This is a genomic window from Aminobacter ciceronei (genome assembly GCF_014138625.1).
GTDB classification, from domain to species: domain Bacteria; phylum Pseudomonadota; class Alphaproteobacteria; order Rhizobiales; family Rhizobiaceae; genus Aminobacter; species Aminobacter ciceronei.
This window is the reverse complement of record NZ_JACJHY010000009.1, coordinates 114620-169966: the sequence shown is the minus strand read 5'-3', so window position 1 is coordinate 169966 and position 55347 is coordinate 114620. Positions and strand designations below refer to the sequence as shown.

Below are 55347 nucleotides of genomic sequence, written 5' to 3'. Positions count from 1 at the left end.
AGCGCGGGCCGTTGCTGGCCGACGCGGCACTGTCGAAACAGGCGGCGATGCTCGGCCACGGTGTCGCCCTTGGCGACCTTTTGCTGGTCTACGAGGAGCTTCAGGCAGGAACGCTGGTCAAGCCGTTCGAGACCAACGTCGTCTGCGGCGGCTACTGGCTGGTGGCGAAGAACCTGGCCAAGCTGTCCGAGCCGGCACAGTGCTTCGCCGAGTGGATCAAGACCGAATTCGCCAAAAGCCTCGAGATTCTCGACAACTGCCTGGCGTCAGCCTACCTGCGCTCGATCTGACCGATGGCGTCGACCACGGCGTCGAAGGTCAGCATCGTCGAGGCGTGCCGCGCCTTATAGTCGCGCACCGGCTCGAGATATTTCAGGTCGCCAAATCTGCCCTCCGGCGGCGTGCCGCCTTCCTTGAGCATGCGCAGCATCGTGTCGCGCACGGCGCGCAATTCATCGGCGCTGGCGCCGACGACATGCTCGGCCATGATCGATGACGACGCCTGGCCCAGAGCGCAGGCTTTCACCTCATGCGCAAAGTCGGTGACGATACCGTCCTTCATCGCCAGATCGATCGTGACCGTCGACCCGCACAGCTTGGAATGTGCTGTCGCCGTCGCATCGGGGTGATCGAGCCGGCCGAGCCGGCCGATATTGCCGGCGAAACCGAGAATTTTCGTGTTATAGATGTCGTCGATCAACTTTTTTCACTCTGAGTGCGTGTGATGAACAACTCTTGTCGCTGACGCATCTTCCAATCGTCGTCTTCACCCATATATAATGGTGGCGCTCGCCTCCCGACAAGGAGCTGAAAAGGCATCGGGATTTGAGCAAGATAAGCAGCTTTGGGTACGGCACTCGTTCCGGTGGTCCCTAAAGTGGCTGTGTCCGTTCAACTCGTCCCTGCTCTGACAGGGACTACTGGAGACGCCTGATATGGATGCCGTAGCGAAGAAGCTGATGCCGCAATCAGCCTATATGGACAAGCCTGCAACCGACCGCCCGACCGAGGCGGAGGTCGAAGCCGCTGTGAAGGTGCTCCTGCGCTGGACCGGCGACGATCCACAGCGCGAAGGCCTGATCGACACGCCCAAGCGCGTGACCAAGGCTTTCCGTGAAATGTTCAATGGCTACGACATGTGCCCGGCCGACGAGCTTGGCCGCACATTCGAGGAAGTCGCCGGCTACGACGACCTGGTCATCGTTCGTGACATCAAGTTCCATTCGCATTGCGAGCACCATATGGTGCCGATCATCGGCAAGGCTCATGTCGGCTATCTGCCGGATGGCAAGGTCGTCGGTCTCTCCAAGATCGCCCGCGTCGTCGATATCTTCGCCCACCGCCTGCAGACGCAGGAAGCGATGACGGCGCAGATTGCCGGTGTCATCCAGGACGTGCTAAACCCGCGCGGCGTCGCCGTGATGATCGAGGCCGAGCATATGTGCATGGCCATGCGCGGCATCCGCAAGCAGGGTTCGACGACCCTGACCTCCACATTCACCGGCGTTTTCCGGGATACCCCCGAAGAACAGGTCCGGTTCGTGACCATGGTACGAGCCGGCGGCGGCGGGATCTGATCCCGCTTCGCCGGAGCCCCGACTTAGGACCCCGGCGATGACCTTGCAGTTTCCCGAAGTTTCCAACGACAAGCGCGCCCTCGAAGAGGGCGAGCTGTTCTCGCCACGTTTCGACGTCAACGGTCTGGTCACCGCCGTGGTGACTGACGCCGCCGACGGCATGCTCTTGATGGTCGCGCACATGAATGCCGAAGCGCTGGCTCTGACGATCGAGACCGGCATCGCCCACTATTGGTCGCGCTCGCGCAACGCGCTTTGGAAGAAGGGCGAAACCTCGGGCAATTTCCAGCACGTCCAGGAGATTCGCACCGACTGCGACCAGGACTCGGTGTGGCTCAAGGTAAAAGTGAGCGGCCACGACGCAACCTGTCACACCGGCCGGCGTTCTTGTTTCTATCGGACGGTAGGACGACAAGGCAGTGTCGCGACGCTCAGCGCGGACGGCAGCGATCCGCTGTTCGATGTCGACGAGACCTACCGCAAGAAAACGTGAACCGGCTACCTGTTCCAGAACACAGAGATTCACGATTTTAATACGGGTCGGGAGTAGTCTGTATTTGGGAACAAGGAGTGTGCGATGCTCGAATGGGCGTCATTCTATGCGCGCCAGAACGTCCGGGAAGCCAATGGCTTTTCTTCCGGCACAAGTTCGAACGTTCCCGAAACAGCAAGACAGAACGGCATTTCACTGGCGCTCGGCGGCGGTGCTGCACGCGGCTGGGCCCATATCGGCGTGCTGCGCGCGCTTGATGAAGCCGGCATCCGCATCAACATGATCGCCGGCACTTCGATCGGTGCCCTCGTCGGTGGCTGCTATCTCGCCGGAAAGCTCGATCAGCTCGAGGAATTCGCCCGTAGCCTGACCAAGCGCCGTATCTTCGGCCTGTTCGACTTCAAGCTCGGCGGCAGCGGACTGTTCGGCGGCATGAAGCTCGATTCTCGCATGCAGCAGCACATGGGCAGCATCACCTTCGAGGATCTGCCGAAACCCTTCGTCTGCGTTGCGACCGAAATCCGCACCGGCCACGAGATCTGGCTGTCGAGCGGTTCGCTGATCAAGGCGATGCGGGCGTCCTACGCCCTGCCCGGCGTGTTCGAGCCGGTCACCTGCAACGGCCGCGTGCTGGTCGACGGCGCGCTCGTCAATCCGGTGCCGGTTTCGGTCTGCCGCGCCAACGAGCAGCCCTTGGTCGTTGCGGTCAACCTGCACTACGACCTGTTCGGCCGCGCGGCAGTGATCAAGCATAGCGCTGGCGAACTGGTGGTCGAGCGTCCGGCTGCACCGGGAGAGAACTCCGCTCAAAGCGAGCGCGAGGCGCGACTCGGCATCACGGGTGTCATGGTCGAAGCGTTCAACATCATCCAGGATCGCATTTCCCGCGCGCGGCTGGCCGGCGATCCGCCAGATCTGTCGATCCAGCCCAAGCTCGGCCTGATCGGCCTGTCCGAATTCCACCGCGCCGACGAGGCCATCCGGCTCGGCTACGAGGCGACAAAGGCACAGATGGAAGAGATCCTGAGGCTTCAGGCGGTTCTCGGCTAAGACCAATTCTCGGTCAAGGACCGGCCAGCGACGCGTCGACGATCCTGAACTGGGCCGTGCGGCTGCCATTCCAATGATTGACCGAAATCGAGCCGGCGACGTGTATTGCACGGTCGCGGTTCCGGAACAGGAAATCGCCAAGTGGCGTCTCTGCCGCCCTGAACGCCATCGCCTGGACCTTGCCGCCGCTTTCCGAACGCAGGTCGATGCGTATATGTGCGGAGCCGACCAGCCTGGCATCGGCGATGCGATGCCTTGGCAGGACGAAAACGGGCGGCACATGCCCTGCCCCGAACGGTCCTGCTTTCTCCAGCGCGTCGACGAGGTTCAGCGTCGCGCCTTCCGCGGCCAGCGCACCGTCAATCTTCAGGCTTTCCTCATCCTGCAGGCGGAACACGTCGGCTGCGGCGCGCTGTTCGAAGAAGGCGCGCAACTCGCCCAGCTTGGCGCGCTCAACGGTGATGCCGGCCGCCATGGCGTGCCCGCCACCCTTGACCAGCAGTCCGGCTTCGACCGCCTCGCGCACCAGCCGGCCAAGGTCGAAACCGGACACGGAACGGCCTGACCCTGTGCCAACGCCATTCGGGTTGAAGGCAATCGCAAAAGCCGGGCGGCGCGCGTGATCCTTGAGACGCGATGCCAGCAAGCCAACGATGCCGGGGTGCCATGTGGTGCTCGCGGTGACCAACACGGCCGGGCCCGGTCCGGCGCCGATTTCGGCATCGGCCTCGGCGCGTGCCTCGGCCAGCATCTCCGTTTCCATCGCCTGGCGCTCCTGGTTCAGGCGGTCGAGCGTTTCGGCGATGGTTCCGGCTTCGACCGGATCGTCGGTGGCAAGCAGCTTGCTGCCGAGCGCCGCGTCGCCGATGCGCCCGCCGGCATTGATGCGCGGGCCGAGCAGGAAGGATAGGTGGAAGGTGTTGAGCGGCTCGCCTATGCGCGCGACGCGGGCGAGTGCCGTCAGCCCGACATTGTTCTGCTGGCGCATGGCCTGCAGCCCCTTGACGACGAAGGCCCTGTTCACGCCGGTCAACGGCACGACGTCGGCGACCGTCGCAAGTGCCACAAGGTCGAGCAGCTTGAGCAGATCGGGACGCGGCGCGTCAGGCAGTCGCGCGCGCATCACCTTTGCCGTCTGCACCAAGGCCAGGAAGGTGACGCCGGCAGCGCAGAGATGGCCTTGGCCGGAGAGATCGTCGTCGCGGTTCGGATTGACCAGGGCCACGGCATTCGGCAGCGCGCCGCCGACCTGGTGATGATCGAGCACCACCACATCGGCGCCGGCCTCGTTGGCCGCGTCGATGGAGGCGGCGCTGTTGGTACCACAGTCGACGGTGACGATCAGGCTCGCACCGCGCCCGATAAGCTCACGCATCGCATCCGGGTTCGGGCCGTAACCTTCGAAGATGCGGTCGGGAATGTAGATCTCGGACTCGATGCCGAAATGGGTGAGAAATCGCTTCACCAGCGCCGACGAACAGGCACCGTCGACGTCATAGTCGCCGAAGATCGCGACCTTTTCGCTGCGCAGCACCGCGTCGGCAAGGCGCGATGCCGCCTTGTCCATGTCGGTCAGCGAGGCCGGATCGGGCAACAGGTCGCGGATGGTGGGATCGAGGAACCGCTCGGTGTCCTCGGGCAGCACGCCGCGGCCGGCAAGCACACGGGCGACGATGTCGGGCACGCCATGCCCCTGGGCGATGGCGAGCGCCAGCATGTCCTGGCGTTCGGTCAGGCGATGTTCCCAGGAAACACCGGTGGCCGAACGCCTTACGCCGAGAAAGTTACGCTTTTCAGTCGCCATTCAGTTGAGGTCCACCCGCTTCGGATCGACCATAGGCGACCGCAACAGGCGCGTAATCAGAATTTTTCCAGATCCTGGTGGCGTGCCTTGATCTCACGCACGGTCTTGGACGACGAGCGCAGCACAATCGTGTGGGTGGTGATCGAGTCACGACCGAACTTGACGCCGGCAAGCATGTTGCCGTCGGTGACGCCGGTGGCAGCGAACAGCACGTCGCCACGCGCCATCTCCTCGACGCGGTAGACCTTTTTGGGGTCGGTGATGCCCATGGTGGCGGCGCGCGCAACTTTCTCAGGGGTGTCGAGCATCAGGCGTCCAAGCATCTGCCCGCCGGTGCAGCGCAGCGCAGCAGCAGCCAGCACGCCCTCGGGCGCACCGCCGGTGCCGAGATAGATGTCGATGCCGGTTTCCTCGGGATCGGTGGTGTGGATGACACCGGCCACGTCGCCGTCGCCGATCAGGCGGATGGCAGCACCGGTCTCGCGCACGGCTTCGATCAGCTTGGAATGGCGCGGACGGTCGAGGATGCAGGCGGTGATTTCTTCGACCGGCACGCCCTTGGCCTTGGCGACGCTGGCGATGTTGTCGGCCGGCGAGGCGTCGATGTCGATGACACCCTCGGGATAACCCGGGCCGACGGCGATCTTGTCCATATAGACGTCAGGCGCAAACAGCAGGCTGCCCTTTTCGGCAATGGCGATGACGGCAAGGGCGTTGGGCAGGTTCTTGGCGCAGATGGTGGTGCCTTCGAGCGGATCGAGCGCGATGTCCACATCGGGGCCGCCGGAACCGACTTCCTCGCCGATGTAGAGCATCGGAGCTTCGTCGCGTTCGCCTTCGCCGATGACGACCGTGCCGTTGATGGCAAGGCGGTTCAGTTCCTGGCGCATGGCGTCGACGGCAACCTGGTCGGCGGCCTTCTCGTCGCCGCGTCCGCGCAGCCTGGCTGCAGCCACGGCGGCCCGCTCGGTGACGCGCACGAGTTCCATGGTGAGAATCCGGTCGAGGCCGGCTACAACGCTTTTCGCCATAATACTGGGTCCTGAAGTCGATGAGTTCGGAGCGCCCAAACCGGGCCGGCTCTTATTGTCAAACCCGCATGACAACGGCAAGACCTGTTGCCCGCTTTATCGAAAGCGAAACAATATCAATCGATTGAAAGGGAATTGCGGCTTGACGGCCTGGCCGGGGGCACAATTGCGCCCCTGACCTAGACGCCTGCTCAGCCGGCGCGCTCGATGCGGATGACCTGCGGCTTGTCGGTCAGGTGACCGTCCTTGGTCACGCCGTCGACGGCCTTGCGCACGGCAGCTTCCGTGGTCTCGTGGGTCACCAGGATGACGGTCTTCTGGGCGATGCCACCTTCGGTGCCATTGGCGTGCTGAACGATCGATTCCAGCGAAATGTCGTTGTCGGCCATGCGCTTGGCGATCGCTGCGAAGACGCCGATGCGATCATGTACGGTCAGGCGGATGAAGTAGCCGCCGGCGTGGCTGCGCATCTGCGCCTTTTTGTAGGGCTTCAGTTCCTTGGCAGGGCGGCCGAACACCGGACCATGCTGGAAGCCGGGACGGCTCTTGGCGATGTCGGCGATGTCGCCGACGACGGCCGAGGCGGTCGCATTGCCGCCGGCGCCGGGGCCCGACAGAAGCAGCTCGCCCAAAATGTCGGTTTCGATCGCCACCGCATTGGTGACGCCGTGGACCTGGGCGATGACGGATGCCGTCGGCACCATTGTCGGGTGCACGCGCTGCTCGATGCCGCTTTCGGTGCGCTGGGCGACGCCGAGCAGCTTGATGCGATAGCCCAGTTCAGCTGCTGCACGAATGTCGGCCTGGGTGATGTTGGAAATGCCTTCGAGATAGATGTCGTCGGCCGCAATCTTCGAACCGAACGCCAGGCTGGTCAGGATGGCGAGTTTGTGGGCCGTGTCGTTGCCCTCGATGTCGAAGGTCGGATCGGCCTCTGCATAGCCCAGGCGCTGGGCGTCGGCGAGGCATGCCTCGAAGGTCAGGCCTTCGGCTTCCATGCGCGTCAGGATGTAGTTGCAAGTGCCATTGAGGATTCCGAACACGCGATTGACGCTGTTGCCCGCCATCGCCTCGCGCATGGTCTTGATGACAGGGATGCCGCCGGCAACGGCCGCTTCGTAGTTGAGCAGTACGCCCTTCTTCTCGGCGACCTCGGCCAGTGCCACGCCATGCTTGGCGAGTAGCGCCTTGTTGGCGGTCACGACATGGCGGCCGGCATCGAGCGCGGCACGCACACAGGCGCGCGCAGCACCTTCGTCGCCGCCGATCAATTCAATGAAGACGTCGATGTCGGCCTTCTCGGCCAGCTCGATCGGATCATCGAACCATTGCGCGCCGCTCAGGTCGACACCGCGATCACGGCTGCGGTCGCGGGCGGAAACGGCGGTCACGACGATTTCGCGACCGCATTGCCGGGTGAGCTCGGCGCCCTTGTCGCGCAGCACACGCGCCACCGAAGCACCGACCGTGCCGAGACCGGCAATTCCAACACGCAATGCTTCAGCCATGGTCGCGGCGCCTCTTTATTTCAATCGTTCTGGGAATGTGGCGCGGTGCCGCTCAGCGATGGGCTGCGAGCGGAACCACGTTGTTGGGGTGTTTGGCTGTGGTCTGCAGGAAGCGCTTGATGCTTCGTGCTGCCTGGCGGATGCGGTGCTCGTTTTCGACCAGCGCCAGACGCACATAGTCGTCGCCGTGCTCGCCGAAGCCGACGCCGGGAGCGACAGCCACGTCCGCATGTTCGATCAGCAGCTTGGAGAATTCGAGCGAACCAAGATGCTTGAACGGCTCCGGGATCGGTGCCCAGGCAAACATCGTCGCCGCCGGCGCCGGGATTTCCCAGCCGGCACGGGTGAACGAGTCGACCATCACGTCGCGGCGCTTGTGATAGACTTCGCGCACCTCGGCTATGTCGGCACCGTCGCCATTGAGCGCGGCAGTTGCCGCCACCTGGATCGGCGTGAACGCGCCATAATCGAGGTAAGACTTCACGCGGGTCAGTGCGGCGATCAGGCGCTCGTTGCCGACGGCAAAGCCCATGCGCCAGCCCGGCATCGAAAACGTTTTCGACATCGAGGTGAACTCGACGGTGACGTCGATCGCGCCCGGCACCTGCAGCACCGAGGGCGGCGGATTGCCATCGAAATAAATCTCCGAATAGGCAAGATCCGACAGGATGATGATGTCGTGCTTCTTCGCAAACGCCACGACGTCTTTGTAGAAGTCGAGCGAGGCGACGAAGGCCGTAGGGTTCGACGGATAATTGAGGATCAGCGCCAGCGGCTTGGGGATCGAGTGGCGGACGCCGCGCTCGAGCGCCGGAATGAAGCCATCATCCGGCTTGGCCTGGAGTGAGCGGATGACGCCGCCCGACATGATGAAACCGAAAGCGTGGATCGGATAGGTCGGATCCGGACACAGCACGACGTCGCCAGGCGCGGTGATCGCCTGCGCCATGTTGGCGAAGCCTTCCTTCGAGCCCAGCGTCGCAACGACCTGGGTATCGGGATTGAGCTTCACGCCAAAGCGGCGGGCATAATAATTGGCCTGGGCGCGGCGCAGGCCGGGAATGCCGCGCGACGACGAATAGCGGTGGGTGCGCGGGTCGCGCACCACTTCGCACAGCTTGTCGACGATGGCGGTCGGCGTCGGCAGGTCCGGATTGCCCATGCCAAGATCGATGATGTCGGCGCCCCGCGAACGGGCGCTGGCCTTCAGCCGGTTGACCTGCTCGAAGACATAGGGCGGAAGGCGGCGGACCTTGTGAAATTCTTCCATGTCAGTTCCAGGTAAACGGGGGCTCGGCGATGCGTGCGCGATATACACTCAATTGCAGGCGGGGTCGATAGTCTCGCACTTGCCTTCGATGGCCTTCAGCGTGTCGTCGCCGTGCTTTCTGGCAAGCGTGGTCATCGCCGCCGAATTGCCACCGCCTGCGCCGGCCTTGGCGCCCTGGCGCTGTCTGGCAGCCTGGAGTTCGGCCAGCTTGGCGGCCTTCTGGTCCTCGGTGAACTGGGCGGCGGCCACCTCAGGCGCAATGTTGAGATTGGGGTAGGTGCCGGTATCCTGCGCGCCACGTCCGGTTGCCGGTGCAGCGCTGCTGTCGGCGCTGGTCGTGCTGGTGCAGCCGGCACCGGCAATGGCCAATGCCAGCACGCCCGCGGACAACATCACGCGGGAGCAGAAAAAAACATTCCGACCAACACTATATGTCATAAAGTTTCCCCGACAGGCGCGGTAGAGCGCGTTGGACCCGGTAAGACGTCACATGATACTATGTCAACAATGGGCGCTTTGGGAGGACCTGCAAGAACCATGGCGAAGGTAGACGATTCGGACAAGCAGAGTGGCGATACCCCCTCCTCCGTCGAGCAATACCTCGTCAAAGATCCGGAACGTTTTGCGCTCAACATGGCCCGCATGATCGAGCAGGCCGGGAAGGCAGCCTCCGCCTGGGCCGAACCGCGCGAGAAGGGCGAGGTGCGCGACACCGTCGCCGAGCCGATGGCCGACATGGTCAAGACCTTCTCCAAGCTTAGCGAATACTGGCTGTCCGACCCGCAACGCGCGCTGGAAGCGCAGACCCGATTGTTCTCCGGCTATCTCGACGTGTGGAGCAAGTCGATCCAGCGCATGGGCGGCGACGAGGTCGACGACGCCGTCAAGCCAGAACGCGGCGACAAGCGCTTCCTCGATCCCGAATGGGGCCGCAACGCCTTCTTCGATTTCCTCAAGCAGGCCTATCTGGTGACTGCGCGCTGGGCCGGCGACCTCGTCGACCATGCCGACGGTCTCGACGAGCACACCCGCCACAAGGCCGGCTTCTACGTCAAGCAGGTTGCCAACGCGATTTCGCCGTCCAATTTCATCCTCACAAATCCGGAGCTGTTTCGCGAAACCGTCGCCAGCAACGGCGAGAACCTGGTGCGCGGCATGAAGATGTTTGCCGAGGACATTTCGGCCGGCAAGGGCGACCTCAAGCTCCGGCAGGCCGACTACAGCGGCTTCGAGATCGGCAAGAACATCGCCACCACGCCGGGCAAGGTCGTCGGCCGCAGCGACGTCGCGGAAATCATCCAGTACACGCCGACCACCGACAAGGTGCTGAAGCGGCCGCTGCTGATCTGCCCGCCATGGATCAACAAGTTCTACATCCTCGACCTCAACCCGCAGAAATCCTTCATCCGGTGGGCGGTCGAGCAGGGCCACACGGTCTTTGTCATCTCCTGGATCAATCCAGACCAGCGCCACGGCCTGAAGGATTGGGAAGCCTATATCCGCGAAGGCCTGCAATATGGACTCGACATCGTCGAGCAGGCGACGGGAGAAACCAAGGTCAACGCCATCGGCTACTGCGTCGGCGGCACGTTGCTGGCGGCAGCATTGGCTCTGCTGGCACAGGAAGGTGACCACCGCATCCAATCGGTCACCTTCTTCACGACGCAGGTCGATTTCACCTATGCCGGTGACCTCAAGGTGTTCGTCGACGAGGATCAGATCAAGGCTCTCGAAGGAGCGATGAAGGACAAGGGCTATCTCGACGGCACCAAGATGGCGACGGCCTTCAACATGCTGCGCTCGGGCGACCTGATCTGGCCCTATGTCATCAACAACTACATGCGCGGCAAGGAGCCGACGCCGTTCGACCTGCTCTACTGGAATGCCGATTCGACGCGCATGGCAGCGGCCAATCACTCCTTCTACCTGCGCAACTGCTATCTCGAGAACAACCTGTCGCAAGGCAGGATGGAGCTGGCCGGCCGAACCATCTCGCTCGCCGACGTCACCATTCCGGTCTACAACCTCGCTGCGCGCGAGGATCACATCGCCCCTGCCCGCTCGGTCTTCCTCGGCTGCCAGTATTTCGGTGGCGATGTCGACTATGTCGTCGGCGGCTCTGGGCACATCGCCGGCGTGGTCAATCCGCCCGCCGCCGGCAAGTACCAGTTTTGGTCGGGAGGCAAGCCATCAGGCGATTTCGACGAATGGCTCAAGGGCGCTGCCGAGACGCCGGGCTCGTGGTGGCCGCACTGGCAGCGCTGGATCGAAGCCAAGGACGACACCCGCGTTGCGGCACGCAAGCCTGGCATAAGCGGGCGCGTGCTAGAGGATGCGCCCGGCAGCTATGTAAAGGTACGCGTGTAACCAGCTGTCACAGGCATTGAATTGACGCCCTTTACCAAGAGGGCGAAAACATGGCGCCTATCATGATCTCGCCTTAATTGGCGCCTAGCCCGCTTACTGGGGGATCATTGCCACAAGTTTGAGTGCCGCTTCTTCTGCGGAAGCGTGGTTGCGTAGATGTTCGATTTCAATCGCCAAGCGTAATCGTTGGCCTGCAGTGCATGAGAGGGGATCCGGTTTGACGTCAGGACGACTGCGATTCGCAGACCGGCGCTGCGGCGTTGCGCTGACCGTGCTGGTTTCGCTCATGAGCGTGTCCTGCTCCTCGACGGGCGAGCCGAATTTCGACCTGACAAATCCTGCGGCCAACGCCGCAACGACCACCGAAACAACCACTGCCCAATCCGTGACCGCAGCAGGCGCCCCAGCCACATCAGTGGCCCAGGCAACGATGAGCACGGCAGGCGACACTGCCCTGCCCGACCAGGTCGGTTATGTCCCACTGATCAAGCCGGGAAGCGAAAACGCAGCGGAAGTCGCCATCGCCAGTGCCGAACAGCCGCAGCAGGTCGCGACGGCAGCCACAGCGGAGCAGCCGAAGACAGCAGCTGTCGCTTCCCAGGCTGCGGACGCAAAACCGGCCAAGCCGCCGGTGCAGCAGGATACCGGCTTCATCCTGACCAATGGTCCGGCAGCCGAACCAGAGGCGCCCAAGAAGAAGGGGCTGTTCGCCTCGTTGTTCGGCTCTTCATCTGCCAAGGCAGCACCTGCGCCCGCCGAACAGAAGGCAAGGCCGCTGATCGCGATGGGCGACGAATCGTCTGAAACCAAGCCGAAGGCACCCGAGGAAAAGGCCAAGCCGATCATCACGCTGGCCTCGGCAAAAACTGAAGCAAAGCCGGTGGAGCTTGCGTCGCTGGGCGGCTCGTCGGGCGGCGATTCGAACTGGGCGCTGCCGGGCGTGCGCACCACCGATCTGTTCGAAATCAAGCGCAAGTCCGGCCTCAACGACGACAGCGACGTCGACCTGCACGAGGACGAGGATCCAGAACTGTACCAGACGGCATCGGCTGCCGGCATGGCGCGCCTCGCGCCTAACGGGCTGCTCAAGCAGCATGAAAGCGTCGATGTCGCCTGCCTGAAGCCGTCGCTGGTGCGCATCCTCAAGGCCGCCGAGCAGCACTACGGCAAGAAGATGATCGTGACATCGGGCTATCGCAACCCGGAACGCAACCGTCGCGCCCGCGGCGCCAAGAATTCGCAGCACATGTATTGCGCGGCAGCCGACATCCAGATTCCCGGCGTCGGCAAGTGGGAACTGGCGACGTATCTGCGCGCCATGCCTGGCCGCGGCGGTGTCGGCACCTATTGCCACACCAATTCCGTCCACATCGACGTCGGCCCGGAACGCGACTGGAACTGGCGTTGCGGCCGTCGCCGTGGATAAGTCGAAAAAATTTCGCGGCGCAGCAAAAAGACGGGTTGCCTGTCTCGAACAAGCCAACTATACACCGCCTCACCTGAGCGCGCCCATCGTCTAGCGGTTAGGACACCGCCCTTTCACGGCGGTAACAGGGGTTCGATTCCCCTTGGGCGTACCAGGTTTTCTCCACATTTTTTGAGCATTTCGGAAGACGCGGCAGCTGCAATTCTTGCACGCATCGTCTCGCTCTCGGTAATGCCCGACGGCACATGTCTGTATTCAAGGCAGGTCCAACTGACCGCCTGTCAATGCACGCCGCTACCGAACGAGAAGCAGAGCCACGAACGGCTACGGCCTCTCCCTCGCCTCATAATGGCTAAGGCGCAAAGCCGTCATGGCTGGATCGACGTGCCCTTCGATCTGCCAGGCGGCGCGGCCGGCCTTGGCGCGGGTTGGGTTGTGGTGAAGTTCGCGCCCTTGCGGGCCGCCGAGGCCGCGGCGGCGAGGCTAACGTCGAAAGCCACGAGAACGGGGGAAAGGGCATCGACCATCGCCTGATCGCCGATCTTTGCGCCACCGATCTCTGCATCCGTGCGAGCTCTGCCCGCAGCGCCTCCCGCATCGGCAGACCGGTCGAGCCGCTGTCTCCGGCGGCGGCGAAGACGAACGAGGCGAGCAGCGCTGACGGCCGAAGGCTTAAGTTAACGCGGACCTTTTTTGGATCGTGACCAAGCCACCAATGTTAGGCAGGCGCGTTGACAGCACGCTCTTGTGGCGCCGCCTAATGAGCAATTTGTTGCTCAGAACCCCGGCTGGTCCCGGCTACATCGCGATAATAGACAAGCTCAGTTCACACACAGGCCCGGCCGCCATCCGTCGGAGACTTGGGCGGGCGTTCAACATAACTCGAGCAGGAACTCGAATGCGGCTGATGGTGACTAATACAGCTTGTCAAAAAGTTGCCAGACGTCGAACGGCAAGTCTTCTTGCTGCGTCTGATCACCATTGTCCCCCGACAATGAGCCAAGAACGGAGATGAACTCTCCCTCAGCTATGATGCGATCGACCTCGCTTCGAGTCTTTTCGCGAAAGAATTCACAGTGGATGGTATCGATAGACCTTCCAACGATGTGGCAACCAGAGGTCCCCTCATCATTATTGAATCTCAGGTAGAAGAAATCCGGGATGGTTCTCATGCCGCCGACACGAACGGATGCACCCCCTTCAGAGAGTCGTATGAGTCGAAACTTCGCTCCGTGTATTTCGCGCACGCCACGCGCTGGGAAAAGCAACTCTACCTCACAATTGACTTCTCTCCACACCCAACTTTGGCATTTATTTACATCCTTTGAAGGCATGTACGCAATTCCTACAATTTACAAGGCAATTACGAGCGAACGAGTAGAGTTTTTCACTACATCTTGCTGACGATCAGAATGCCAACTTCTCTTGCAGCCTCCTCGAATGCAGACCTGGCATGGGACGTCTCTTTGGTCCCTTGCAGGACAGCGAGACAAGCCTCGGTCGCGGTGACGAAATTAGGTCCAGTTGCTCGTGGCCACCGGAAGAGCAGGTACTCGGCTGCTTCTTGAGTGGAGGCTACAGAGCGTATCTCGTCTACGGCGCCAAGCTGAACCAAGACCGGAGTATCGAACGGTTCATCCTCCAACTCACAACCTCGCCTTCTGTGGAGCCCGCAGGCTCCAGTTCCCATTATGATCAAAGCTGGAATGCGCTATTCCCCGAGGACAATCCGGACGAGGTCAATTGTACTCCTCGCACCTACCTTCTTGAGCAGATTGGCTCGATGGAACTCAACGGTGCGAGGAACGATACCTAGCTGGCGAGCAATTTCCTTGCTGGAGCAACCCCTCACGAGTTCGCCCAAGACGTTTCGCTCCCTCGATGTGAGCGTGTCGTGCCCCGGAAAGGACTTGGAGCAGATATCGCCATTGACCTCCGCTACTTCCTGTTTTGTTTGCCTGGTGAACTTGCGTCCAGGAGTCTCCAGGAACTCCCATTCGCCACACCTCCTGGCGATGGTAAACTGATGGGCGCGGGCTACATCAAGCAGGTCGACGATCCGACTTTCCGAAAGGGAATACGTGCAGAGAACAACCATCTTCTGGCCAGCGAGCGATCGGTCCAGTTCGCGCTCGTACTCCGTGAATTCCTGAAAATGGTTGGTGCCAATCCAGAATGCGTTTCCACTCACACGCATCCCCTCGTAGCCCTTGGCCAATGCGAGCCGCAGCTTGTTGTGCCACCCCCCGGTAATCCGCTGCAAATCGAACTCGCCGCCGCGCAGATACCAGTCCGTGCCTGCAATAAACTCGATTTGTCCCGCATCGAGGCGCTCATCAAGGTCGGGGACTGACCGGCGCAGCGCATTCCTTGCGTCCGCCTCCGTGATCGGATCAGAGATCGCCCAAACGCAGAACTCGTTGCCTTCCAAACCTGCCTTTAGATACAGGAAATTGGCGTCCAGAAGGTCCTGCTTTGTCTCGTAAAAAACACATATGTGCGTGCCCCAAGCGATTTCGCTTATGGAGCTGATGCCGGAATTGCGTGGCGCTTGGGCCGGACCAGCAGTGACTTTCAGATCGTCTTGAACCCTGCGCGCAGCAGAAGATTTCATATGGCTCACCAGTGGGTCCGGCCGAGATTGGGGACCCCCACGTAAACGACCATTTCCAGACGCGTAAACCTGACAATATCAACAGTACAATATTCGCCGACCGCTTATCGTTCGTACTCCTAGGCCATAAATAGGCGGCTGCATTTAAAGGCCATTTCAACTAATTGTTGTGCGCAAGACGCGGGTTCATAGCACTCACTAGGAGCCGCTCGAACTGTAACGCACGTCGGCGAAGAGGGTTCCCCGCTAACTCCTCGGCCATTGCTGACAAGCCTCCCCAAGAACTGCGATGAACAACCGTATGGCTCGCGGATTCCGACCGGATGCCAGATGGCCGCCGCGATCTCGAGGATTTTGCAAAGGCGTATCCGGCTCCATGGGTGCAGCAGGAAAATCCGGGCACACACAAGACCGGAACAGGGAGCGAGGGGCCATAGCATCGCGATCGTCATCGGGACGCGGATAGCGCATCTCGATGGTGCAGAGGCGGCGGCGCTGCTGCTCGAGGATCTGGCGCGCTGACGGCGCCGAGCGCATCAACGCCGGGATCGATGTGGACTTCGAATCGCTTGGCGGCGCGGCGGGCCCTGCCTTGGACGGGTCGGGGCCCACCGCGGTACTCAGTCGAGATCAGTTGATGACGTTACCGTAGAAGCCGGCCTCGACCTTGGCCATGTCGATAGAGGCAAGATCCTCAGGCAGGGCATAATTGTCGGCATCGGCATGCACCGCCGCGACATCGAATTTGTTCGCATCGGCGATGAAGGCGTTGGTCACGAACCGCTCCGTGTCGATGTCGATCGACGACTGGCCGATCTTCTTCAGGATTTTGAAGAAGCTGTCCCAGCCCCGGATGTCGTGCTCGCCCCAGCCTTTCCGCTTCGCCATGTCGCCCTTGAAGGTGCGATGGATCTGCATGAGGCTCTCCGTGCCATAGCGCGGGCCGTAATTCGCTTTCGTCGTCGGCAGTGCCTTGAAGACGATGTCGGCAGCGGCCCTTGGATTGCGGTCGGCAAATGCGCTGCCCATGGCCCAACCCTTGAGATATTGGGCGAGGAAGTGGCGGCGGTCCTGGTCCTCGATGTCGGCACGTCGTACGACCAGCGAATTGGACGGCAGCGGCGAGCCGCGCATGCCGAGCCAGTAGTCGAAGTCGAGCCCTTTGGCCGAGAGGTCGGCGCGCAACCCTTCCCAGGCCAGGCAGGCATCGCCCTGTCCGCTCGCGAGTGCCGTGGTCCAGGTTGGCCAGCCGGCTTCGACATACTTGATCGACTTCGGGTCAACGCCGGCAGCTGCAAACATCGGATCGCAGATCGACTGCCAGGCGGCCGACCCGAGCAGCACAGTCTTGCCCTCGATCTTGGCAAGATCCTGCACGCCCTCGCCTTTGCGGAAGGCAAAGTTGAAGAGGTCGAGATTGCCGCTGCCGAAGACCGAAACCAGATCCATCCCGCTGTTGACGGCATAAGACAGCACGCCTGGTGATGGGAAGCCAATGTCGGCCTGTTCGACGGCCAGGAATTTGACCACGGCAGTGCCATCCGACGGCCCCGGCTGCATTGCCGTCTCGACAGCCAGATCGCCGAAATAGCCCATCTCCTTCGCCACCCAATAGGGGTAGTCGTCCATTACCTCGATGGTCCCGCGCGGCGAGATCCAGTTGAATGGCGAGGCGTAGGGCTTGGCGAATGCGATGCCCGGCTTGAACAGGCTGCCTCCGAGTACCGTGCTCGTCACCAGGCCTCCCGCTCCCACCTGGAGCAGCCTGCGGCGTGAAATGTTGGTCGTTGTCATTGCATGTCCTCGATACAGAAGACCGCGGTCAGGTGGCGCTGGCGGGCGCGGTCATTCCCCGCCCCGGCCAATCAGCTCTCCCAGCCGGCGAGTTTCTTTCCGAGCCAGAAGAAGAAGGCGTAGATCGCGATGCCCGTGACCGCGAGGATCAGGATGCAGGCGAAGAATTCGGGCATGCGCAGCGTCGACGAATAGGTCGTCAGTCGGCTGCCTATGCCGAACCCGCCTCCCGACATCTCGGCACCCACTGCGGTGATCATTCCGAAGATTGCGCCGATCATCAGTCCGACGATGACCATCGGCATCGCCATGGGGATGCGGATCTTGGTGAATATCTGCAAGGTGCTGGCGCCATATGACCGCGCAAGCGCGATCTTGCCGGCATCGACGCGCCTGAAGCCGGTCGCCGCGTTGACCATCACCATCGGGCCGGAGGCCAGGGCGACGGCAATGACACGCGGCGTGTAGCCGAAGCCGAAATTCAGGATCAGCAACGGCACCAGCGCCAACATCGGCGTGGTCACCAGAAGCAGGATGTATGGCGTGATCACCTTCTCGACGAAGGGGAACTGGGTGATAACGGCCGCCAGCACCAGCCCAATCGAGGCGCCGATGGCGTAACCGGCAAACAGCTCGAACAGCGTGTAGCCATAGTGCTGCGAGATTGTCGTAATCTCCGGCGAGGCGAAGACGGCGGCAATGGTCGACGGTGCCGGCAGTATGAACTGAGGGACATCGAAGAAGCGCAGCAGGAATTCACCGCCGCCGATGACGAGGACGGCAACGGCAAGGATCGCAATGATCTCACGCGCACCCTGGCCGCCCATGCCGCTGACGATTCCCGTGGCACTGGCAAGGCCAGAGCCTCCGGTCGGCAGGTCTGAATTGTGGGTCATGTCGGTCATGGTTACCTCGCGGAGGTCGTGCGCCCTGCCGGCGGCACCTGATGCTTGATGTCGGATTTGATGTCGTTGACGAGGTCGAAGAACTCACGGGTTTCCATGAGTTCCAGCGGACGCGGCCGTTCGAACGGCACGTCGACGACCCTGGAGATGCGGCCCGGACGGGCGCTCATCACGTAGACCTTGTCGGAGAGAAAGACGGCCTCGGCGATGGAGTGGGTGATCAGGATCACTGTCTTGCGCGCCTCGAGCCAGATCTCCTCGACAAGCTTGTTCATCTCATCGCGTGTGAAGGCATCCAGCGCGCCGAAAGGCTCGTCCATCAAGAGGACGTCAGGGTTACTGGCGAGTGCGCGCACGATCGAGGCGCGCTGTTGCATGCCGCCGGAGAGCTCGCGCGGCATCTTCTCGCCGAAGCCGCCAAGGCCAACACGTTCGAGCAAGGCCTCGACCCTGTCCCTATCCGGCCTGATCCGGCGCAATTCGGACGGCAACGAGATGTTTTGCTCGATGGTGCGCCAGGGCAGCAGGTTCGCTTCCTGGAACATCATGCCGATGCTGGGATGCGGCTGCTTGATCTCATCCTCGCCCAGGTGGATCCGGCCGCCGCTCAGCTGGTGGAGGCCAGCAATGGACCAGAGCAAGGTGGTCTTGCCGCAGCCGGATGGTCCGACGACAGAGATGAACTCGCCAGCCTCGACGATCATGTCCACGTCCTGCAGCGCGTGGACCACGCCTGAGTGCGCTGCATATGTCTTGGTTGCGCCGCTTATGCGCAGCGCCTCGTGGGTATGGCCTCCCATCCCATCCTCCCTGTCCGGGACATGCTTCTCCCGTTCCAGCGCCATCGGCGCCGACCAAGAGTTGCGTCCCTGTTGTTGGTCTCAGTTGTTGAGAAGAGCCCTCAAATGCTCATCCACCTGGCTGATGTAGCCGGGTTCAAATCCGTTGAGGCCCATATGGCCTTCCGGGGTGTGGATGAGCTTCAGTTCCGCACGCTCGATCAAGGCACAGTCCGCTTCGCATTCGTGCGGCGGGAAAAACATGTCGTGACTGATCGGCATGACATAGGTTTTGGCGGTGATCCGTTTCAGTGCCGTCGGGAGGTCTCCGCCCGTGTGGCGGGAAACATCGGCCCGCTGCCACTTCCACATTTCGCAGAGCAGCACGTTGGGATCCATGGGTTCGAAGTAGGCTTTCATCACCCCGTTGATGAAGTCGTCGGGCGACGACATGCCGAGCACGTTCCGCCAGCGTTCCTCCTGGTAGAACTGCGGCGACCACCCCAGGGTTGCCACGATCCTCGCCAGGCGGTCCATACCGTCGCGCACGTCATGGCCGCTATTGTACCAGCCGCCATTCCAGCCGGGATCGGACATCAGCGCGTCGGCGCAAACATCGACGAAGATGGCCTGGTGATGCGAGATGCGGGCAGTTGCCGCGATCGGTGCTGCGCGCACGACCATGTCGGGATAGCGCACAGCCCACTCATAGACCTGCTGCCCGCCCATCGACCCGCCGACGACCAGTGCCAGCCGTTCGATGCCGAAATGCTCTGTCACGAACCTGTGTTGGGCCCTGACATCGTCCCCAATGCGCAGCTTCGGAAACTTGGCCATGGATTGCGGTGCCGGCGAGTTCTGCGGCGACGACGACACCCCGCTGCCGATCTGGTCGACGACAATGATGAAGTACTCGTCGGGGTTCAGCGCGTGATCGCGGCCGACATAGACATCCGCCATCACCTTGCCCGTCCCGGAGAACCAGGTTGTCACCAGGATGGCGTTGGACTTCTCGGCGTTGAGGCGACCGAAGGTGCGATAGGCGAGTTTTGCGCCACGCAGCGTTTCACCATCTTCAAGGACCAGGTTTCCGAGATCGTAGAGCTTGAACTCGCCCTGCGTTTCACGACCGTAATACGGATTGTCGATCATCGTGAGGCCCTCAGTCGAGGCTTTTCGCGACAGCGTCGAGGCCCACCTGCGCGCAGCTTTCGTCCTGGTCTTCGCTGGCGCCGCTGACACCGATCCCGCCAATGACGTCACCAGAGGCTGACTTGACGGGCAGACCGCCGGCAAAGGCGACAAGGCCCGGGACAAAAGCCGCACCCGGCAATCCCGCGCCCACGCCATCGCGCTTCACGCCAAAGGACAGGTCAGCCATGGCCCGGGTCGGAGCGGCGTAGAGCGCGGATGTGGTTGCCTTGTTCTCCGCGATGTCGGTGCAGGCCTTGCAGGCCCCGTCCTGTCGCGCGGCGGCAATGAGCCGTCCGCCATCGTCGACCACGACGACATTGACCTGGGCGTGTCCTGCGGCTGCCTGTGCCGCGAAGCAGGCTGCGATCATCCGTCCAGCCGCCTCATAACCAAGTACGGGCTTGGCCAGCCCCTCGGCCGCACTGAGCGTCGGCAGCCATGCCACCAGCGCCGTTGCCACAAGCAATCGTTTGCTCATCTCTTCTCCTCCCTCGGCCAAGCCATCTGTCTGGGGGCTTCAGCGTCGAAGGAGCTTACGAAGAATGCTTGGTGGCCATCTATCGCGAACATTCGCGATGCCGACCAGAGTTCGCCGAAACTTCAGTTCATCGGCATATCATATTGATAATGCTTACTTTACGATGACCGGCGTAAGAATGGCGAGAACGGATGACCGCGCGTGCGGCAGTGCTCCCGGCTAGGACAAGTCAGACCGGGCAAGCAGGCTGACCAAAGCCGATGTACTGGAGGCACCGGTCTTCTGCCGGATGCTCCTGAGCTGATGGTCGATCGTGGAAAGTGAGCGGTCGCGAACCCGCGCGATCTCCTTGTAGCTCATCCCCTTCGCAACCAGCCGTGCAATCTCCAGTTCGGACGCCGTCAGTGTCGCAAGTGAGGCAGTGTCCGAAACGCCCGCATATGCGGCCAGGGATCCCTGTGGTTTTCCAACCTCACCACGAGAGCCTTGGTCGGCAATCTGCTTGGATACGGCGATGATCGGGCTCAGGACATCCGTCACGGTCTGCTCGAAGCAATCGTAGAGACCGGATTCCCAGGGCACCAGGTGTTCGGTCCAGTCGGCACAGATCAGGCCGTAGCCACCGCGCTCGGTGCGAAGCGCCCAGGCGAGTTTCGATTTCGTCCGCGCCCCGGACATCCTTTGCCGCAGCCGCATGGTGACGCGGCGGTCCTGCTTGATGTCGGCAAAGATCAGCGGACGAGGGTCCAGCCACATCGCCTGCATGGCGACGTCGCGGTTGTCGACAGCCTTGCCGCATCCGAACGAAGGAACGTCAAAGCTCGCGTCCTTTGCTTCCGCAAAACCCGGGAAATAGTCCTTCGCCTCACGCATCCCGAAACCGGTATCGACCCGCTGGCATCCGAGCTCGGCCCGCAGCCAATTGGTGGCGACCGACCAGCACCCCGGCAAATCGTCGAGACGAAGCAGCATATGCGCGGCCAGGTCGCGCGCATGGCGATAGCGAATGGTGCTGCGATCGAGGAGGCGGTTTCGCAGCTGTCGCTGCGCGGCAAGGATGCCCCCGCGGAAGTCTTCCGCAAAGGCTGGATACGTGTCCTGGTTTCGCCCGTCCACCAACCCTTCCCCTCTGACGCGCTGTGTCTGGCCAAAAGTTCGGCTGAAGGACAGGGCGACACGACGTTCATTCAGACTCTATGCCGCCCCATCAATGAGTCAAATCCTGGATGGCCTGATCGGCAAGCGCAGACACCTCTCCGCGCCAACCCACCAAACCAGCCAACGCTCTTTAGGTTGCCAGATGTTCAAACAGCCGTGCCACAGCCTCCGCGCCGGGATCGATGTGGCCCTCGAGCTGCCTGGCGTTGATGTAGGCGGCGCGACCGGCTTTGGCGCGGGTGAGTGTGGCAGTGTAGTTGGCACCCTTGCGGGCGGCCGTGGCAGCGGCGGACAGGCTGTCGCCAAGGGCGTCGAGGGCGGGTGCCAGGGCGTCGACCATTGTGCGATCGCCGATCTTCGCGCCGCCGATCTCCTGCATGCGCGCCAGCCCGGCCCGCAGCGCCTCACGCATCGGCAGGCCGCTGGAGGCGCCGTCGCCGGCTGCGGCGAAGAAGATGGCGAGCAGCACGCCAGATGAGCCGCCCATGGTCTGGCTCAGTTCCTGGCCGATAGCGCGCAGAAGCTGTGTGTGGTCGGACAAAGGCAGCCGGTCGATGGCGCTGATCAGGGCGCGGGCGGCCCCGGCCAGCGTCGACCCTGTGTCACCGTCGCCCGACTTGGCATCGAGCGCGTTGAGGTCCTGCTCGGCCGCGATCAGCACGTTGCAGCAATTGACCAGGAAGGCGCGCGTGCCCGCGTGGTTGGACGGCATCGGCGTGATCGGCGTCAGCCCGTCGGGCATGGGCGCGACCACGAGCGACCTGACCTGCGAGACGCCGGGCCATGCCGGGATCGCGACGGGCGCCTTCAGCAGTTCCAGTTCCGTCGCGTCGGCGGGAAATACCGAAATGGAAATACCCTGCATGTCGAGCGAAGTCATCAGCGGCGACGGCCCGATGGCATGAGTGATCCTGTCACCGATGGACGACTGCAGCAGGTCATGCGCCAGCACCGACATTTCGAGCACCGAGGTACCGCCGAGATTGTTGACGAGCACGACATGTGGTCCCTCGCCCATAAGTGCCGCCAGCCGCTCGACCATTGTGGCGACGGAGGCGCGCGCGCCGGCGAAGTCGATCTGCTCAACGCCGGCCTCGCCGTGGATGCCGAGGCCGAGTTCGGCCTTGCCGAGCGGAATGCGATCCTCCTTGGGCGAGCCAGGAACGCTGCAGGTGTCGAGCGACATGCCGATCGAGCGGGTGCCCGCAATCACATGTTTCGCCGCCGCCGTCACCGTCTCCAGGTCAGCGCCACGTTCGGCGAGCGCACCGGCAATCTTGTGCACGAACAGCGTGCCGGCGACGCCGCGCGCCTGCGGCAGGTCAGGCAAGGCGATGTCGTCGCCGACGATGACCATCGAAACGTTGAGGCCGAAGGCCCGTGCGCGCTCGGCAGCGAGGCCGAAATTCAGCCTGTCGCCGGTGTAGTTCTTGACGATCAAAAGGCACCCAGCCGGACCGGTTACCGCCAGGATGCCGGCGAGCACGGCGTCGACGCTGGGCGAGGCAAAGACGTCGCCGCAGACCGCGGCCGTCAGCATGCCCTTGCCGACGAAGCCGACATGGGCCGGCTCATGGCCGGAGCCGCCGCCGGAGACGATCGCCACCTTGGACCTGTCCCAGTCGCTGCGCAGCACGACGCGGATATGCGGATAGCCATCGAGGCGGGTCAGCGCGCCGCCCGACAGCGCCAGCACCCCATCGATGGCCTCGGTGACGACGTCTTCGCGCCTGTTTATGAATTGCGCCATGAAATCTTGCTCCTCAAGCTAAACGCATGCCCGCCGCATCGAAGTAGAGCGGCCGCGACGGCTGGATCCGGATTGTTTCGCCGCCCTTGAGCGGCGTGTGGGCATCGGTGACGGTGACGAGGTCGTGCCGCTTCAGGTTGAGATGCAGCCGCGTCTGGTCGCCGAGATGCTCGACGCGCTTGACCAATGCCTCCTCGCCCTCGCCCTGAACGATGTGCTCGGGGCGCAGGCCAATGCTTTTCGCCCCCGACGGCGCTCCGGCAAAGATGTCGGCCGGCAGGACGTTGATGCGCGGCTGGCCGAGCCGGGTTGCGGCATAGACACTGACCGGCTGCTCATAGACCTCGCGCGGCGAGCCGAACTGCACAAGTTTGCCTTCGTTCAGCACGCCGACATGGGTCGCCATCGTCATCGCCTCGATCTGGTCGTGGGTGACATAGAGCAGCGTCGCCCCCAGCTTGGCCTGGATGCGCTTCAGTTCGATGCGCAGGTCGGCGCGCAGCTTGGCGTCGAGCGAACTCAGCGGCTCGTCCATCAGGAAGATCTGCGGATTGCGCACCAGCGCACGGCCTATGGAGACGCGCTGCATCTCGCCGCCCGACAATGCGGTCGCCTTGTTGTCGAGCTTGTGGCCGATCTGCAGAACCTCGGCGACCTCCCTCACGGTCCGGTCGATGAGATCGCGTGGCGTGTTGAGCAGCGGTGATTTCAGCGGAAACTCAAGGTTCTGCCGCACCGTCAGATGCGGATAGAGCGAATATTGCTGGAACACCATCGCCACGTTGCGCTCCGCCGGCGACAGCCCCTTCATCAGGCGTCCGCCGATATGGACCTCGCCGCTGTCGGGCACATCGAGCCCCGAAACCATGCGCAAAGTCGTCGTCTTGCCGGCGCCCGTCGGGCCGAGCAGCACGACGAAGGAGCCGTCGGGGATGGTCAGTGACACATTGTCGAGCGCGACCGTGCCACCGAAGCTCTTGGTCACGTTTTCAAGGACCACTTCAGCCATGTCCCAGCACTCCGTCATTGGCGTCCGATCGCAGCGCCTTGCCGGTTTCGGCGTCGAACAGTGACAACGTCCTTGCGTCGAAGGCGAGGCCGACCAGCTCGCCCTCGCGGACCGGCCGGTCCGAGGGAATACGCGCCTTGAGGTCGCCGTGGCTCGATCGCAGCGTCACGATCTGGGTGGTGCCTAGATATTCGACCGCTGTGACTCGCCCCCTGTATGCCGACTCGGTGGCGAACCTGACATGCTCGGGCCGAACGCCGAGCGTCAGCTTGCCGGCCCGCCCCTCCCGCGCGGCCGGCACTTCGATCTTCGCCTCGCCGAGATCGACCGACTTGCCGCCAATGCCGATCATGCCTTCGAAATCGAGGAAGTTCATGGATGGCGAGCCGATGAACTGGGCGACGAACTTGGTCGCCGGCCAGTCGTAGATCTGCTGCGGCTTGCCGAACTGCTCGACGACGCCATGGTTCATGACGACGATCTTGTCGCCCATCTGCATGGCCTCCAGCTGGTCATGCGTGACATAGACCGTCGTTGCGCCCATGCGGTCGTGCAGCGCGCGCAGCTCCTCAGCCATGTGCTCGCGAAATTCGGCATCGAGCGCGCCGAGCGGCTCATCCATGAAAAAGGCTTTTGGCTGCCTCACGATAGCCCGGCCAAGCGCCACTCGCTGACGGTCGCCGCCCGACAGCCCGCCGACCGGCCGATCGAGGATGTTCTCGATCTTGAGGATGCGGGCGACCTCCTGAACACGCGTCTTCACTTCCTCGCGCTTCATGCCCTGGCTGACCAGCGGATAGGAGATGTTCTTGCGCACGTTCATGTGCGGGTAGAGCGCGAACATCTGGAAGACGAACGCGATGTCGCGCTTGCTGGCCGGCTTCATGCCGACCTCTTCGCCATCGATGAAGATCTCGCCCGAGGTCGGCAGCTCGAGGCCCGCCATCATCCTGAGCGTCGTCGTCTTGCCGCAGCCGGAGGGGCCGAGCAGCATGAAGAACTCGCCGTCCTCGATGGTGAAGGTCGATGAGCGCACGGCGGTGAAGGCGCCGAACTCCTTGCGCACATTCTGGATTCTGATCTGTGCCACGGGCCTACTCCGGGAAATGGCTGACGATGATGAACATCACTGTGCCCAGCAGGGTTACGAGGAAGGACCAGGAATAGAGGACCAGGGCGAATGGCTGCATGAGCATGACGACGCCGGCGGCAATCAGCACCGAGGCCAGCATCTCCCAGGCGCCGCGCCGGAAATGAAGCAATCCGTCGAGGAACCTGGTCATTTGCGTACCGCTCCGAAGGTGATGCCGCGCAACAGGTGCTTGCGCAGGAGAATGGTGAAGACCATGACCGGCACGAGGAACAGCGTCGCGCCCGCGGCGACCGCCGGCCAATCCTGGCCGCTGACGCCGATGATGGTCGGAATGAAGGGCGGCGCGGTCTGGGCATTGCCCGAGGTCAGCAGCACGGCAAAGGCGTATTCGTTCCAGGCGAAGATCAGGCAGAAGATCGCGGTCGAGGCGATGCCGGTCGCCGCCTGCGGCAGCACGACCTTGTAGAAAGCCTGGAAGCGCGTGTAGCCGTCGATCAGCGCCGCCTCCTCATATTCGACCGGGATCTCGTCGATGAAACCCTTGAGCAGCCAGACCGACAGCGACAGGTTGACCGCCGTGTAGAGCAGGATCATGCCGGCATGGGTGTCGCTCAGCCCGAGAGAGCGGAACATCAGGAAGATCGGGATGGCGACCGCGATCGGCGGCATCATCCGCGTCGACAGGATGAAGAACAAAAGGTCGTCCTTCAGCGGCACCTTGAAGCGCGAAAAGGCGTAGGCGGCTGCTGTCCCCAGCACGATGCAGAGCACGGTCGAGCCGAAGCCGATGATGACGGAATTGGTGAAGCGTTCGGCAAAGCGCGACGGTCCCGAGATGACCAGCCCGTCCTTGCGCACAAGCCTGTCGTACCAGGTCTGGGGCTCGCCGACCGCCTGCAACTGTTCCTCGGTCAACCGGGTGCGGGTGGTGAAGACATTGACATAGCCTTCAACCGTCGGCGTGAAGAAGGTTTTGGGCGGATAGGCGATGGCATCCGACGGGGTCTTGAAGCTGGTACCGATGATCCAGACCAGCGGCAAGATGGTGATCAGCGCATAAAGGACGACAAGTACCCCGGCGAACCACTTCTGCCGGCGCGACGGCTCGGTGATGGAATAGCTGCTCATCGCTCTTTCACCTTGTTCAGGGCTTTGACGTAGATCGAAGCCAGACCGAAGACGGTCACGAAAAGGATGACGGCATAGGCCGAGGCATAACCGGTGCGCCACTTCTCGAAGGCTTCGCGCTTGAGGTTGATCGAGGTGAGCTCGGTGATCGAACCCGGACCGCCGCCGGTGAGCTGGACGACGAGGTCGAACATCTTGAAATTCTCGATGCCGCGGAACAGAACGGCGAGCATCAGGAACGGCAGCACCAGCGGGATGGTGATGGTCCAGAACTGCCGCCATTTGCTGGCGCGGTCGCATTCGGCGGCTTCATAGATGCTGTCGGGAATGGAACGCAGCCCCGCCAGGCAGATCAGCATGACGAAGGGCGTCCACATCCAGGTGTCGACGATGACGATCGCCCAGGGCGCCAGCGCCACGTCGCCGATCATCGAGAAGCTGGAGGGATCGGCACCCGTCAGGAAGCCTATGGCATAATTGAACAGGCCGATCTGCGGCTGGTAGAGGAAGGTCCAGAAATTTCCGACGACCGCCGGGCTCAGCATCATCGGCAGCACGATGATCGTCGTCCAGAGATCATTGCCGCGGAACTTCTTGTTGATCAGATAGGCGAGCGAGAAGCCGATCAGCACCTGCAGCACCAGCGTCCAGATCAGGAAGTGGGCCGTTGCCTGCATGGTCAGCCAGATGTCCTTGTCGGACAGGATGCTGATGTAGTTCTTCAGGCCGACGAACTCGACCTCGGCATTGGGTCGATTGACGCGGAAATTGGTGAAGCTCAGCCGGATCGTCCAGATCAGCGGAAAGATGTTGACCGCGAGCAGGAGCACGATTGAGGGAGCAACGAAGAGCCAGGCGAGCGAACGGTCAGACAGACCCCGGAAACGCTTGGCAATGGCGTGCGGCGTCGCTTCGGCGACGCGATCCACCGGTGAATGCAGCATTGATATTCCCCTGATTATCAACTGTGCGGCGACGGAGCCGGCAAGCGCCGGCCCCGCACCGTAGCATGGCCCGCTGGGAGGATGCGGGACAGGGCTTTACAGCGATCAGTACTTGCCTTCGTCGTCGAAGATCTGCGTCCAGTCCTTGGCGAGACCGTCGAGCGCATCCTGGGCGGAGCCCTGGCCGGCAACGACATAATCGTGGAAGCGCTTCTGCGTCGCCTGCAGCAGCGAGGCGTAGGCCGGCTCCGCCCAGAAATCCTTCACGATGGCCATCGAGTCGAGGAAGGTCTGGGCATAGGGCTGGCTGGTGGCGAAGCCCGGATCCTCGACGACCTTGCGCAGTGCCGAATAGCCGCCCATCTGCCACCATTTCTGCTGGACCTCGGGCTGGGCGAACCACTTGATGTAGGCGAGCGCGTCGTCCTTCTTCTCCGAAGCCGAGACCACCGAGATGCCCTGGCCGCCGAGCTGGGCGAAGGCCACCCCGTCCGGACCCGCCGGGTTCGGGAAATAGCCCGACTTGTCGCCACCGACATTAGCATCGGCATTGATGCCGGGCCAGGTGAAGGCGAAGTTCATGTGCAGCGCCACCTGGCCCGACTTGTAGGCGTCAATGTCCTCGGACATGTAGGCGTCGGAATGGCCGGGAGGCGTACAGCAATCATAGAGCTGCTTGTAGAATTCCAGCCCCTGCACCGCCTTGGCCGAATTGACGAACCCATCGAGCTCGTAAGGCTTGTCGGGGTTCTCGTACTGGAAGCCGAAGCTGTAGAGCACGTCCATCGCGCCCATGGTGATGCCTTCGGACCCGCGCTCGGTGTAGATCCCAGCACCATAGACAGTCTTGCCGTCGATCTCGCGCTTCTGGAAGAACTCGGCGATGTCCTTGAGCTCGGCGAAGGTTTTTGGCACGGCGAGGTCACGGCCGTATTTCTTCTTGAACTCGGTCTGCAGCTCGGGCCGCGCGAACCAGTCCTTGCGATAGCTCCAGCCGATGACATCGCCGAAGGCCGGCAGCGCCCAGTAGTTCGGCGAATTCTTCGGCCATTCGGCATAACCGACGACGGTCGCCGGAATGAAGTCGTCCATCTTGATTCCTTCCTTGTCGAAGAAATCGTTGAGCTTCACATATTGGCCGTTCTCTGCCGCGCCACCGATCCACTGGCTGTCGCCGATCATCAGGTCGCAGAGCTTGCCGCCCGAGTTCAGCTCGTTGAGCATGCGGTCAGCGAAGTTCGGCCACGGCACGAACTCGAACTTCATCTTGACGCCGCTCTTGGCCTCGAAATCCTTGCTCAGCTCGACCAGCGCGTTGGCCGGGTCCCAGGCGGCCCAGCACAGCGTCAGGTCCTTTGCGCTGGCCTGGCTTGTTCCCGCCACGCCGGCAGCCAAAACGGCGCCGAAAGCGGCCAATGATCTCACATGGCGAATTGTCATGGCTGGGACCTCCCTCCCATCCTTCCGACCTCCATCGGAAGATGAAAACGCCCGCTTGGGGCACCTGACGCGGAAACGATCTTCCTGGCGGGCCAGTCTCCTCCGCGCCGCCTGCGTGGCTCGCTCAGTCCTCCCGGCGACCACCATGAGAGTCTTAATTGAGGTGCGCACCTCAATGCAAGCGAATTTTGAGGCACGCACCTCAAAACTTGATTTTCATCTGGTTTTGTTGGAGAAATCGCCCGAAGACGACATGATCGGGAAGAGAGTCGAGGATGCGGCCAACCGCGAGAGACCTGGCAGAAGCCGCGGGCGTCAGCCTCGCGACCGTCGACCGCGTCCTCAATGAGCGACCGAATGTCAGCCCAAAGGCGGCGAGGAGCGTGGCCGAGGCGATCGAGCGCATCGGCTTCATGCGCAACCCCGCCGCCGTGGCGTTGGCCCGCAACAAGACATACCGCTTCCGCTTCGTCCTGCCGACGTCAGGTGACCAGTATCTTGCCGAACTCATCGCCCGCGCCGGCGAAGCGACGGAGGCACTCCGCGCCGATTCGACCGACGTGGAAGCCGTGCAGATCGCCATGAGCGACCCACACCATGTCGCCAAATACCTCACGGCCATTGACCACGACACGGTCGACGGCGTTGCCGTCATGGCGCCCGAGTCACCGCAAGTGCGCGACGCGATGCTGCGGCTGGTCGAGCGCGGTGTTCGGGTGGTGCAGTTCCTGTCGGGCCAGGAGCGACTTGAGAGCGCCGACTATGTCGGCGTCGACAATTTTGCCGCTGGCGCCACCGCCGGCAAGATCACCGGCCGTTTCCTCTGCGAACGTCCGGGCAAGATCATGGTCGTTGCCGAAACCATGATGGCCCTCGACAGCATCCAGCGCCGCCTCGGCTTCGACAGCATCATCAACGCCCAGTTCCCGCATCTCGAAAGCCTGCCGTCGCTGGAGACTTATGGCGACGAAAAGCGCGCCGAACTGATCATCCGGCGCACCTTGGAGCACAACCCCGACACGGTCGCCGTCTATGTCCTGAGCTCCGAGGCCCGCATCCCGCTGACGGCGGTGTGGAACACGCAAGGCGCCCGCGCGCTCACCGTCGTCGCCCATGAGCGAACCCCGTTCAGCGAGCAGGCGCTGATGGACGAACGCATCGACGCCGTCATCGCCCAGGACCCCGGCCACGCCGTCCGCAGCGCGCTGCGCATCCTGCGCGCCCGTTCCGACCACCGCGAACCTCTCGCCTCCCAGGAGCGCATCCGCATCGAAGTGGTGCTCAAGGAGAATCTGCAGTTCGATTGACCGGGAGAGCACAGCGCGTACCCCAACTGTCGAAGGTAAAGGCGGCTCATCTCCGGCGCTGAGGCGCATCCTGTCAGGTGCCTCCAATCACTTACAGTTCAACTGCAAGTCGCGCATGTGGCGACGGCAAAGGCTTTGCCATATCTTGACGCCGTCCAGCCGCGACCTGCGATTCACCTGACCGCCAAACCGGAAGAAGCGCGATGCATGCCACAAGAATAACGGTCGCCCTGCTCGCCTGCCTGACCCTGTCGGCCTGCGGCATGGCGAAAGCGGCGAGGACCGGCGGCCAGACATTCGACAAATACGGCTGCATGGCGCGCGACTTCAAAGGTCAGCCGCCTTGCGAACCGGCTGAAGCTCCCGCGCCTGGTCCATAACAGGCGTGCCCCCTTTACGTCACCGCTTTGACGACCTACTGCAGACGGACATATCGAGCTGCAGCGGAAGGAAAAGACATGTCCGAGATCATCGTCAAAGACAGCAACGGCACTCAGCTGAATGAAGGCGATTCCGTTACGCTGATCAAGGACCTTAAGGTCAAGGGGACCTCCGAGACGATCAAGCGCGGCACGCTCGTCAAGAACATTCGCTTGAACGGCAATCACGGCGAGATCGAATGCAACACCAAGCAGGTCAAGGGGCTGGTGCTGAAAACCGAGTTTGTGAAGAAGGCCTGAGCCGCCAACGCTGCGCCGCGCCGATAGACCAGCGTCAACGCGGTTTTAAGCTCTGAAGTCCAGACTCAGCGCATGTCTGGATTCGCCCTTCCCAAGTTGAGATGGTTGGTGCTCGGCGCACTTGCTGCCGGCGGCTGGGCGATGACACAGGACTTGCCCAGCAAGGCGCGCTTCGACGATCGCCCGGCCAGGGCAGCCAACAAGTCCAGGGCGGAAACCACCGAGCGCAAGGACGTCACCGTCACCAGGCCGAAGGTCAATGTCGCGCCACGGCCACAAGCTGACGTGGCGCGCCCCAAGGTGGATGTCGAACTGCGCAAGCTGGCTGCCGCGCCGAAGCCCAAGGCAGAGGTTCCAACTAAGAAGGCGGCAGCCACGGCGCCTGCGGCCAGAGAAAGGACGCCACGCAAGCCTGCCGCCGACATCGAGACGGCCTCGATCACACGCCCGCCCACGCCATTGCCGCGGCCGAAATCGACAGCAAAGGAGCCGGCGCCGAAATCGACGAGCACCGGCGCTGCCGCGCTCAACGTGCTCTATACCAGCACCACGGTCTATCTGCGCCAGCGCCCAAGCGTTTCCGCCCCCGTCACGTCAAGTCTCAAGCAGGGCGAGAGTGTCAGGGTGTTCGCCCGTGACGGCAAATGGACGCTTGTGTCGGCCTCGGGACGCAAGGGTTGGTTGCATGGCGACCTGCTGCGACCGGCGGATCCTGCCGCCCCTCGCCCGAAACAGACGCTCGGCCACGCCGCCAACACCGCCACGCCGGGCTGAGCCGCCTAAATTCGCCTCTGAAACAGCCGATATCATGCCTGATCGGGCATTGCGGGTTGAAACCGGACGCATCCGGTGCCAAATCTGCGGCTCGTCTCGCAGGTGCTGCGAGCACCCAAAAGGTTACCCGGTAGAGGTCAATGGTCAGCTATCTCGACGCCGCCACGGCGCCCCTCAGGAACACCGGCCAGATCCGCCTTTACGGCGCCGAGGCTTTTGAAGGCATGCGCAAGGCGTGCCAGCTCACCGCCAGCTGCCTCGATGAGCTGGTCGACCGCGTTGCTCCAGGGGTTACAACCGACGCCATCGACCGTTTCGTCTTCGAATACGGCATGGATCACGGCGCGCTCCCGGCGACGCTGAACTATCGCGGCTACACCAAGTCGTCTTGCACCTCGATCAATCATGTCGTCTGCCACGGCATCCCCGACAACAAACCGCTCAAGGACGGCGACGTCGTCAACATCGACGTCACCTACATCCTCGACGGCTGGCACGGCGATTCGAGCCGGATGTACCCGGTCGGCACCATCAAGCGCGCCGCCGAGCGGCTGCTCGAAGTCACCCACGAATGCCTGATGCGCGGCATCGCGGCTGTCCGTCCAGGTGTCCGTACCGGCGCGATCGGTGCTGCCATCCAGACCTATGCCGAAGCTGAGCGCTGCTCGGTGGTGCGCGATTTCTGCGGCCATGGCGTCGGCGCGTTGTTCCACGACGCACCGAACATCCTGCACTACGGCAATGCCAATGAAGGCGTCGAGATGCGCCAGGGCATGATCTTCACCATCGAGCCGATGATCAATCTCGGCCGGCCGCATGTGAAGGTGTTGTCGGACGGCTGGACGGCGGTCACCCGCGACCGCTCGCTTTCGGCCCAGTACGAGCATACGGTCGGCGTTACGGCCACAGGCTGCGAGATTTTCACACTCTCGCCCAAAGGGCTCGACCGACCGGGCCTGCCCGCATAAGATCACCTCGCCGGCAAGCGCATCGGCCCGCACAAGCACGATGTGTCAACTTGGGGAGAGCGTCCTAGCTGCGTTCGTTCGAACGCACAGGCGATCGCGCCGGCGGGGGCGACATACTGGGCATGGCGAGCGACGATCACGACGAGCGCGGTTTCTTTGGCGAGCGGTCGCTGCCGCAGCCCAAGCGCGACACTGAGCCGGAGAAACCCCACTATCTCGGCCATCGCGAGCGTCTGCGCGCGCGTTTCTCGGCAAGCGGCGGCGACGCCCTCGCCGACTATGAACTGCTCGAACTCTTGCTGTTCAGGCTGATCCCGCGCGCCGACACCAAGCCTGTCGCCAAAGCCCTGCTCGCCCGCTTCGGCACACTCGCCGAAATGCTGGGCGCACCAGTCAACCTGCTGCAGGAGGTCAAGGGCGTCGGGCCGGCAGTGGCTCTCGACCTCAAGATCATCGCCGCCTCGGCCACGCGCATGGCGCGCGGCGAAATCAGCGGCCGCGAGGTGTTGTCGTCGTGGAACCAGGTGCTCGACTATTGCCGGGCAGCGATGGCGTTCGAAGAGCGCGAGCAGTTCCGCATCCTGTTCCTCGACAAGAAAAACGTGCTGATCGCCGACGAGGTGCAACAAACGGGCACCGTCGACCATACGCCGGTTTATCCCCGCGAGGTCATCAAGCGCGCGCTTGAGCTGTCGGCCACTGCTGTCATCCTCGTGCACAACCACCCGTCCGGCGACCCGACACCTTCACGCGCCGACATCGACATGACCAAGACCATCATCGACATCGCCAGGCCGCTCGGCATCGCCGTGCACGACCACATCATTATCGGCAAGAAGGGCTTTGCCAGCATGAAGGGGCTGCTGCTGATCTAGACGTGCGCAGCAGGCATTGGCCGGAACAGCTTTCGACGAAGACAGAATCAAAAAAGGCCGCCGGATTGCTCCAGCGGCCTTTCCTGTTTCACTCAGGAGCGTCGCCCTATTCGGCGTCGGCTTCCTTGGCCTTCTTCTTCGGAGCGGCCTTCTTCTTGGGCTCTTCGCCCTCGGCCTTCTCGGCCTTGTCTGCCTTCTTGGCCGAAGCCTTCTTGGCCGGCTTTGCCGAAGCCTCGTCCTCGTCGTCGGCGAGCAGCTCTTCCTTGGTCACCTTCTTGTCGGTGACGGAGATCTGCGACAGCAGGTGATCGACGACCTTCTCCTCGAACAGCGGCGCGCGCAGGTTGACCAGCGCCGACGGGTTGTTGCGGTAGAAATCGAACACTTCCTGCTGCTGGCTGGCCGGGTAGCGGCGAACGGTGTCGAACAGACCGCGCTGCAACTCTTCGTCGGAAACCGTCACGCCGGACTTCTCGCCGATCTCGGCGAGGACCAGACCGAGGCGCACGCGGCGCTCGGCAAGGCGCTGGTACTCGGCACGGGCTTCTTCTTCCGTCGTCTCTTCGTCGGCAAAGGTGCGGCCGGCGATCTCGAGATCGCGGGTCACCTGGCTCCAGATGTTGCCGAATTCGGCTTCGACGAGCTTGGAAGGCGCCTCGAACTGGTAGGCACCGTCGAGCTGGTCGAGCAGCTGGCGCTTGACCTTCTGGCGCGTCATGGCGCCGAACTGGTTCTCGATCTGGCCGCGAACAATGTCACGCAGCTTCTCGAGCGACTCGAGGCCGAGGTTCTTGGCGGTCTCGTCGTTGACTTCCAGCTTGCCGGGGGCAGCGACTTCCTTGACGGTGACGTCGAAGGTGGCTTCCTTGCCGGCCAGATGCGCGGCCTGGTAGTTCTCCGGGAAAGTCACGGTGACGAGCTTCTCGTCGCCTGCCTTGGCGCCGATCAACTGGTCCTCGAAGCCGGGAATGAACTCCTTCGAGCCGAGCACCAGCGGCTGGTCGCCGCCCGTGCCGCCGTCAAAGGCAACGCCGTCGATCTTGCCGACATAGTCGATGGTGACGCGGTCGCCTTCGGCGGCCTTGCCGGTCTTCGGCTCGTAGGAGCGCGCCGATTCGGCAACGCGGTTGACCTGCTCGTCGATCTCGCTTTCCGGAACGTCGTAGACCGGGCGTGACACCTTGATGTCGGTGAAGTCCTTGATCTCGATCGCGGGAATGACTTCATAGCTCAGCGAGAACTCGAAATCGACGCCGCCGGCCAGGATCTTCTCGGCTTCCTTCTCGTCCTCGGTCATCACGACGTCGGGCTGCATCGCAGCCTTTTCGCCGCGCTCGGCGATGATCGTGCGCGTCGAGTCGGTCAGGATCTCGTTGACCACTTCGGCCATGAAGGACTTGCCGTACATCTTGCGGATGTGCTGCATCGGCACCTTGCCCGGACGGAAGCCGTTGATGCGGACCTTGTCCTTGGCAGCCGAAAGCCGCTTCTCGAGACGGGCTTCCATATCGCCGGCAGGAACCGAGACCTTGATCTCGCGCTTGAGGCCGGAGTTGAGCGTTTCGGTGACCTGCATCATCAAACCTTTGTTTTACGTATGGCGCGGCTTGAACGGCGTCCTGCCGTTCAGCCTGCCGGAATTCGTTTGCCGGGGGTGGCTTCAAGTTCGCAAATCGTCATCCTGGCCCGCCATCGCGGCCCGTTTGGCTCCGCCATCTTCCGAAAATCCGATAAGTTATTGTTTTTCCGACTTCTTATCGTATCTTTCAGAGACGGTCCTTTGCGTCCCATCCTATTTGACAGGCCTTTTGTCACAGGCGAAGCCAATTTTCAACTATCTTCGCGGTTTCTCCCGGCCCGGGTCATTTCGGCTCCGAGATTGACAGAATGATGGCGGCATGTGATTGGCGGTCGCATGCGGATGTGGCGGAACTGGTAGACGCCCTGGATTTAGGTTCCAGTGCCGAGAGGCGTGTAGGTTCGACTCCTATCATCCGCACCATAGACGCTCTGCCCGGCGGACCTGAAACCTCTGATCGCGAGTGATCGAGCCGTGCACGCAACGACAAATCCCCCAGCTACCACCTCCACTGCCGACAACAATCGCCCGGTCCGACCGCGACGCAGCCTGCTCATTGCCTCCGATGCGGTGTGGCCGCCCGTTTCGGGTGGGGATCTACGCAACTGGCAGAATGTCCAGGCCCTTGCGGGGCTGGGTGATGTGCTGGCGACCTCGGTCCACGCACCAGCTGCACCTACGACGCTCGACGACGACAGGATCACGACACTCGCCCTTGCCAACGCAGCCGAGGCCGCAACCTCGCCGCGCCTCGCCAAACGCCGGACCCCGATCGACACGCGCATCCCGCAAGTCGCGCTTACGCGCCTGCTGGCGGCGGCACGCGACTTCAAGCCCGATGCCATCGTCGTCGAGGGTATTCCACTGTTTCCTCTCCTCGAGCATCTGCGCCCACTGGCGTCGACGATCGTGCTCGACATGCACAACATAGAGTCCGACCTTTTCAGGCAGATGATGCCGAAAACCGGCTGGCTGGGAGGGCTGTTCTCAAAGAAGGCCCGCCATGTCAGGCGCATGCGCGACATCGAGTTGCAGTCGCTGCGCATGGTGGACAAGGTCTGGGTCTGCTCGGAGCAGGATCGCGACAGACTACGCGACCTGTCCGGCGGGCGTGCCCTTGCCGATGTCGTTCCGAATGGCGTTCCCCGGTTTGATCTCATCCCGGAACAATTGGCCGACCAGCCCGCAATGGCCACGGGCCAGCCGACGCTGCTGTTCATCGGCCACCTCAACTACCCGCCGAATCTCGAAGCGGCGCGGCGGTTGGCAACGCAAATCCTGCCGCGGCTGCACGCCGCGCTCGGCGGCGCAAGGCTCGTCATTGCCGGGCGCAACCCGCACCGCAGCCTTGGCGACGTGGCTGCCTTGCCCAATGTCGAACTGATAGCCAATCCAGACGATCTTGCGGAGCTTTATCGCCGAGCGCATCTTGCCGTCGTACCGCTGGTCAGCGGCGGCGGCACGCGGCTGAAAATACTGGAAGCGATGGCCTGGGGCCTCCCGGTCGTGGCCACCCGGCTGGCTGCGGAAGGCCTCGGCCTTGTCGACGGTGTCGACATCGACTTTGCCGAGACCGACGACGACCTCGCCGCGCGCGCGGCGGCGCTGTGCACGGACACCGACTGGCTTCAGGCGCGGCGGCTCCGTGCCCGTGAAACAGTCACGCAGCGCTTCGGTCCGAAAGCCATCGCGGCGGCCGTCAGATCCAGCCTCGCGTGATATCCGAGAAACTCTCGATATCAGCTTGATAAGCCTTGTCTAATAATGCCATGACATGCAGGATGACTGAAAGACGAAGTTGATCGGCTTTGCATGACAATTCCAAAAATTCTTCACCAGACCTGGAAGACGGACAGAATTCCCGACAAATTCCTCAGCTGGTCGACGAGTTGGGAGAAACACAATCCGGGCTGGCGGCACATCTTGTGGAGCGACAGGATGCTGCTCGACTTTGTCGCCGAACACTATCCTGATTATCTTGAGACCTACTGCAGCTACAAGGTCGGCGTCCAGCGTGCGGACGCTGCGCGTTACATGCTGCTGCACCATTTCGGTGGCGTCTATGCCGACATCGACTGCGAATGCGTGGCGCCCTTCGACGGGCTTTTGGACGAGAACCGCGTCGTCCTGTGCAAGGAACCCCAAAGTCAGTCGGATGCGCAGACGCGCATGCGCAACCTGCCTCACCTTCTCTTCAACGGGACGATGGCGAGCCCGAAAGGACACCCGTTCTGGCCCCACCTGCTTGCCTATCTGCCTTTGGTCAAGGATGCGCGGGACGTTCTCGATGCCACGGGCCCATGCCTTCTGACGGCGGCGCAGCTGAGTTTCCCCGATCAGTCGGCCTTTGCGATCCACCCGAACGAACTTTTCAGCCCGGCTGGCAGCAGCGGCAATTCGGCCGACGCCGCCACGACCGCGACCCTGTCCATTCATCACTGGGCCGGCACCTGGTGGATCAAACCCAAACCACCGTCTTTGCTGGCACGGTTGCGGCAAAGCTACTATCAGGCGCGGCATGCCTTGACCAAAGGCGAGCAGCTCGACCTGGCCGCAGCACAGGCGGCAGTCGACCCGGCTGCCCTCAACCGCCTACCGCCCTCGGGCAACAACATCGCGATACTTGTGCCATTGCGCGATGCCGCCGACCACATTGAACCCTTCCTCGCAGCGCTCGCCCGGCTCGGCCACCCCAAGGAGTGCATAAAGCTGGTGTTCTGCGAAGGCGACAGCAGCGACGGCAGTTGGGAAAGGCTGACCGAAGCGACCGCTGCACTCAAGGGAAACTACCGCGACATCGTGCTGCTCAAGAAGGACCTTGGCATCAAGATGGAACGAGCGAAGCGCTGGAAGCCGAGCCTTCAACGCAAGCGCCGCTCGGCCATTGCCGCCGTCCGCAATCATCTCATCAGCCACGGGCTCGATGCCAGTGACGACTGGGCTCTGTGGATCGATATCGACGTCTGGCGTTATCCCTCGGACGCCATATCGCGCCTGATCGCTTCGGGCGGCAGGATCGTCGTTCCCAACTGCGCGGTGGCGCCGGGTGGTGGCAGCTTCGACATGAACAGCTTTGCCACTCTCCGAAAGCCAAGGGATTACCGATACTACCGCGCGCTGCGCGGCGGCCTCTACCAGCCTCCAGCCAAGGAAAACACCAGGCTTTACCTTAGCGACCTGCGCCATCTCGACAGCGTAAACCTCGACGGCGTCGGTGGCACGATGCTGCTCGTCGACGCAGCGCTGCATCGCGGCGGCCTCAACTTTCCCGAGATCCCCTACAGGTTCCTGCTCGAGACAGAAGGCTTTGCTGCCCTTGCCAATGATCTCGGCGTCGTGCCGCTCGGGCTGCCTAAAATAGAAGTACTGCACGTCCCCTGGTGAACGCCAGCGGACTTGCCCTGTCTTGATGCCTTAATAGAGCGGTTCCTCAAACAGCATTGTGTCGCCGTCCATCAGTGCCTTGATCTGGCCGGTGCCGTCGCTGCCGACCGCCACCTTGATGCCGAAGCTGCGCAATTCGGGCTCCGCGCCGGAGTTGCGCTTGCGCATCTCCTCCTCGATGGCCAACCCTTCGCCCTCCGGCACATAGAAGCGCTCGATGCCGTAGTCGACGCTAATGGTCGAACCCGGCGTCAGGCTCCAGGCATTGGTGACCTGGCCGCTAAGATCGACCTCATCCGGGCTTGCGATCGTCGAGTCAGTAGTGAGCATGGCGGATTTGGCGCGCCAGTACCCATCAGCGTCCTTCTTCAAGCGGACGACGATCGGCCATCCTTCCACGGCCGCCGCTTCACCCTGTGGTAGGTTTTCGACGATTTCGACAGGAATGCGCGAGATGTCGTAGCCAAGCCTGACATAGTCGCCGCGCAACAGGTCGCGCGGGTCGACGGGCTCGACCTTGAGCAGGATTTCCTTGCCGTCGCGCAGGATCGCCGCGCGCCCGACGATCATCCAGCCGAGGAAACCGATTTGCGCCAGGGCCACGACAATGGCGGCGACAACGAGCTTGTAGCGGGTCATCACGCGGCTCCCTGGGCTGGCTGTGATTTCATGCGCCGTTCGATGCGGATGATCGCATAAGCTAGGCCGGCGAGGATTATTGCAGCTGCGAAGAAGAAGCCTGCCGTGCCCAACATGGAGCCGACCGTCACCATGTAGACGATCGCCAATTCGAAGGCGAAGCCGATATAGGCGATCCAGCGCAAGCCTCGACTCTCGCGACCGAGGAAGACGATCACGGCCGCGATGACCGCCAGCGCCACGGCAGCGGCGATGACAAAGCCTGCATCATCCATCTGGTCGAGCTGGACCATGCCCATACCGGAGAGGAAGCCGATCAGCGCGTGCAGCGGCAGCCGCCCGCCAAGCTGGGCAATGCGCTCCGAAGCCGCAGGTGCCAGCGCTGCAGCGGCGAGAAGCGCTGCCGAGACCAGCGCAAGCACCAGCCCGACCTCCAGCGACTCGTAGTGAAAGCCGAGCAGCACCGCATAGAGAATGACCGACAGCGCGATCAGGTGGCGCGCAGCGCGGCTCTGCGTCCAGAACGACAGCGCCCAGTATGCGGCCATGAACACAATGAAGAGATGCGGAAACTCCGCGCGGCGGAACAGCTCAAATCCCTTCGTCACCAGCCATGCGTCGGCGATGCCGATGGCGGCGACAGTCAGGGCATTCGAACGCAGTGCGGCCGCGGCTATGGCCGTGCCTATCGACCAGGTGACGATCGCCGCCGCCTCGTCGCCGGAGAAATGGTACATCTGGCCGATCAGCGCGATCGAACCGCCAAAGGCCGCGGCAGCGATCAACCACAATGCTTCGGCGAAGCCGCCATGGTCCCGCTGCTTGAGCACGGCTCCGCCGACATAACCCGCGAAGATCACGGCAAACAGCGAGGCCACTCGCGCCGGGCGCGGTATTGCTTCCCAGTTGGCCGCGACAAGGATCAGGATCGCTGCCGCAAACAGCAGAGCCGCCATCATGGCGAGGATCGAACCGAAATTGAGCCCGTTGCGCTCATTGGTCTCGACATCGCGGATCAGCGCGTCACCGGTCGCGCGGTCGACGAGCCCGCTGTCGACCCAACGGCCGATGTCGTTCTTCACCTTGGTGGCATAGCTCGCCATATGTCGCTTCCCCTGCCCGACGGCCCACACCAGGGCCAAGCCGTTGTCATCATGGCGAATTTCAGATTCGGTCACAATTATGACCGAAGCCTTAATGCCCATTAATGTTGCAATGCACAAAACGCATTGCTGCCATGCGAGCATAGCGCTTCAATTTTAGGCAAGGGCATCCTATCTACGCCCCGTACACAGAAGAGAAAAGAAGACGAACGGAAAACGAAGATGAACCTGATCCGCAATTACCGCAACTGGCGCCGCTACCGTGACACTGTCTCCGAGCTGAGCCGCCTGTCGAACCGTGAACTGACCGACCTCGGCATTACCCGCAGCGACATCCACTTCGTCGCTCGCAAGGCGATCTAACCGAAGCCGATCTACCCAAACTACCTGTCCGAACCGAAAAGAGAACTGAAATGAACTTGCTCCGCACTTACCGCAACTGGCGTGCATATCGCGAGACGGTGAACGAGCTTGGCCGTCTGTCGAACCGCCAGCTTGCCGATCTCGGCATCAATCGTGGCGAGATCCAGTCGATCGCCCGCCGCGCAATCTAATTCAAGCTTTCCGTCCGGGTCGACCTCCTCCCCGACCCCGATGGATCCGGTCAGCTTTCTCCTCCCATTGAGCTGACCACCTTAACACCCCCGCCGGATCCTCCTCCCCCGGCGGGTGTCGTTAGCCCGAGAGCCTCGCCCTCTTCGATTGGCGAACAGAATTCAGCCTGCGCCGACCTCCTCCCCGGCAAAGGCGAATAGGTCAGCTTCCTCCTCCTCCCAGAGGCTGACCACCAAAACCAATACCCGCCGGTCCTCCCCCGGCGGGTGTTGTCGTTTTGGCGCCGCGCCTTCGATCTCGGGAGATAACTGCCCTAGTTCAGCGCGCCGCTATCCAGCACACCACGCTGCTTCCAGTCGTTGAGCCGGATGATGTCGGGCGCGCCACCCATCGGCGCATACCAGGAATCGACAACCCATTTGACGCCGTCGGGGGCCCGGATCACCGCCGTCCAGTGCGGATAGCGGCCATCGAGCAGGAAGCCCCTGGAATCGCGTGCCTCCACCTTGTGGTGGCGGAGCAGGCCGCGACGCGCGAGGTAGCGCAGCAATGCATCGGTATTGGTCGACTCATCGACGCAATCCATCTGTCCGCGTATTTTCGAGGCGCCGAACTCCGAGCGTGGCTGATCGCGCACGCCTGTCACCTGCTGCGCCCGCTTTTCGAAATAGCTGACTGCCCGGGCGATCGCCTTGCGCTCGGCCTCCGGCGTGGCACGGCCGGCAGCCATGATCGATGCCAACTTGCGGTCATCACCGAGGCCAAGATCGAGGCGCGAACGAAAGGCGCAGCCATAACCATGGCAGATGTCGATGGTTCTTGCTGGCGCGGCCACGGCCTCCGTGACCGGACCGCCGGCCATGATCGATATGAGGCCAGCAAAAAGGATGATCGTACGTCTCGTCATGGCGATATCCTAGTGACTGTCCCGCATCGGGCGCAACTCGCAAGCCGCCCAATCGTTGCATTCCCCTGGCCAAGGGATTATTCCGGCGCCATGAGCACAAAACCCATTCACATCATCGGCGGCGGTCTCGCCGGATCGGAAGCGGCATGGCAGGTGGCTTCGGCCGGCGTGCCTGTCATCCTGCATGAAATGCGCGGCGTGCGCGGCACCGACGCGCACAAGACCGACGGCCTGGCTGAGCTTGTCTGTTCCAATTCGTTCCGCTCGGATGACGCCGAAACCAACGCCGTCGGCCTGCTGCACGCCGAGATGCGGCTTGCCGGCTCGCTGATCATGAGCGCCGGCGACGCCAACCAGGTTCCCGCCGGCGGCGCGCTCGCCGTCGACCGCGACGGTTTCTCCAATGCCGTCACCGCACGGCTCGAAGCGCATCCGTTGATATCAATCGTGCGCGAGGAAATCACCGGCCTCCCGCCCGAGGACTGGGACCAGACGATCATCGCAACCGGCCCGCTCACCGCACCTTCGCTGGCCGAGGCGATCGCCGCCAGCACCGGTGCCGACGCGCTCGCCTTTTTCGACGCGATTGCGCCGATCATCCATTTCGACAGCATCGACATGAATGTCTGCTGGTTCCAGTCGCGCTACGACAAGGTCGGCCCCGGCGGTACCGGCAAGGACTACATCAACTGCCCGATGGACAAGGAGCAGTACGACGCCTTCGTCCAGGCGCTGCTCGATGGACAGAAGACCGAGTTCAAGGAGTGGGAAGGCACGCCCTATTTCGACGGCTGCCTGCCGATCGAGGTGATGGCCGAGCGTGGTCGCGAGACCCTGCGCCACGGGCCGATGAAGCCGATGGGCCTGACCAATGCGCACAACCCGACTGTGAAGGCCTATGCAGTTGTGCAGCTGCGCCAGGACAATGCGCTCGGCACACTGTACAACATGGTCGGTTTTCAGACCAAGCTGAAGCATGGCGAGCAGGTCAATGTGCTGCGCATGATTCCGGGGCTGGAAAACGCCGAATTTGCGCGTCTCGGCGGCCTGCACCGCAACACCTATCTCAACTCGCCGACCCTGCTCGACCCGACGCTGCAGCTCACGTCGCGACCGGGCCTGCGTTTTGCCGGCCAGATCACCGGTTGCGAGGGTTATGTCGAAAGTGCTGCCATCGGGCTTTTGGCCGGCCGCTTCGCCGCCGCCCAGCGCTTGGGACACCAGATCAGCACTCCACCCGTGACCACCGCCTTCGGTGCGCTGCTCAACCACATCACCGGCGGGCACATCGTCTCGAACGACGAGCCTGGCAAGCGCTCGTTCCAGCCGATGAACGTCAATTTCGGCCTGTTTCCGGTCATGGAAGCGCCGAAAGTCGAAGGCAAGCGCCTGCGCGGCAAGGAAAAGACCGTTGCCAAGAAGAAGGCGATGACGGCGCGCGCGCTCGTCGACTGCCGCGCCTGGCTCGGCCTTGCCCCCGCGGCACAGGCCGCAGAGTAGGCATCAGGCCATGGCGCTTGCGGAAACGCAACGGCTGACGCTCAGGGAAATGGAACGCGGCGACGCCGTCGCGATCCAGTCCGTCTTCAATGACGATTATGCCCATCGTTTCTATCCGGAGATGACGAACGAGGCCGCGGCGATCGAGTGGATCGACCGCAACCGCGAACGCTACCAGCGCGACGGTTTTGGCCTGTGGGCAATCATCGACAAGACCAGTGGTGCGCTGATCGGCGACTGCGGCCCGACCTGGCAGGATGCCGGCGGCACCCGCGTGCTGGAAATCGGCTATCACATAGCGTCGCAATGGCGCGGACGCGGCTACGCGCTCGAAGCCGCCCGCGCCGCCATGGCTTTCGGTTTCGCCAGGACCACCGAGCCCCTGATCGGCTCGATTGTCGCCACCGACAATGCGTCATCGGCCAGCGTCGCCCGGCGCATGCACCATGACGTCCGCTCCTACGTCAACGCCCGCGGGCTTGATCGATTCCTGTTCTTCACGCGGCGCGAGCGGTACGTCTCGTCCTAGCGCTCACGCGCGCGAGGTCACTCGCCAGGTATCGGCCCCGCTTCAGGCAGCCCCGGCTTGCCCGCTTCGCCGGGATTGCGCCTGACATAGGCGGCTTTCAGGCTTTCCGAGGTCTCGCGCGAGCCGTCATGGCTCCAGCCCGGCGGCATGAACAGGTAACCGAGGCGCTGGCGCAGGCTGAGCCCGGGCGCGAATGCGTCCTTGAACATGCCAATCCATTCATGGAAGGCGACGCGGACCGGATTGAAGGTGCCGATGTTGTGGACGATACCGTAGCGCGGCAGGTCCTCTTCCCGTTCCTCGACGAAAGTGCTGAACATGCGATCCCAGATGATCAGCGTGCCGGCAAAATTGGCGTCAAGGTAACGCGGGTTGGTGGCGTGGTGCACCCGATGATGTGACGGCGTGTTGAAGATGAACTCGAACCACGCCCACATCCTGCCGATGGCCTCGGTGTGGATCCAGAACTGCCAGACCAGGTTGAAGCCGAAGACGAAGGCGATAACCGCCGGGTGGAAGCCGAGCAGCACCAATGGCATCTGCAGGATGAACATGCCGGTGAACAGGCCGGTCCAGCTTTGCCTGAGCGCGGTCGACAGATTGTAGTGCTGGCTCGAATGGTGGTTCACATGCTCGGCCCAGACCCAGCGCACGCGGTGGGCGATGCGATGGTACCAGTAGTAGCGCAGGTCATCGAGCAGGAAGGCTGTGATGAACACCCAGAGCGACAGGCCAAGGTCGAAGACGCTGAATTGCCAGACCCAGAGCAGAGCCCAGTAGGACACGACGCCGAGCAAAAGGCCGGCAACCACGTTTCCTGTGCCCATCATCAGGCTCGTCAGCGTGTCACGCGTTTCGAAAGCGCCCTTCGCCCGGCCTGTGCGAACAAGCCAAAGCTCTATCAGGATCGCGATCACGAAGAACGGAATCGCAAGCTCCGTGACCTTGGGAAAATCGTAGTTCTCCATCACGCCTTATCCCCTTCGCCGCTTGCGCCTGATCTGCCCGAAAGCGCGGCGACCACAGCGCCGGCAGCCTCGGCATCCGTGAAGCGGAAGTCTCCGCCCTTCCAGGTGAAGTCGAGCAAGCTCAGCGCTACGGTCCTGTCATCGCGGACAGTTACGGCCGCCACATCGGCCCCGGTCACGATACGCGTGAGAAACTTGTCACCGATGCCGCGGACGATACCGACGGAGCCGTTGTCGAGCTGCAGGAACGCCGTGCCGCCGTCCTCGGTCAGCAGCACCGCGCGAGACGCGACATCAGGAAAGTCAGTGGCAAACCGCTGCAGCGCATGGTCCGTGCCCGCCAGCTGCGCCTTTGCACTGCCGCCGCTAAGATGCACGGCAGCCACTACCGCTGATATGCCGACGACGACCATCGCCACCAGAATTGGCAAGCTCATGATAACAGATGTCCTCCCGAAACCGCTCTCCAGGCGATTTCAGCGGCAGATTAGTATCGTTGACGTTTACGTCAACGATAGTCTAGCGCCACCCACGGGAAGCTGTCGCGACCATGGCGAAATGCTTGCGCAGCACAGACATGCCATCTTTGCCGCGCTCGACGCGGTCGAGATAGGCAGGCGTCAGCGCAATCGGCAGGAAGGCTGGCCGCAATGACTGCGGCAGCGCCTTGGCGCCGCGTTCGAAGGCACGGAGATGCTCGCGCGCCAAGGCAATCATCGCCTGGACGGCGACAGTCGATCTCTGGTCGTCGATGCCAGCGACGAACTCTTCCGGCGTCAGGCCGGCCGCAGCAAGGATGTCCCGTGGCACATAACATTGGCCGCGCGCCCGGTGCATCGGCAGCAGGCGCAGCAACCCTGCGATCGCCTGGGCGCAACCAGCATGGCCCGCAAGCTCCGCATGCTTCGGCGCGCCGTCGGCATCGAGCACCAGCGAAGCCAGTTGGATCAGCGCCGAGGCAGTCTCGCCGCAATAGCCCTCGAGGTCGGTTCGCGACGGCATCGGGTCGTCATAGAGATCGAAGATCCGGGCTTCGAGGTAGTTGTCGAAAGCCGCGACAGGCAGACGATAGGATTCGATCGCCGCCATCAAGGCTGAGGCGAGCGGATGTCCGGCGCCGGCTTCCCGACTGCCCGAGGCAATGACGTCGCGCCACCATTGCAGCCTGATCTCACCGGGCATCGGCTCGCTGACGCGGTCGCGGATGGCTGCAATCTCGGCGTTGAACGCATAGAGCGCCAGAAGCGCCGGCCGCTTGTCCTCGGGGGCGTAGAGCGCGGCAAGATAGCGGTCGCGATCGGCAACGCGCACCGTATCCATCAGGGCTTTCGCCGGGTCGTTTGCGCCGTGCACGTCAGTCGACAGCAATGAAGGCCGCGGCGGCGGCGCGATCTTCGGCAAGCAGCACGTTGTAGGTGCGCACCGCTGCCCCCGTCGACATCGGGTCGGCCGAGATTCCGGCGGCCTTCAGCGCGGCGCGCAACGCTTCCGGCAGGCGGCGCAACTCCTTACCCATTCCGACGAGCAGGATCTCCACAGCCCCTGCCTCGGCGAACAGCTTGTCGAAATCGGACGGCTGCAGCGCCTGCGCATCGGCCGGCTGCCAGCCATAGATGCCTGACGGCAGGCACAGGATCGATCCGCGATGCGACATGTCGGCGAAACGGAAGCCACCGTCGCCATAAGCGTCGACGGGCGCCCGTCCCGGGAAATGCGCCTCGCGGATGATCATTCCCGCCATGGCTTACGACTTGGTCGGCTGGGCACCGGCCGGCACGGCCGGCTTGCCCATGTCGTCCGCGCCTTCAGGCCGCAGCCTGAACAGGATGAGCAGCGGACCAGCGACGAAGATCGACGAGTAGGTGCCGACCAGGATGCCGAAGATCATCGCCAGCGTGAACGACTGAATGACCTCGCCACCGAACAGGTAGAGCGAAACCAGGGCCAACAGCGTCGTCACGCCGGTCAGCACGGTACGCGACAGCGTCTGGTTCATCGACAGGTCGAGCAGCTGCTCGATCGGCATCTTCTTGTACTTGCGCAGGTTTTCTCGGACGCGGTCATACACGACGACGGTATCGTTGATCGAATAGCCGACGATCGTCAGGATGGCCGCGATACTGGTCAGATTGAACTCGATGCCGGTTATGACATAGAGCCCGACCATCATCGTCACGTCGTGCACAGTCGCGATGATCGCACCGAGCGCGAACTGCCATTCGAAGCGGAACCAGATATAGATCAGCATCGCCAGCATGGCGGCGAGCACGCCGATCGTTCCCGACCAGGCCAGTTCGCTCGACACCGTCGGTCCAACCGATTCGACGCGCCGGAAATCGTACTCGGCGGAAAGCTCGCCGCGCACCTTCTCGACCACGCTCTGCTCGGCATTGTCGCCGGCATTCTGCCCCTCGACGCGGATCAGTAGCGTGTTGTTGGCGCCGAACTCCTGCACCTGAACGTCGCCGAGGTTGAGCTCGCTCAGCCTGGCGCGGACGGCGGCCGAGTCAGCGGTACCGCTCTTGGACTGCACCTCGATGCTGGTGCCGCCGCGGAAGTCGATGCCGTAATTCATCTCGATCGAGAAGAACAGCACGGCCGCCAGGATCGACGCCGCTGCGGACAGGGTGAAGGCATGGCGCCGCCAAGACATGAACGGATAGCTGGTGTTGTCGGGCACGAAGCGCACCAGGCCCTTGGGCAGTTCCTTGGGCTTGGCGCGGCGCAGCCAGATCGAAACCAGCCAGCGGGTCAGGGTGAAGGCGGTGAAAACGGTCGTCAAGATGCCGATGGCGAGCGTGACAGCGAAGCCGCGAACAGGACCCGAACCGAGATAGAACAGGATCAGGGCGGCGATGAAGGTGGTGAAGTTGGCGTCGACGATAGTCGCCAGCGCGCGGGCAAAACCCGAGTCCAGCGACTGTACCAGGGATCGGCCGAGTTGCCGCTCTTCGCGCACGCGTTCGTAGATGATGACGTTGGAGTCGACCGCCATGCCGACGGTCAGCACGATGCCGGCAATGCCGGGCATGGTCAGCGTGGCACCCAGGATGGACAGGATCGCGATGATGAGCGCCACGTTGGCGGCAAGCGCAATGTTGGCGATGATGCCGAGCGTGCCATAGGCGACCAGCATGAAGCCGACGACGAGGATGCCTGCGATGACCGAGGCGAACTTGCCGGCGGCGATCGAGTCGGCGCCAAGGCTCGGACCGACGGTGCGTTCCTCGACGATGGTGAGGTCGGCGGGCAGCGCACCGGCGCGCAGCAGCACTGCCAGATCATTGGCGCTTTCAGCGGTGAAGCTGCCGGAAATCTGACCCGAACCGCCGAGGATCGGCTCGTTGATGCGCGGTGCCGAGATCACCTGGTTGTCGAGGATGATGGCAAACAGGCGACCGACATTCTGCTGGGTGGCCTGGCCGAAGCGCGATGCGCCCTTGCCGTCGAAGCGGAAGGAAACGACGGCTTCCGAGGTGCGCTGGTCGAAGGTCGCCTGCGCGTCGGTCAGGTTTTCACCCGACACGATGACGCGGTTTTCGATCAGATAGGGAACGGGCGGATCGTCCTGCGAATACATGACCGTCGAGCCTGCCGGCGGGCGGCCCTGCAGGGCCTCCTGCGGCGACATCGACTGGTCGACCATCTGGAAGGTCAGCTTGGCGGTCTTGCCGAGGATTTCCTTGAGACGGGTCGGATCCTGAAGGCCCGGAACCTGGACCAGGATGCGGTCGGCGCCGGCGCGCTGGATGATCGGCTCGGTGGTGCCGAGCTCGTTGACGCGGCGGCCGATGACCTCGATCGACTGGGTCACGGCATTGTTGACGCGGTAGTCGATGCCGCCTTCGGTCAGCGTGTAGCGCAGAAGCCCGGCCTCGGGCTCCTCGAGCGACAGCTCGCTCACGGTACCGGTGCCGAACATGCTCGACGACAACGGCGCAACCAACGGCGCGAGCGCCGTCTTGGCCGCATCGATCTCGTTCACATCGCTGATGCGCACCTGCACCGTGGTGCCGGTGCCGGTCAGGCCGGTGTAGCCGATCTTAGCGTCGCGCAGCAGCGTGCGGATGTCGTCGCGGGTCGCCTGCAGGCGTTCATCGACCAGGTCCTGCCGGTCGATGGACAGCAGGATGTGCGAACCGCCCTGCAGGTCGAGGCCAAGCGTCAGTGCCCGCTTGGGAAACCACCCCGGAAGGGAATCGAGCTGAGACTGGGTCAGCATGTTCGGGATGGTGAAGAGCACCCCGAGGAGCACGACGGCCCAGATCGAGATTGTCTTCCAGCGCGAGAAATAGAGCATTTGGCCTCGTCCGATAAGGCGTGATCGCGGTGCTTATCGCCCGCCTACGATTACTTCTTGGCGTTCTGGTTGGCGATCGGCTCGCCCTTGACCCGAACGTCGGAAATCGTCGCACGCAGCGCCGTCACCTTGAGACCATTGCCCAGATCGATCTCGAGCTCGTGGTCGTCGATGACCTTGCTCACCTTGCCGACGAAGCCACCACCGGTGACGACCGTATCGCCGCGGCGGATCGCCGTAAGCATCTCGCCGCGCTTCTTCAACTGGGTGCGCTGCGGGCGGATGATCAGAAAATACATGACCACGAAGATCAGCACAAACGGCAAGATGCTGATGAGAACGTCGGGCGCTCCCGCGGTGGCGGCCTGTGCGTATGCCGGCGTGACGAACATGAATGTCTCCTGAGAAAGTATCGGGATACCGCACATCGGGACCCCGGAAATGTGCGCGGAATATAGTCGCTCATGCCACCAATGCAACTACGCTTGGCCCAAGCCGTGGCGCTTTTCCGCGCAATTTGAGCGTGTTACAGCGTCGCGCACAGGTAATGTCTAGAGACTAACGGGATCGGCCATGGAAAAGACCATCGAAGCGCTCAACTCCAAGCTGGATCTTCTGATCGCTGCGGTAACCAGGCTTGCGCCTCCGTCCGTCCCCGAAACCGACATCGCCACCGCCGACTGCTATGTCTGGGCGGCCGATCCGGGCTTTCTCGAACCCGTATTGCGGGTCAACCGCGTCGACATCGGCCTGATCAAGGGCGTCGACCGCGTCCGCGACATCCTCGTCGACAACACCGAGCGCTTCGCCGCCGGCCTGCCTGCCAACAACGTGCTTTTGTGGGGTGCGCGCGGCATGGGCAAGTCGTCGCTGGTCAAAGCAGCACATGCCACGATCAACGCCTCGGGCAAGACGGCAACGCCGCTCAAGCTGATCGAGATCCACCGCGAGGACATCGACACCCTGCCCAAGCTGATGAACCTTCTCAAGGCGGCGCCCTTTCGCTTCATCCTGTTCTGCGACGACCTGTCGTTCGACCATGACGACACCTCGTACAAGTCGCTCAAGGCGGCCCTCGAAGGCGGCGTCGAGGGCAGGCCCGCCAACGTCATCTTCTATGCAACGTCGAACCGCAGGCATCTCCTGCCGCGCGACATGATCGACAATGAGCGCTCGACGGCGATCAACCCGTCGGAGGCTGTCGAGGAAAAGGTCTCGCTCTCCGATCGCTTCGGCCTGTGGCTCGGCTTCCACAAATGCTCGCAGGACGAATATCTCGAGATGGTCAACGGCTATGCCCGTTACCACGGCTTCGACAATGATCCGGAGACCCTGCGCGCCGAGGCGCTGGAGTGGGCGACGACGCGCGGCAGCCGCTCGGGCCGCGTTGCCTGGCAGTTCATCCAGGACCTCGCCGGCCGCCTGGGCCAGCCGCTGAAAGACTGAACCCTCCAAACGAAAAATGCCCGGCCCTGGTCGGGACGGGCTGATATGGCGGGACTGATGGAGGTCACGCGACCCGCGCCGGCATCGATCCGAAAACCCCTTACGATTTTCGGAAAGCGATGCGTGGCTCCAGTGCCTATTCGAGGTAGCCGCTCGGATCGACCGGCGTGGAGTTCTTGCGCACTTCGAAATGCAGCTTCGGGGCATCGGTCGAACCGCTCATGCCTGACAGCGCGATCTCGTCCCCACGTTTGACCTTCTGGCCGCGCTGGACCTTGAGCGAGCTTGCGTGACCATAGACGGTGACGAGGCCGTTCTCATGGCGCACCAGCACCGTGTTGCCGAATTCCTTGAGCCCGTCGCCGGCATAGATGACGACACCGTTTTCGGCAGCCTTCACCGGCGTGCCTTCGGGCACCGAGATGTCGATGCCGTCATTCGACTTGCCGCCGCCCTTGCCGTAGTTGGAAACGACGCGGCCACGCACCGGCCAGCGCATGCGGTCGATACCGGTGGCATTTGGCGCTGCCTCGGCCGATTCCTCGGCCTGCTGCACCAGCTTGTCCTTCTTCGGCGGCGTGTAGGCCGCAACGGCGGGAGCTTCGGCCGCAGGCTTGGCCGCGGCAACGGCCGGCTTCGGAGCGGCTGTGGCAGCGGTTGCGGTAACGACCGGGTCGACGGCGGGTGCAGCCTTGGCAACAGTCGAGGTCGCGCCGCCAGCCGGCACCTTCAGCGTCTGGCCGATCCGGATGCGGCCGTCCTGCAGGCTGTTGGCCTCCTTGAGTGCCGCCGTCGACACGCCGAGCTTCTTGGCGATACGGTTGAGCGTATCGCCTTCGACGACCTTGTAGCCGCCGCCGGCACCTGCCGGCTTGGCATTGCTGTCGGTCGGCGAGCCGAGCTGCGCGGTTGCGGTTTCCTTGGTCTTGGGCTGCTGCGGCAGCACCGCAACCTTGTTGCTCGGCAAGGTGGCCGGCTGCGGATTTTTGCCCGGAACCTTGAGCGTATTGTCCTGCGCCGTCTGCGGCTGGGCTATCGCGCCGGTCGACCTATTGTCCAGCGCAGGTGCCAATGCCGGGGCTTGAGCCGGAGCCTGGGCGGTACGAACTGGAGCCGGAGCAAGCGCTGGCGCCTGGGCGACTGGTGCCGGCAGAGGCTGCGACGACACCGGCTGCAGACTGCCGCGACTGACCGAACCGGCACTGGCCGAGGCAACCGGCGTCGCCATCTGGGCATCGCCAGGGAATGGCTGCTGCTGCGGCTGCTGGTTGATGATCGAACGCTGGTTCGGCGTCGATGCGGTGAAGATGTCATCGACACCACCGCCGCCAAATCGCGACACTCCGGAACTGCACCCTGCGGCCATGCCGGCAACCAGCAGAACGGCGCCGCCGCGCGCCAGAGAGCGTCTATTCGCCTTCAAAATACTGAAACGCATCGCACTGACCCGCGCTTTACCCGATACCAACTAGGCTTGATTAAAGCGCGTTAATGTTACTGGCCGGTTAAGAGGATCAAATAAATCAAAAGCTTCGCCAGCTCGCGACAAGACGCTTTCCGAGGCGGGCTGAAGGCCCCGGCTGCGCGCAGATAGCAGCGATGTGGGTGGTGCCGACTTAGATGACGGCAGCGACGCCGCGGGCCAGCGGCTGCAGGCGGACGACGCCGAGGTCTTCGCGCTCGAAGCGGCTTCCGATCTTGGTCAGCTTGCACAACACCTGCTCGCCCTCTTCCGGGCCGATCGGCGCGATCATGGTGCCGCCGCTCGACAGCTGGTCGACGAACATGCGCGGATGGCTGTCGAAGGCAGCCCATACGACGATGCGGTCGAACGGCCCCTCGCCCGGCAGGCCGTTCGAACCGTCGGCCTGGCGGACCAGCGCATTGCCAAGGCCGAGCATCTCGAAGCGCTGGCGCGCCAGATCGGTCAGGGTTTTGAAACGCTCGACGGTGACGACCCGGCCGGCAAGCCGCGCCATGACCGCGGCTGTGTAGCCGGAACCCGTACCGACTTCGAGCACACGGTTTCCCTGTTCGATGTTGAGCGCTGATATGACCGCCGCCTGGAGATCGGCGCCTTCGATCGCCTCGCCACATTCGATCGGCAGCATGCGGTCCGACCAGGCGATGGAATGGAACTGGCCAGCGAGGAAGTCGCGACGGGGCGTTGCCTCGAAGGCGGCGATCAGATTTTTCGGAACGATGCCGCGCCCGCGCAGGCGAAGAAGAAAGGCGGCGAAGCCCTCACGGTCGTCCGGCATCATATTCATGCAATAGCCTTGGCCAATTGATCGCGCAGTTCATGCGCCGTCATGTCGAGCTTGAGCGGCGTGACCGAAATCTGCTTGTTGCGCACGGCGTGCAGATCCGTGCCCGGCTTCACCTCCGGCTCATCGCGGCCGAAACGCAGCCAGTAATATGGCAGGCTGCGGCCGTCGCGGCGCTCCTCAACCCAGATGCCGTAGGCAAGCTTGCCCTGGCTGGCGACCACAGGTCCGGTGACCTCTTCGGGCGGGCAATTCGGGAAATTGACGTTGAGCAGCACGCCGATCGGCAGTTCCGTGGCGATCAGCTTGCGCAGCAAGGCCGGGGCCAGCGCTTCGGCCGTCTCGTAAGGCACGATGCGTTCGTCGTTTTCATAGATATAGGCCTGGCTCAGCGCAATCGAGCGGATGCCGATCAGAGCACCTTCCATGGCACCCGCCACCGTGCCCGAATAGGTCACGTCATCGGCAACGTTGAGACCCGAATTGATGCCCGAAAGGATCAGGTCCGGCGGCTCTGGCAGGATCTTGCGGGCGCCCATGATGACGCAGTCGGTTGGCGTGCCGTTCACGGCATAATGCTTGTCGCTGATCTTGCGCAGCCTGAGCGGCTCCGAGATCGACAGCGAATGCGCATAACCCGACTGGTCGGTTTCCGGTGCCACCACCCAGACATCGTCCGACAGCTGGTTGGCGATCCGCTCCAGGACAGCCAGGCCTTCGGCGTGGATGCCGTCGTCGTTGGTCAGCAGAATGCGCATGTCACTTCGCTTCGATCTTGGTCAGGCCACCCATGTAAGGCAGCAGCGCTTCAGGAATCGTTACGCTGCCATCCTCGTTCTGGTAATTCTCGATGACGGCGATCAGCGCGCGGCCGACGGCAACGCCCGAACCATTGAGCGTGTGCACGAAACGCGTGCCCTTCTCTTCCTTCGGACGGTAGCGGGCATCCATGCGGCGCGCCTGGAAGTCGCCGCAGACCGAGCAGGACGAGATTTCACGATAGGTGTTCTGGCCGGGAAGCCAGACCTCGATGTCGTGTGTCTTGCGCGCGCCGAAGCCCATGTCACCGGTGCACAGAACCATGGTGCGGAACGGCAGGCCGAGGCGCTTCAGCACCTCTTCAGCGCATTCGGTCATGCGGTCGTGTTCGGCCAGCGCACTGTCGGCGTCCGTGATCGAGACCAGCTCGACCTTGTAGAACTGGTGCTGGCGCAGCATGCCACGCGTGTCGCGACCGGCAGAGCCTGCTTCCGAACGGAAGCACGGTGTCAACGCCGTCATGCGCAGCGGCAGCTGCTCGTTGGCCAGGATTTCCTCGCGCACCAGATTGGTCAGCGGCACCTCGGCGGTCGGGATCAGGCCGAGCCGGCTCTCGCCATGCGGCACGAAGAACAGGTCTTCCTCGAACTTGGGCAGCTGGTTGGTGCCGAACAGCACCTCGTCACGCACCAGAAGCGGCGGCTGCACTTCGGTGTAGCCGTGTTCCGACGTGTGCAGGTCGAGCATGAACTGACCGAGGGCGCGTTCGAGCCGGGCCAGCTGGCCCTTGAGCACGGTGAAGCGCGCCCCGGACAGCTTCGCGGCGCGCTCGAAATCCATCAGGCCGAGCGCCTCGCCGATCTCGAAATGCTCCTTCACCCAGTTCGGGCGCGGCAACACCTTGCCGACGGTGCGCAGCACGACATTGCCGGTTTCGTCCTTGCCGACGGGCACGTCTTCGAGCGGCACGTTGGGGATCACGGCCAGGGCTGCGTCGAGCGCCTTGTCGAGCTCGCGCTCGCGGCCTTCGCCATCCTGGATGAAGCCCTTGATCTCGGCGACTTCGGCTTTCAGCTTCTCGGCAAGGGCGGAATCACCATTGCGCATGGCGTTGCCGATCTCTTTCGAGGCGGCGTTGCGGCGCTCCTGCGCCTCCTGCAACTTCGAGACATGGGCGCGCCGCGCCTCGTCCTTGGCGATCAGGTCCTCGACCGCCGACTTTGCCGCATCCGCCGACTGACTGCGCTTCATCAGCGCTTCGATCAGATCTTCAGGGTTCTCGCGAATCCATTTGATATCAAGCATTTATAAGGTTCCGGTCGCGGCAGTTGTCGAACGACCGCGCCGGCGGATCGGGCTGTCAGCCGGCCTTGTCGGCGCTGCCTGTGCCTTCGAGCGAAGTGGATGCTGCTTGCGATTGCGGGGCCGCGGCACTGTCGTCCGCATCCTGCTTTTCGCGCGCCACACGTTCCTGTTCGCGCTTCTTTTCGATCATCCGGGCGGTCCAGATGGAAATCTCGTAAAGAAGGATCGTGGGAAGGGCAAGGCCGATCTGGCTTACCGGATCGGGTGGGGTGAGCACTGCCGCAACCACGAAAGCGATGACGATCGCCCATTTGCGCTTGTCGGCCAACCCTTGCGAACTGACCATTCCGACCCGCGCCATCAGCGTCGTCACGACGGGCAGCTGAAACACCAGGCCGAAGGAGAAGATCAGCGTCATGATCAGGCTGAGATATTCCGACACCTTGGGCAGCAGAGAAATCTGCACCTGGTCGTCGGTGCCGGCCTGCTGCATGGCGAGGAAGAACCACATCACCATCGGCGTGAAGAAGAAATAGACCAGCGACGCGCCCATCAGGAACAGCACCGGCGAAGCGATCAGGAACGGCAGGAAGGCCGCGCGCTCGTTCTTGTAGAGACCGGGTGCAACGAACTTGTAGATCTGCGAGGCAATGACAGGGAATGCAATCACCAGGCCGCCGAACATGGCGA

57 protein-coding genes and 2 tRNA genes (2 of these 59 only partly in view) are annotated in these 55347 nt (G+C 62.8%); 21 read left to right on the top strand and 38 right to left on the bottom strand.

Translation table 11 applies throughout. The features are described 5' to 3' along the window. Window positions 1-290: the 3' end of a LysR substrate-binding domain-containing protein gene (locus HNQ95_RS11850; RefSeq protein ID WP_067961719.1), read on the top strand. The gene continues 652 nt to the left of window position 1, outside the view; 290 of the gene's 942 nt are visible here — the last part of the coding sequence; its start codon lies off the left edge, out of view; the stop codon is at window positions 288-290. On the opposite strand, the gene HNQ95_RS11845 is transcribed toward HNQ95_RS11850, so the two are convergent. After that, window positions 272-700, bottom strand: coding sequence for an iron-sulfur cluster assembly scaffold protein (locus tag HNQ95_RS11845; protein WP_067961718.1), 429 nt, complete (start codon window positions 698-700; stop codon window positions 272-274). The two genes, HNQ95_RS11850 and HNQ95_RS11845, sit on opposite strands and share 19 nt — an antisense overlap. Before the next feature lie 235 nt (window positions 701-935). Here HNQ95_RS11845 and folE point away from each other — a divergent pair, with 235 nt between their 5' ends. The 3 genes from folE to HNQ95_RS11830 all read left to right on the top strand — a co-directional run bounded on the left by folE (window position 936) and on the right by HNQ95_RS11830 (window position 3120). Next, a complete protein-coding gene (folE, locus tag HNQ95_RS11840; protein ID WP_067961716.1) occupies window positions 936-1577 on the top strand; it encodes a GTP cyclohydrolase I FolE in 642 nt (213 codons plus the stop codon). Between the two features lie 37 nt (window positions 1578-1614). Next, window positions 1615-2070, top strand: coding sequence for a phosphoribosyl-AMP cyclohydrolase (gene hisI / locus HNQ95_RS11835; protein ID WP_154384155.1), 456 nt, complete (start codon window positions 1615-1617; stop codon window positions 2068-2070). An 84-nt stretch (window positions 2071-2154) separates the two neighbouring features. Next, a complete protein-coding gene (locus tag HNQ95_RS11830; protein WP_154384154.1) occupies window positions 2155-3120 on the top strand; it encodes a patatin family protein in 966 nt (321 codons plus the stop codon). 13 nt (window positions 3121-3133) lie between these two features. Here the strand turns inward: HNQ95_RS11830 and recJ are convergent, their stop codons facing one another. From recJ to HNQ95_RS11805, 5 genes are all read right to left on the bottom strand, one after another. Continuing rightward, window positions 3134-4924: a single-stranded-DNA-specific exonuclease RecJ gene (gene recJ / locus HNQ95_RS11825; RefSeq protein ID WP_182574072.1), complete on the bottom strand. Its 1791-nt coding sequence runs from the start codon at window positions 4922-4924 to the stop codon at window positions 3134-3136. A 56-nt stretch (window positions 4925-4980) separates the two neighbouring features. After that, a complete protein-coding gene (glpX, locus tag HNQ95_RS11820) occupies window positions 4981-5955 on the bottom strand; it encodes a class II fructose-bisphosphatase (RefSeq protein WP_067961708.1) in 975 nt (324 codons plus the stop codon). Between the two features lie 191 nt (window positions 5956-6146). Further along, window positions 6147-7463 carry a homoserine dehydrogenase gene (locus tag HNQ95_RS11815; protein ID WP_067961706.1) on the bottom strand — a complete coding sequence of 439 codons (1317 nt, stop codon included), beginning with the start codon at window positions 7461-7463 and terminating at the stop codon, window positions 6147-6149. Between the two features lie 52 nt (window positions 7464-7515). After that, on the bottom strand, window positions 7516-8733 hold the full coding sequence (locus HNQ95_RS11810; RefSeq protein WP_067961704.1) for an LL-diaminopimelate aminotransferase: 1218 nt from the start codon (window positions 8731-8733) through the stop codon (window positions 7516-7518). Between the two features lie 48 nt (window positions 8734-8781). Beyond that, window positions 8782-9126 (bottom strand): hypothetical protein, encoded by a 345-nt coding sequence (locus tag HNQ95_RS11805; RefSeq protein ID WP_246340682.1) that lies wholly within the window; start codon window positions 9124-9126, stop codon window positions 8782-8784. Between the two features lie 144 nt (window positions 9127-9270). Between HNQ95_RS11805 and HNQ95_RS11800 the strand changes: the two genes are divergently transcribed. Further along, window positions 9271-11100 carry a PHA/PHB synthase family protein gene (locus HNQ95_RS11800; protein WP_067961699.1) on the top strand — a complete coding sequence of 610 codons (1830 nt, stop codon included), beginning with the start codon at window positions 9271-9273 and terminating at the stop codon, window positions 11098-11100. A 93-nt stretch (window positions 11101-11193) separates the two neighbouring features. On the opposite strand, the gene HNQ95_RS11795 is transcribed toward HNQ95_RS11800, so the two are convergent. Beyond that, a complete protein-coding gene (locus tag HNQ95_RS11795; RefSeq protein ID WP_182585791.1) occupies window positions 11194-11475 on the bottom strand; it encodes a hypothetical protein in 282 nt (93 codons plus the stop codon). Window positions 11476-11485: 10 nt separating this feature from the next. Between HNQ95_RS11795 and HNQ95_RS11790 the strand changes: the two genes are divergently transcribed. Next, window positions 11486-12526 carry a YcbK family protein gene (locus HNQ95_RS11790; RefSeq protein WP_312874159.1) on the top strand — a complete coding sequence of 347 codons (1041 nt, stop codon included), beginning with the start codon at window positions 11486-11488 and terminating at the stop codon, window positions 12524-12526. Window positions 12527-12605: 79 nt separating this feature from the next. After that, a tRNA-Glu gene (locus tag HNQ95_RS11785) sits at window positions 12606-12680 on the top strand. Between the two features lie 760 nt (window positions 12681-13440). Here the strand turns inward: HNQ95_RS11785 and HNQ95_RS11780 are convergent. The 16 genes from HNQ95_RS11780 to HNQ95_RS11705 all read right to left on the bottom strand — a co-directional run bounded on the left by HNQ95_RS11780 (window position 13441) and on the right by HNQ95_RS11705 (window position 28812). After that, entirely contained in the window at window positions 13441-13860 is a 420-nt protein-coding gene (locus tag HNQ95_RS11780) for a hypothetical protein (protein ID WP_157097082.1), read from the bottom strand. Between the two features lie 56 nt (window positions 13861-13916). Continuing rightward, the gene (locus tag HNQ95_RS11775) at window positions 13917-14216 is read right to left on the bottom strand and encodes a DUF982 domain-containing protein (RefSeq protein ID WP_067961692.1); all 300 of its coding nucleotides are present in this window, start codon (window positions 14214-14216) and stop codon (window positions 13917-13919) included. Between the two features lie 21 nt (window positions 14217-14237). Continuing rightward, a complete protein-coding gene (locus HNQ95_RS33620) occupies window positions 14238-15140 on the bottom strand; it encodes an MEDS domain-containing protein (RefSeq protein ID WP_246340669.1) in 903 nt (300 codons plus the stop codon). A gap of 630 nt (window positions 15141-15770) precedes the next feature. Beyond that, the gene (locus HNQ95_RS11765; protein ID WP_067961686.1) at window positions 15771-16934 is read right to left on the bottom strand and encodes an ABC transporter substrate-binding protein; all 1164 of its coding nucleotides are present in this window, start codon (window positions 16932-16934) and stop codon (window positions 15771-15773) included. Window positions 16935-17005: 71 nt separating this feature from the next. After that, window positions 17006-17839 (bottom strand): ABC transporter permease, encoded by an 834-nt coding sequence (locus HNQ95_RS11760; protein ID WP_157097081.1) that lies wholly within the window; start codon window positions 17837-17839, stop codon window positions 17006-17008. Window positions 17840-17841: 2 nt separating this feature from the next. Continuing rightward, window positions 17842-18639, bottom strand: a complete 798-nt coding sequence (locus HNQ95_RS11755) for an ABC transporter ATP-binding protein (RefSeq protein ID WP_154384138.1) — start codon at window positions 18637-18639, stop codon at window positions 17842-17844. Window positions 18640-18720: 81 nt separating this feature from the next. Further along, the gene (locus tag HNQ95_RS11750) at window positions 18721-19770 is read right to left on the bottom strand and encodes an alpha/beta fold hydrolase (protein WP_154384137.1); all 1050 of its coding nucleotides are present in this window, start codon (window positions 19768-19770) and stop codon (window positions 18721-18723) included. 10 nt (window positions 19771-19780) lie between these two features. Further along, complete coding sequence (locus tag HNQ95_RS11745; RefSeq protein WP_210283753.1) at window positions 19781-20290, bottom strand: GlcG/HbpS family heme-binding protein; 510 nt, start codon at window positions 20288-20290, stop codon at window positions 19781-19783. Between the two features lie 219 nt (window positions 20291-20509). Next, window positions 20510-21406 (bottom strand): helix-turn-helix transcriptional regulator, encoded by an 897-nt coding sequence (locus tag HNQ95_RS34070; protein ID WP_154384136.1) that lies wholly within the window; start codon window positions 21404-21406, stop codon window positions 20510-20512. A 172-nt stretch (window positions 21407-21578) separates the two neighbouring features. Further along, window positions 21579-23198: a dihydroxyacetone kinase subunit DhaK gene (locus tag HNQ95_RS11735; RefSeq protein WP_154384135.1), complete on the bottom strand. Its 1620-nt coding sequence runs from the start codon at window positions 23196-23198 to the stop codon at window positions 21579-21581. Window positions 23199-23211: 13 nt separating this feature from the next. Then, window positions 23212-24207: an ABC transporter ATP-binding protein gene (locus HNQ95_RS11730; RefSeq protein WP_067961675.1), complete on the bottom strand. Its 996-nt coding sequence runs from the start codon at window positions 24205-24207 to the stop codon at window positions 23212-23214. Next, window positions 24200-25297 carry an ABC transporter ATP-binding protein gene (locus tag HNQ95_RS11725; RefSeq protein WP_182574075.1) on the bottom strand — a complete coding sequence of 366 codons (1098 nt, stop codon included), beginning with the start codon at window positions 25295-25297 and terminating at the stop codon, window positions 24200-24202. Before HNQ95_RS11725 ends, HNQ95_RS11730 begins: the two co-directional genes overlap by 8 nt. 4 nt (window positions 25298-25301) lie before the next feature. Beyond that, a complete protein-coding gene (locus HNQ95_RS11720; RefSeq protein ID WP_067961671.1) occupies window positions 25302-25490 on the bottom strand; it encodes a hypothetical protein in 189 nt (62 codons plus the stop codon). Beyond that, window positions 25487-26428: a carbohydrate ABC transporter permease gene (locus HNQ95_RS11715; RefSeq protein WP_067961669.1), complete on the bottom strand. Its 942-nt coding sequence runs from the start codon at window positions 26426-26428 to the stop codon at window positions 25487-25489. Before HNQ95_RS11715 ends, HNQ95_RS11720 begins: the two co-directional genes overlap by 4 nt. Next, window positions 26425-27372, bottom strand: coding sequence for a carbohydrate ABC transporter permease (locus tag HNQ95_RS11710; protein ID WP_067961667.1), 948 nt, complete (start codon window positions 27370-27372; stop codon window positions 26425-26427). Before HNQ95_RS11710 ends, HNQ95_RS11715 begins: the two co-directional genes overlap by 4 nt. A gap of 105 nt (window positions 27373-27477) precedes the next feature. Next, entirely contained in the window at window positions 27478-28812 is a 1335-nt protein-coding gene (locus HNQ95_RS11705) for an ABC transporter substrate-binding protein (RefSeq protein ID WP_182574076.1), read from the bottom strand. A 275-nt stretch (window positions 28813-29087) separates the two neighbouring features. Here HNQ95_RS11705 and HNQ95_RS11700 point away from each other — a divergent pair, with 275 nt between their 5' ends. From HNQ95_RS11700 to radC, 6 genes are all read left to right on the top strand, one after another. Further along, window positions 29088-30119, top strand: coding sequence for a LacI family DNA-binding transcriptional regulator (locus HNQ95_RS11700; RefSeq protein ID WP_182574077.1), 1032 nt, complete (start codon window positions 29088-29090; stop codon window positions 30117-30119). A gap of 203 nt (window positions 30120-30322) precedes the next feature. After that, window positions 30323-30499, top strand: coding sequence for a hypothetical protein (locus HNQ95_RS11695; protein ID WP_182585789.1), 177 nt, complete (start codon window positions 30323-30325; stop codon window positions 30497-30499). Window positions 30500-30526: 27 nt separating this feature from the next. Beyond that, window positions 30527-30799, top strand: coding sequence for an alkylphosphonate utilization protein (locus tag HNQ95_RS11690; protein ID WP_256441228.1), 273 nt, complete (start codon window positions 30527-30529; stop codon window positions 30797-30799). 72 nt (window positions 30800-30871) lie between these two features. Beyond that, the gene (locus HNQ95_RS11685; RefSeq protein WP_182574078.1) at window positions 30872-31573 is read left to right on the top strand and encodes an SH3 domain-containing protein; all 702 of its coding nucleotides are present in this window, start codon (window positions 30872-30874) and stop codon (window positions 31571-31573) included. Window positions 31574-31713: 140 nt separating this feature from the next. Then, window positions 31714-32541 (top strand): type I methionyl aminopeptidase, encoded by an 828-nt coding sequence (gene map / locus HNQ95_RS11680; RefSeq protein ID WP_067961656.1) that lies wholly within the window; start codon window positions 31714-31716, stop codon window positions 32539-32541. 122 nt (window positions 32542-32663) lie between these two features. Beyond that, window positions 32664-33416 carry a RadC family protein gene (radC, locus tag HNQ95_RS11675; protein ID WP_182574079.1) on the top strand — a complete coding sequence of 251 codons (753 nt, stop codon included), beginning with the start codon at window positions 32664-32666 and terminating at the stop codon, window positions 33414-33416. A 106-nt stretch (window positions 33417-33522) separates the two neighbouring features. Here radC and tig read toward each other — a convergent pair whose 3' ends face one another. Continuing rightward, window positions 33523-34992, bottom strand: a complete 1470-nt coding sequence (gene tig / locus HNQ95_RS11670; protein WP_182574136.1) for a trigger factor — start codon at window positions 34990-34992, stop codon at window positions 33523-33525. A gap of 341 nt (window positions 34993-35333) precedes the next feature. Between tig and HNQ95_RS11665 the strand changes: the two genes are divergently transcribed. The 3 genes from HNQ95_RS11665 (at window position 35334) to HNQ95_RS11655 (ending at window position 38379) form a co-directional block, all read left to right on the top strand. Next, window positions 35334-35418 (top strand) — tRNA-Leu (locus HNQ95_RS11665). Window positions 35419-35469: 51 nt separating this feature from the next. Continuing rightward, on the top strand, window positions 35470-36714 hold the full coding sequence (locus HNQ95_RS11660; protein WP_182574080.1) for a glycosyltransferase family 4 protein: 1245 nt from the start codon (window positions 35470-35472) through the stop codon (window positions 36712-36714). Between the two features lie 93 nt (window positions 36715-36807). Beyond that, window positions 36808-38379, top strand: coding sequence for a glycosyltransferase (locus tag HNQ95_RS11655; RefSeq protein WP_182574081.1), 1572 nt, complete (start codon window positions 36808-36810; stop codon window positions 38377-38379). Window positions 38380-38409: 30 nt separating this feature from the next. Here the strand turns inward: HNQ95_RS11655 and HNQ95_RS11650 are convergent, their stop codons facing one another. Together HNQ95_RS11650 and HNQ95_RS11645 are read right to left on the bottom strand one after the other, a co-directional pair. Beyond that, window positions 38410-39021 carry a GDYXXLXY domain-containing protein gene (locus HNQ95_RS11650; RefSeq protein WP_182574082.1) on the bottom strand — a complete coding sequence of 204 codons (612 nt, stop codon included), beginning with the start codon at window positions 39019-39021 and terminating at the stop codon, window positions 38410-38412. Continuing rightward, window positions 39018-40121 carry a DUF2157 domain-containing protein gene (locus HNQ95_RS11645; protein ID WP_067966482.1) on the bottom strand — a complete coding sequence of 368 codons (1104 nt, stop codon included), beginning with the start codon at window positions 40119-40121 and terminating at the stop codon, window positions 39018-39020. The genes HNQ95_RS11650 and HNQ95_RS11645 overlap by 4 nt, the downstream gene beginning before the upstream one ends. 222 nt (window positions 40122-40343) lie before the next feature. Here HNQ95_RS11645 and HNQ95_RS11640 point away from each other — a divergent pair, with 222 nt between their 5' ends. Beyond that, window positions 40344-40484 carry a DUF1127 domain-containing protein gene (locus HNQ95_RS11640; protein WP_082496386.1) on the top strand — a complete coding sequence of 47 codons (141 nt, stop codon included), beginning with the start codon at window positions 40344-40346 and terminating at the stop codon, window positions 40482-40484. A gap of 50 nt (window positions 40485-40534) precedes the next feature. Beyond that, window positions 40535-40675 (top strand): DUF1127 domain-containing protein, encoded by a 141-nt coding sequence (locus HNQ95_RS11635; RefSeq protein ID WP_018427695.1) that lies wholly within the window; start codon window positions 40535-40537, stop codon window positions 40673-40675. Between the two features lie 314 nt (window positions 40676-40989). Here the strand turns inward: HNQ95_RS11635 and HNQ95_RS11630 are convergent, their stop codons facing one another. Beyond that, on the bottom strand, window positions 40990-41583 hold the full coding sequence (locus tag HNQ95_RS11630) for a hypothetical protein (RefSeq protein WP_083948569.1): 594 nt from the start codon (window positions 41581-41583) through the stop codon (window positions 40990-40992). Between the two features lie 90 nt (window positions 41584-41673). Here HNQ95_RS11630 and trmFO point away from each other — a divergent pair, with 90 nt between their 5' ends. Together trmFO and HNQ95_RS11620 are read left to right on the top strand one after the other, a co-directional pair. After that, on the top strand, window positions 41674-43083 hold the full coding sequence (gene trmFO / locus HNQ95_RS11625) for a methylenetetrahydrofolate--tRNA-(uracil(54)-C(5))-methyltransferase (FADH(2)-oxidizing) TrmFO (protein ID WP_182574083.1): 1410 nt from the start codon (window positions 41674-41676) through the stop codon (window positions 43081-43083). A 10-nt stretch (window positions 43084-43093) separates the two neighbouring features. Continuing rightward, window positions 43094-43612 (top strand): GNAT family N-acetyltransferase, encoded by a 519-nt coding sequence (locus tag HNQ95_RS11620; RefSeq protein WP_154384059.1) that lies wholly within the window; start codon window positions 43094-43096, stop codon window positions 43610-43612. A 17-nt stretch (window positions 43613-43629) separates the two neighbouring features. Here HNQ95_RS11620 and HNQ95_RS11615 read toward each other — a convergent pair whose 3' ends face one another. The 6 genes from HNQ95_RS11615 to yajC form a co-directional block, all read right to left on the bottom strand. Beyond that, the gene (locus HNQ95_RS11615) at window positions 43630-44580 is read right to left on the bottom strand and encodes a sterol desaturase family protein (RefSeq protein ID WP_154384058.1); all 951 of its coding nucleotides are present in this window, start codon (window positions 44578-44580) and stop codon (window positions 43630-43632) included. Further along, on the bottom strand, window positions 44580-45017 hold the full coding sequence (locus HNQ95_RS11610) for a hypothetical protein (protein WP_067961640.1): 438 nt from the start codon (window positions 45015-45017) through the stop codon (window positions 44580-44582). Before HNQ95_RS11610 ends, HNQ95_RS11615 begins: the two co-directional genes overlap by 1 nt. An 82-nt stretch (window positions 45018-45099) precedes the next feature. Beyond that, window positions 45100-45900, bottom strand: a complete 801-nt coding sequence (locus HNQ95_RS11605; RefSeq protein WP_067966476.1) for a phytoene/squalene synthase family protein — start codon at window positions 45898-45900, stop codon at window positions 45100-45102. A gap of 34 nt (window positions 45901-45934) precedes the next feature. Further along, window positions 45935-46321 carry an Mth938-like domain-containing protein gene (locus HNQ95_RS11600; RefSeq protein ID WP_154384057.1) on the bottom strand — a complete coding sequence of 129 codons (387 nt, stop codon included), beginning with the start codon at window positions 46319-46321 and terminating at the stop codon, window positions 45935-45937. Between the two features lie 3 nt (window positions 46322-46324). Further along, window positions 46325-48880: a protein translocase subunit SecDF gene (gene secDF, locus HNQ95_RS11595; RefSeq protein ID WP_067961636.1), complete on the bottom strand. Its 2556-nt coding sequence runs from the start codon at window positions 48878-48880 to the stop codon at window positions 46325-46327. A gap of 50 nt (window positions 48881-48930) precedes the next feature. Next, a complete protein-coding gene (gene yajC / locus HNQ95_RS11590; protein ID WP_067961635.1) occupies window positions 48931-49272 on the bottom strand; it encodes a preprotein translocase subunit YajC in 342 nt (113 codons plus the stop codon). A 181-nt stretch (window positions 49273-49453) separates the two neighbouring features. Between yajC and HNQ95_RS11585 the strand changes: the two genes are divergently transcribed. Then, window positions 49454-50326 (top strand): ATP-binding protein, encoded by an 873-nt coding sequence (locus HNQ95_RS11585; protein WP_154384056.1) that lies wholly within the window; start codon window positions 49454-49456, stop codon window positions 50324-50326. Window positions 50327-50462: 136 nt separating this feature from the next. Here HNQ95_RS11585 and HNQ95_RS11580 read toward each other — a convergent pair whose 3' ends face one another. The 5 genes from HNQ95_RS11580 to tatC form a co-directional block, all read right to left on the bottom strand. Further along, window positions 50463-51764: a M23 family metallopeptidase gene (locus HNQ95_RS11580; RefSeq protein WP_154384055.1), complete on the bottom strand. Its 1302-nt coding sequence runs from the start codon at window positions 51762-51764 to the stop codon at window positions 50463-50465. A 178-nt stretch (window positions 51765-51942) separates the two neighbouring features. Then, window positions 51943-52596 carry a protein-L-isoaspartate(D-aspartate) O-methyltransferase gene (locus HNQ95_RS11575; protein ID WP_154384054.1) on the bottom strand — a complete coding sequence of 218 codons (654 nt, stop codon included), beginning with the start codon at window positions 52594-52596 and terminating at the stop codon, window positions 51943-51945. Beyond that, on the bottom strand, window positions 52593-53351 hold the full coding sequence (gene surE / locus HNQ95_RS11570) for a 5'/3'-nucleotidase SurE (RefSeq protein WP_067961627.1): 759 nt from the start codon (window positions 53349-53351) through the stop codon (window positions 52593-52595). The genes HNQ95_RS11575 and surE overlap by 4 nt, the downstream gene beginning before the upstream one ends. 1 nt (window position 53352) lies before the next feature. Further along, on the bottom strand, window positions 53353-54657 hold the full coding sequence (serS, locus tag HNQ95_RS11565; protein WP_154384052.1) for a serine--tRNA ligase: 1305 nt from the start codon (window positions 54655-54657) through the stop codon (window positions 53353-53355). Between the two features lie 55 nt (window positions 54658-54712). Then, window positions 54713-55347: the 3' portion of a twin-arginine translocase subunit TatC gene (tatC, locus tag HNQ95_RS11560; protein WP_182574084.1), read on the bottom strand. Its footprint extends 256 nt past the window's final position; the window shows 635 of its 891 coding nt (coding positions 257-891); its start codon lies off the right edge, out of view; it ends in the stop codon at window positions 54713-54715.

What these genes read in the sequence shown, in the direction of transcription:
- HNQ95_RS11700 (WP_182574077.1), top strand. Translation starts at nt 29,088, where the DNA reads ATGCGGCCAACCGCGAGAGACCTGGCAGAAGCCGCGGGCGTCAGCCTC.
- HNQ95_RS11695 (WP_182585789.1), top strand. Translation starts at nt 30,323, where the DNA reads ATGCATGCCACAAGAATAACGGTCGCCCTGCTCGCCTGCCTGACCCTG.
- HNQ95_RS11735 (WP_154384135.1), bottom strand. Translation starts at nt 23,198, where the DNA reads ATGGCGCAATTCATAAACAGGCGCGAAGACGTCGTCACCGAGGCCATC.
- HNQ95_RS11605 (WP_067966476.1), bottom strand. Translation starts at nt 45,900, where the DNA reads ATGGATACGGTGCGCGTTGCCGATCGCGACCGCTATCTTGCCGCGCTC.
- HNQ95_RS11815 (WP_067961706.1), bottom strand. Translation starts at nt 7,463, where the DNA reads ATGGCTGAAGCATTGCGTGTTGGAATTGCCGGTCTCGGCACGGTCGGT.
- HNQ95_RS11760 (WP_157097081.1), bottom strand. Translation starts at nt 17,839, where the DNA reads ATGACCGACATGACCCACAATTCAGACCTGCCGACCGGAGGCTCTGGC.
- surE (WP_067961627.1), bottom strand. Translation starts at nt 53,351, where the DNA reads ATGCGCATTCTGCTGACCAACGACGACGGCATCCACGCCGAAGGCCTG.
- HNQ95_RS11780 (WP_157097082.1), bottom strand. Translation starts at nt 13,860, where the DNA reads ATGCCTTCAAAGGATGTAAATAAATGCCAAAGTTGGGTGTGGAGAGAA.
- HNQ95_RS11755 (WP_154384138.1), bottom strand. Translation starts at nt 18,639, where the DNA reads ATGGGAGGCCATACCCACGAGGCGCTGCGCATAAGCGGCGCAACCAAG.
- HNQ95_RS11705 (WP_182574076.1), bottom strand. Translation starts at nt 28,812, where the DNA reads ATGACAATTCGCCATGTGAGATCATTGGCCGCTTTCGGCGCCGTTTTG.
- HNQ95_RS11805 (WP_246340682.1), bottom strand. Translation starts at nt 9,126, where the DNA reads ATGTTGTCCGCGGGCGTGCTGGCATTGGCCATTGCCGGTGCCGGCTGC.
- HNQ95_RS11585 (WP_154384056.1), top strand. Translation starts at nt 49,454, where the DNA reads ATGGAAAAGACCATCGAAGCGCTCAACTCCAAGCTGGATCTTCTGATC.
- recJ (WP_182574072.1), bottom strand. Translation starts at nt 4,924, where the DNA reads ATGGCGACTGAAAAGCGTAACTTTCTCGGCGTAAGGCGTTCGGCCACC.
- HNQ95_RS11615 (WP_154384058.1), bottom strand. Translation starts at nt 44,580, where the DNA reads ATGGAGAACTACGATTTTCCCAAGGTCACGGAGCTTGCGATTCCGTTC.
- HNQ95_RS11765 (WP_067961686.1), bottom strand. Translation starts at nt 16,934, where the DNA reads ATGACAACGACCAACATTTCACGCCGCAGGCTGCTCCAGGTGGGAGCG.
- HNQ95_RS11720 (WP_067961671.1), bottom strand. Translation starts at nt 25,490, where the DNA reads ATGACCAGGTTCCTCGACGGATTGCTTCATTTCCGGCGCGGCGCCTGG.
- tig (WP_182574136.1), bottom strand. Translation starts at nt 34,992, where the DNA reads ATGCAGGTCACCGAAACGCTCAACTCCGGCCTCAAGCGCGAGATCAAG.
- HNQ95_RS11730 (WP_067961675.1), bottom strand. Translation starts at nt 24,207, where the DNA reads ATGGCTGAAGTGGTCCTTGAAAACGTGACCAAGAGCTTCGGTGGCACG.
- HNQ95_RS11630 (WP_083948569.1), bottom strand. Translation starts at nt 41,583, where the DNA reads ATGACGAGACGTACGATCATCCTTTTTGCTGGCCTCATATCGATCATG.
- HNQ95_RS11620 (WP_154384059.1), top strand. Translation starts at nt 43,094, where the DNA reads ATGGCGCTTGCGGAAACGCAACGGCTGACGCTCAGGGAAATGGAACGC.
- secDF (WP_067961636.1), bottom strand. Translation starts at nt 48,880, where the DNA reads ATGCTCTATTTCTCGCGCTGGAAGACAATCTCGATCTGGGCCGTCGTG.
- serS (WP_154384052.1), bottom strand. Translation starts at nt 54,657, where the DNA reads ATGCTTGATATCAAATGGATTCGCGAGAACCCTGAAGATCTGATCGAA.
- HNQ95_RS11645 (WP_067966482.1), bottom strand. Translation starts at nt 40,121, where the DNA reads ATGGCGAGCTATGCCACCAAGGTGAAGAACGACATCGGCCGTTGGGTC.
- trmFO (WP_182574083.1), top strand. Translation starts at nt 41,674, where the DNA reads ATGAGCACAAAACCCATTCACATCATCGGCGGCGGTCTCGCCGGATCG.
- HNQ95_RS11600 (WP_154384057.1), bottom strand. Translation starts at nt 46,321, where the DNA reads ATGGCGGGAATGATCATCCGCGAGGCGCATTTCCCGGGACGGGCGCCC.
- HNQ95_RS11750 (WP_154384137.1), bottom strand. Translation starts at nt 19,770, where the DNA reads ATGATCGACAATCCGTATTACGGTCGTGAAACGCAGGGCGAGTTCAAG.
- HNQ95_RS11655 (WP_182574081.1), top strand. Translation starts at nt 36,808, where the DNA reads ATGACAATTCCAAAAATTCTTCACCAGACCTGGAAGACGGACAGAATT.
- map (WP_067961656.1), top strand. Translation starts at nt 31,714, where the DNA reads ATGGTCAGCTATCTCGACGCCGCCACGGCGCCCCTCAGGAACACCGGC.
- HNQ95_RS11775 (WP_067961692.1), bottom strand. Translation starts at nt 14,216, where the DNA reads ATGGGAACTGGAGCCTGCGGGCTCCACAGAAGGCGAGGTTGTGAGTTG.
- HNQ95_RS11575 (WP_154384054.1), bottom strand. Translation starts at nt 52,596, where the DNA reads ATGAATATGATGCCGGACGACCGTGAGGGCTTCGCCGCCTTTCTTCTT.
- HNQ95_RS11635 (WP_018427695.1), top strand. Translation starts at nt 40,535, where the DNA reads ATGAACTTGCTCCGCACTTACCGCAACTGGCGTGCATATCGCGAGACG.
- yajC (WP_067961635.1), bottom strand. Translation starts at nt 49,272, where the DNA reads ATGTTCGTCACGCCGGCATACGCACAGGCCGCCACCGCGGGAGCGCCC.
- HNQ95_RS11640 (WP_082496386.1), top strand. Translation starts at nt 40,344, where the DNA reads ATGAACCTGATCCGCAATTACCGCAACTGGCGCCGCTACCGTGACACT.
- folE (WP_067961716.1), top strand. Translation starts at nt 936, where the DNA reads ATGGATGCCGTAGCGAAGAAGCTGATGCCGCAATCAGCCTATATGGAC.
- HNQ95_RS11745 (WP_210283753.1), bottom strand. Translation starts at nt 20,290, where the DNA reads ATGAGCAAACGATTGCTTGTGGCAACGGCGCTGGTGGCATGGCTGCCG.
- HNQ95_RS11610 (WP_067961640.1), bottom strand. Translation starts at nt 45,017, where the DNA reads ATGAGCTTGCCAATTCTGGTGGCGATGGTCGTCGTCGGCATATCAGCG.
- glpX (WP_067961708.1), bottom strand. Translation starts at nt 5,955, where the DNA reads ATGGCGAAAAGCGTTGTAGCCGGCCTCGACCGGATTCTCACCATGGAA.
- HNQ95_RS11715 (WP_067961669.1), bottom strand. Translation starts at nt 26,428, where the DNA reads ATGAGCAGCTATTCCATCACCGAGCCGTCGCGCCGGCAGAAGTGGTTC.
- HNQ95_RS11685 (WP_182574078.1), top strand. Translation starts at nt 30,872, where the DNA reads ATGTCTGGATTCGCCCTTCCCAAGTTGAGATGGTTGGTGCTCGGCGCA.
- HNQ95_RS11580 (WP_154384055.1), bottom strand. Translation starts at nt 51,764, where the DNA reads ATGCGTTTCAGTATTTTGAAGGCGAATAGACGCTCTCTGGCGCGCGGC.
- HNQ95_RS11710 (WP_067961667.1), bottom strand. Translation starts at nt 27,372, where the DNA reads ATGCTGCATTCACCGGTGGATCGCGTCGCCGAAGCGACGCCGCACGCC.
- radC (WP_182574079.1), top strand. Translation starts at nt 32,664, where the DNA reads ATGGCGAGCGACGATCACGACGAGCGCGGTTTCTTTGGCGAGCGGTCG.
- HNQ95_RS11800 (WP_067961699.1), top strand. Translation starts at nt 9,271, where the DNA reads ATGGCGAAGGTAGACGATTCGGACAAGCAGAGTGGCGATACCCCCTCC.
- hisI (WP_154384155.1), top strand. Translation starts at nt 1,615, where the DNA reads ATGACCTTGCAGTTTCCCGAAGTTTCCAACGACAAGCGCGCCCTCGAA.
- HNQ95_RS33620 (WP_246340669.1), bottom strand. Translation starts at nt 15,140, where the DNA reads ATGAAATCTTCTGCTGCGCGCAGGGTTCAAGACGATCTGAAAGTCACT.
- HNQ95_RS11810 (WP_067961704.1), bottom strand. Translation starts at nt 8,733, where the DNA reads ATGGAAGAATTTCACAAGGTCCGCCGCCTTCCGCCCTATGTCTTCGAG.
- HNQ95_RS11830 (WP_154384154.1), top strand. Translation starts at nt 2,155, where the DNA reads ATGCTCGAATGGGCGTCATTCTATGCGCGCCAGAACGTCCGGGAAGCC.